The organism is Variovorax sp. GrIS 2.14, from assembly GCF_046115955.1.
In the GTDB taxonomy this organism is placed as follows: domain Bacteria; phylum Pseudomonadota; class Gammaproteobacteria; order Burkholderiales; family Burkholderiaceae_C; genus Variovorax.
Genome location: NZ_JBJXIA010000007.1, coordinates 1 through 56,183, shown reverse-complemented (window position 1 = coordinate 56,183; position 56,183 = coordinate 1). Strand labels below are relative to the sequence as shown.

Here is a 56,183-nt window from a genome sequence, read left to right as displayed (position 1 = left end):
GGGGAGGCGATCCGGGGGAAGCGACGCGAGGAAGGTCATCGCCCGCCAGTATCCATGCGCGCAGACAGCTTGCGCAACAATGCCGGCATGACCTCGCCCAACGCCGACCTCGCCTCACTTCGCAAAAGCTACGAGCGTGCCGAACTCGACGAAACCCACAGTGCCGGCGAGCCGCTGATGCAGTTCGAGCGCTGGCTCGCCGAGGCAATCGATTCGAAGGTGCCAGAGCCGAATGCGATGACGCTGGCCACCGTCGGAGGCGACCTGCGGCCATCGACCCGCATCGTGCTCATCAAGGGCTACGACGCGCGTGGCATCGTCTGGTACACCAATTACCAGAGTCGCAAGGGCCAGGAGATCGCTGGCAATCCTTATGCGGCGCTGCAGTTTCACTGGGTCGAGCTGGAGCGCGTGGTGCGCATCGAAGGCACCGTCGAAAAAATCAGCGCCGAAGAGAGCGACGCGTACTTCGCCAGTCGGCCGCTCGACTCGCGTATCGGGGCCTGGGCCAGCCCGCAAAGCGAAGTGATCAGCGGCCGTGATGTCCTTGTCAAGAACGCGGCGCTCGCTGCCGCCAAACATTTGCTCTCGCCTCCGCGCCCGCCGCATTGGGGCGGCTATCGGCTGGTGCCCGAGCAATGGGAGTTCTGGCAAGGCCGCCGCAGCCGGCTGCACGACCGCCTGCGCTATCGTCGCCAGTCGGACGCGTGGGTGCGAGAACGGCTCGCGCCTTGAACGCCCGGTGAGCGACCGGTAAACCGGTAAGCGGCCAGCCTTACGGGCACTGCTTTTTCAGGAATTCGTTTTCTTCGACCGTCACCGGTTCACCGAGTGCGGTGCGCATCGTGATGTCACTGCAACGCGGTGGCCTGGCAGGCTGGATTTTGCGTTCGGTGGCCGTCCCCTTTTGAACCGACGGGCGGGCAGCGACCTTGGGCTCGTCGCGCTTCGGCGCTTCGCGTGACGGCGGTGCGGCGCTCGAGAGACACGGCGTTCGACAGGGCACATCCGGTGGCGCTGGCCGTACCGGGTTATCGGCCGCGGCCGCGCAGCCGATGGCGCCGAGCCACACGCCCGCCCCCATCAGCCCGGTTCGAATCAAGGTCGAAACCGACCGTTCGACGCCCATCAAGATGCACCCGATCTCACATTGACCGCCACTGTAGGTTGATCGCGCTGCGGCGCCACTTCCACAAACGGCCAGCTTGCCGAAAGACATAGGCGCCTTCTCCTCAAAGCCTCCCGACCAGCGCCATCACCAGCGACAGCGTCACCAACGCGAGCCCGGTCGACACCACCACACTGGCCGTCACCAGCTCTTGCGCCGTCTTGTAGCGCTGCGAGAACAGGAACACGTTGGCGCCGATCGGCAACGCCGCAGCAACCACCATCACGGTCAATGGCAAGCCACGCAGTCCGAAGAGCAGCCCGAGCCCCGCCACCAGCGCCGGATGCACGATGTTCTTGATGGTCGCCTGCACCAGCGCGCCGCGCCAGTGCATGCCGACAGGCGTCAACGCCAGCGTGATGCCGACCATCACCAGCGCGACCGGACTGAACGCAGCGCCGAGCAGCGCGATGGGCGTGTCGATGGCCGCGGGCATGGTGAGACCGGTCTGCGCCCACAACAGGCCCGCGATGATCGGCAGCGGCACCGGATGAATGACAGCGTTGAAGAGCGCCCGACCCACCGTGTGCGCCATCGAGCGACGCTCGGAACCGCTGATCGTCGCGTGCTCGTGCGCCACCGCGAGTTCGAGCACGATGGTCGCGCTGGTCATCAACACCAGCGAGTGCAACGAGATCAACGTGAGCAGCACCACCATGCCTTCGGGTCCGTAGGCCAAGCCGATCAGCGCGATACCGATCATCACGGTGTTGCTGTAGGTGTTGGCCAGCGCGAGCACCGCCGCCGTGCGATTGAAACCGCGCCACACCAGCGTGCCCGCGAAGATCAGCCCCGCACCGACGAAGTACGCAGCCACCGGCCGCAGGCTGAGCTGCTCGACATGCACGGTACTCATCGCGCGGAACAACAGCGCCGGGGCCAGCAACAGAAAGATCAGGTTCGAAAGATCCTTGACCGACGCAGCGCTGACCCAGCGCCGCTTGCCTGCCATATAGCCGCAGGCGATCAGCAGGACGACGGGCAGCAGCGAGGAGAAGACGGAGGCGTTCACTGGAAACAGGTATGCGTTATCGCGGCACCTTGCCCATCGTCTTCGGCGCGCGCAGGAAGTCGAAATCGACGCCCTGGTCGGCCTGCGTCACGCTCTGCAGGAAGAGCTTCTTGTAGCCGCGCGCAGCGGTCGGCTCGATCACCGGCGACGCTGCCGCGCGCCGCGCCAACTCTTGGTCGGACACCAGCAATGCGATCTCGCGGTTCGTCACGCTCAGGCGAATGCGGTCGCCGTTCTGCACATAAGCCAGCGGCCCGCCGATGGCCGATTCCGGCGTGACGTGCAGCACGATGGTGCCGAAGGCGGTGCCGCTCATGCGCCCATCGGAAATGCGCACGATGTCCTTCACGCCAGCGCGCGCCAGCTTGCGCGGAATCGGGATGTAGCCGGCTTCGGGCATGCCGGGAGCACCCTTGGGGCCGATGTTCTTCAGCACCAGGATGTCTTCTGCAGTGACGTCCAGATCGTCGCGATCGATGCGCGTCACCAGGTCTTCGATGTTCTCGAACACCACCGCCCTGCCCTCGTGCTCCATCAGCTTGGGGTCGGCTGCCGACTGCTTGATGATCGCGCCGCCGGGCGCCAGGTTGCCGCGCAACACGGCGATACCGCCTTGCGGATAGATCGGGTTGCGCGCACTGCGCACCACGTCTTGCTTGAAGCCGGGACCTGAGCGCTCGATCTCTTCGCCCAGCGTGCGGCCGGTGACTGTCATTGCATCGAGCTTGAGCAACGGCTTGAGTTCGCGCAGCAGCGTCGCCATGCCGCCGGCATGATGAAAGTCTTCCATGTAGTGCTGGCCCGAAGGCTTCAGGTCGAGCAGCACAGGCGTCTCGCGGCCCATGCGGTCGAGCGCCGCCAGGTCGATCTCCAGCCCCATGCGGCCGGCGATGGCGGTCAGGTGGACGATGCCGTTGGTCGAGCCGCCGATGGCGAGCAATACGCGCATCGCGTTCTCGAAGGCATCGGGCGTCAGCACCTTGTCGATGGTCAGCCCGTCGCGTGCCATCTGAACCGCCTGCGCGCCGGTCTGCTCGGCGATGCGAATGCGGTCGGCCGTGACGGCCGGTGGCGAGGCGCCCCCAGGCATCGTCATGCCCAGGGCTTCGGCGATGCAGGCCATGGTGCTGGCCGTGCCCATCACCGAGCAGGTGCCGACGCTGGCGACCAGCTGGTCGTTGACCTCGGCGATCTCTTCGGCATCGACCTCTTCGGCGCGGTACTTGCCCCAGTAGCGACGGCAGTCGGTGCAGGCACCGACGCGCTCGCCACGGTGGCTGCCGGTCAGCATCGAGCCGGTGATGAGCTGGATCGACGGGATGTTGGCCGATGCCGCGCCCATCAACTGCGCCGGCACGGTCTTGTCGCAGCCGCCGATCAGCACCACCGCGTCCATTGGCTGGGCGCGGACCATCTCCTCGGTGTCCATCGACATCAGGTTGCGCAGGTACATGCTGGTCGGCGCGGCAAAGCTCTCGTGTACCGAGATGGTCGGGAAGTCCATCGGCAGGCCGCCCGCCAGCATCACGCCGCGCTTGACCGCTTCGATGAGTTGCGGCGCGTTGCCATGGCACGGGTTGTAGGCGCTGCCGGTATTGGCGATGCCGATCACCGGGCGGTCGAGCGCGGCATCGGTGAAGCCCGCGCCCTTGATGAAGGCCTTGCGCAGGAACAGCGAAAAGCCCTGGTCGCCGTAGCTGGTCAGGCCTTTGCGCATGCCGCTGTTGTCGGGCGGATCGGTGGGTTCGAATGGAGAAGCGGACATCGTGGGAGTGCCTTAAGGAATCTGGTGCCGAGGTTAAAGCGCTTTTCGGGTTGAGGCGCTTTCGGATGGCTATGCTCGGTCACTCATGATTTCGCCCCCTTCCGAGAGTCCGGCGCCGGACGTCAGTCCCGCCGACAACGCCCGCCGCGGCCGCCTCATCGCATTTCTCGTCGCCGCGGCCTTCTTCATGGAGAACCTCGACGCCACCGTCATCACGACGGCGGTGCCCGCCATGGCGCAGAGCTTCGGCGTGTTGCCGGTGAACCTGTCGATCGGCATCAGCGCCTACCTGCTGGCGCTGGCGGTGTTCATCCCGATGAGCGGCTGGGTGGCCGACCGCTTCGGTCCGCGCTCCGTCTTTGCCGGCGCGGTGCTGCTGTTCACGCTGGCCTCGGTGGCATGCGGCCTGGCACAGAGCCTGCCGGTGTTCGTGGCCGCGCGCATCGTGCAGGGCATCGGCGGCGCGCTGATGGTGCCGGTGGGCCGGCTGGTGGTATTGCGCAGCACGCCCAAGAGCGGCCTGGTCAAAGCCATCGCGACGATCACCTGGCCCGGCCTGGCGGCGCCGGTGCTCGGGCCGCCGCTGGGCGGCTGGATCGCCAGCACCTGGAGCTGGCACTGGATCTTCTTTTTGAACGTGCCGCTCGGTGCGATCGCGATCGTGCTCGCGCTGCGCTGGATCGACGACGCGCCCGGCAAGCTGCGCCCGTTCGACTGGACCGGTTTCGCCGCCAGCGGGTTCGGCCTGGCGGCCCTGATGTACGGGCTGGAGCTGATGAGCCACACGCCCATCGACTGGCTCTTCGCCGGCGCGTTGGCGGCAGGTGGTGCGGCCTCGTTGGGCTTCGCGCTCTGGCACCTGCGGCGCACGGCGCATCCGCTGGTCGACCTGTCGGCCTTCGGCGTGCAGACCTTCAGGGTGTCGGTGTTCGGCGGATCGCTCTTTCGCATCGCGATCAGCAGCGCGCCGTTCTTGCTGCCGCTGATGTTTCAGCTGGCTTTTGGCTTCAGCATGGTCGCCTCGGGCTTCATGATGCTGGCGATGTTCGGCGGCAACCTCGGCATGAAGCCGGCCACCAGCTTCGTCATGCGGCGGCTGGGGTTTCGTGGCACGCTGCTCTTCAACGGCCTGTTGGTGGCGCTCGGTTTCGCGGCGCTCATGGCGTTTTCTGCCGACACGCCGGTCGCGGTCATGGCGGCGGTGCTGGTGTTGAGCGGCATGTGCCGGTCGATGCAGTTCACCGCCATCAACACGCTGGCGTTCTGCGACACCACCCCGGCGCAGACCAGCGGTGCGACCACGCTTTTCAGCATGTTCCAACAGGCGAGCGCAGGCGTCGGCATCGCGTTTGGAGCGATCGGGCTGAGCATCGCCGAGCGCTTTACAGGGCATGCCGGTGCGCCCGGCGTGCAGGACTTTCGCATCGCCTTCGGGCTCGTCACCGCGGTGGCGCTGCTGGCGCTGGTGGATGCGGTGGGCTTGCCGCGGGATGCGGGAAGCAGGGTGAGCGGGCACCCGGCTCCCGCATCCGCGAAAGCGTAGGCGCGGACGTCAGAACGTCGCGCGCAGCCCGACCTTCAACGTCCGTCCCGGCAACGGCGCATTGGGGTACACCGTCGTCGTCAGGATCGACGTCGCGCTGTACGCCAGCTTGTTGGTGATGTTGTCGAGGCGCGCATACCAGGTGAGGTTGGCGCGGTCGACTTTCATGCGGTACGTGAGCGCCGCATTCCACAAGGTGTAGGCGTCGGTCTCGCGGGCGCCCATTTCCGGCACGCGGTGCTGTGCGGCGTTGTAGTCGAAACCGACACGAGCACCCCACGGTCCGTTGCCATATGCCAGCGTGCCGCCGACGCGCACGGGTGCGATGCGCGGCAAGGGCTCGCCGGTGTCGGTATTGATCGCGCGAACCAGGTCACCACGCCATTCGAGATCGAGGGTCGAGCCGTCGTTCATCTTCGAGAAACCGTCGGTGCCCAGCAGCCGCAAATTGCCGTTGGCCTCGATGCCGGTGAAGCGCGCGCGCACGCCGTTGTAGGCGTACTCGGCGAGCGCATCCGGTGTGCCAGGCAAGGCCAATACGTTGCCATCTGCGTCGAGTTCGCGCCCGGTCGAGGTCAGGCCGATGTAGTTCTGGAAGCGCGTGACGTACGCATTGACGCGCGCCGTATTCGGGCCCGACTTCCATTGCGCACCGATGTCCAGGCCGGTCGACTTCTCTTTCTTGAGCGATGGATCGCCGACCTCCCATGCGGCGGTCGCGACGTGCGGGCCGTTGGCGAAGAGCTCGTAGTCCTTCGGTGCACGCTCGGTGTACGCGAGGTTCGATGTCAGTTGCCACTGCGGTGCGAGATTGACCAGCGCCCCCAGTGCCGCACTGTGCGGGTTGAAGTCGCGCTCGCCGATCGCGAAGCGCGTCACGCTCGGGTCCTCCGGGTAGCCCAGCGACGTCACCTTCACTTGCTCGGTGCGCGCACCGAAGCTCAGGCGGCCCCACGACGTGCCCAGTTCTTCATGCAGAAAGATGGCGTTGGCCCGCGTGCGGCTGTTCGGCGCGAAGGCTTCTTCGCCATCGGCAGAGAAGCGGTTGCTCTCGCTGCTGAAGCCGATCAGGCCTTCGAAGTTTCCGATTTTCTGGTGCTTGGCTTCGAGCCTGAAGTCGTTGCTCTTGTTGGCGAAGGTGGTGCCGGCCGTGGCACCTTCGAACTCCGTGTGGCGATAGTCCGTGTGGCTCAGCTTGGCGTGCACGCTGGTGAAGAAGCCACCCGGCCGCCACTCGCCTTCGAGCGCGTAGCGATCCGACTTCATGCCGATGGTCACGTCGTCTTCGGCCACGGTGCCGTACGTGCTGCGGTAGGTGCTGGCGGAGGCACCGATCCAGCCCTGGTCGAAGAACAGCGTGCCGCCAATGGCGCCGCCGTGCGCCTGGTTGGCCGAGTTGCAGATGCGGCGCGCCAGACCCGGTGAACCCGGCTTGCTGCATTGCAGTTCGATCGGCACCGAGACATCGCCCGACTCACGATCGAAGGCGTCGACGTGCAACACGTAGCGATCGTTGCCGCCTTCGAGGACGACGCCGCCGTTCTTTTCCCGGTTGCCGGTCGAATAGCCCAGATCGGCGCGGCCGCCGAAGCTGCCTGCCGCATCGAAGGGTTCGGTCGGAATGCGGTTGTCGATGACGTTGACGACACCGCCGACCGCGCTGCCGCCGTACTGCAGTGCCGAGGGGCCGCGCAACACCTCGATGCGGTCGGTCACCAGTGCATCGACCGGCACCGCATGGTCGTAGCTCAGAGCCGACGCATCGGGCGCGCCGCCGCCGTTCTGCAGGATGCGGATGCGGTCGCCGTCCTGGCCACGGATGATCGGCCGGCTCGCGTTGGGGCCGAAGTAACTGCTGCTCACGCCGGGCAGCCCGTCGAGCGTTTCGCCGAGCGTGGACTGCGAACGCAGCAACAAGGCATCGCCTTTGAGCGAGGCGGTGGGTGCGATCGAATCCGTGGCGCCGAGCGGGTTGCCGGTGACGGTGATTTCCTGCAGCGTGGGCGCCGCGTTAGGGGTCGTTTCAGATTGCGCGTAGGCCGCCGAGGCGGCGAGCAAGGAGACAGCGGCGCCGATGGCGCCACGACGAAAAGAAGGGGTCATGAAATTGAGAAGCTCGTTGAATCGAAAGGAAGCCAGCAGGCGCACGCACGCTGAACGCGTGCGGCAGCCGCCGGAACCGAAAGCAGGGATTCAGCGAGAAGAAGGCGGACCGCGCGCTTGAAACAGCGCGACCCAGCGGGCGAGAACTTCGCCCTGAAAGAAGTCGAACGTGGCCGTCGGCAAGACCAACGGCAGAACGATCAAAGGTACGGCGATGGCCGCCGGCCCGTGGGAAAGTTGGTCGTACAAACGGCATTGCGCGTCGCCGTCCGCATGATCGGCAAAGAGCGCTGCGAAGCCGGTGAAGTGAGCGGTGCGAACGGCCTTGGCGACGGACTGTCTTGCAACGGCTGAAGCAGCGGGAGCCTTCGTTGCCTGCTCAGTGGCCTGCGGCGCGCCCGGCACGTGCACCACGCCATGCACCAGCCCCATCGTCGACGCGAACCAAAGCGCTACCGCCAGCAAGACGGCGATAAGCGGGTTCGCGCTTAGGCGCGGCAAACGGGACAGACGCAGTAAATGCACAGGCATAAAAGTCAGAACTCGGCCGAAAGACTCAACCCTTCACCTTCGAAGCAAAGGTCTTCTGGAACTTCTCGACTTTAGGGCCGACCACGAAAGCGCAGTAGCCCTGGTTCGGGTTGTTCACGAAATACTCCTGGTGGTAAGCCTCGGCCGTCGAATAGTTCGCAAGCGGCTCGACCTCGGTCACCAAGGGCGAGCGGTAAGTCTTGCTCTCGCCGATTTCGCGAATCACGCCATCGGCCACCTGCCTTTGCGCATCGCTCGTGTAGTAGATCCCGCTGCGGTACTGCGTGCCGGCATCGTTGCCCTGGCGGTTCAGCGTCGTCGGGTCGTGGATGACGAAGAAGATCTCGAGGATCTCGCGCAGGCTGATCTGCGCGGTGTCGAAGACGACCTTGACCACTTCGACATTGCCGGTGCGCCCAGTGCAGACCTGCTCGTAAGTCGGGTTGATCGTCTGGCCGTTGCAGTAACCGGATTCGACGTCGACGACGCCTTGCACCCGGTCGAAGACCGCTTCGGTGCACCAGAAGCAGCCGCCGCCCAGCACGATGGTTTCGGTTTTGGTGGATGGGTCGATGGAGGTGGGCATGGATGACATTGTGGCTTCTTGACGGTTTGAAGGGCGGTCACTACATTACTAACCCGTTAGTCATTAACGTTAATTTGCAATTTCTCGATGCCCGCTCCCCGCTTTTTCACCGACAAGATCTGCCCGATTCGGGGCAAGCGCGAGCGTCGGAAGGAAGCGCGACCGGGCGAACTGCTCGAAGCGGCACTCGACCTGTTCGTCGAAAAGGGCTTCGCCGCAACGAGATCCGAAGAAGTGGCGGCCCGCGCCGGTGTTTCCAAGGGCACCCTCTTCCTTTATTTTCCAAGTAAGGAAGAGCTCTTCAAAGCGGTCGTGGTCGAGAACCTGGCGGGCCGCTTCACCGAGTGGAACCAGGAGTTCAAAACCTTCGAGGGCAGCACCGCCGACATGTTGCGCTACTGCATGCGAATCTGGTGGGAGCGCGTCGGGGCGACCAAGGCGTCGGGGCTGACCAAGCTCATGGTGAGCGAGGGCAACAACTTTCCGGAGCTTGCCGCCTTCTACCGGCGAGAAGTCGTGCTGCCGGGCCACGACTTGCTGCGACGCATCCTGCAGCGCGGCATCGACAGCGGTGAGTTCGCGCCCGTCGATGTCGGGCTGGCGATCTACACCATCGTCGCGCCGATGATTTTCCTGATGCTGTCCAAGCACTCGAGCAGCATTTGCATCGACGGAGAAGTGCCGCTCGACCCGGAAAAGTACATCGCGCTGCAGGCCGAGACGGTGTTGCACGGGCTTTCCGCCACCCAGCGGAGCGCGCCATGAATCGCGGCATGAAGTGGGGAATTGCCACGCTTGCCATCGTGCTGGTCGCGGGCGGCGTGTTCCGCGCGATCGGTGCGCGCAAAGCTCAGACGGTGGCCGTCGCCGCAAAGGCGCCTTCGGAGACTGTCGTTCAGCTGGCCGCGGCCGATGTCGTCAGAGTGGCACGCCGCGAACTGGCGCAGACGCTTGCCGTGTCGGGCACCTTGCGCGCCGTCGATTCGGCCGCCGTCAAGGCGCGCGTTGCCGGCGAACTAACCGGCCTCACGGTACGCGAAGGCGACACGGTGACGGCCGGCCAGATCATCGGCCGCATCGAGCCGACCGAGTACGAATCGCGCTTGCGGCAAGCCCAGGAGCAGGCCGACTCGGCCAGCGCGCAGGCCGAGGTGGCTCAACGTTCGTACGACAACAACAAGGCGCTGGTCGACCAGGGATTCATCTCGAAGACCGCGCTCGACACCTCGCAATCGAACCTGAACGCGGCGCGCTCGACGCACCGGGCTGCGCTCGCGGCCGTCGACGTCACCCGCAAGTCCCTCACCGATACCGTGCTGCGCAGCCCGATCGCAGGGCAGGTCGCGCAACGGCTGGTGCAGTCCGGAGAGCGTGTCGCCATCGATGCGCGAGTGATCGAGGTGGTCGACCTTCGCAATATCGAAGTGGAGGCGACGCTGGCCGCGGCCGACTCGATCGCGGTGCGCGTCGGTCAGCGCGCGACGTTGCAGATCGAAGGCAGCGGCCTCGACGCCGCCGGCGCCGACAGCACGGTGGGGGCCACAGTGGCACGCGTCAACCCTAGCGCCCAGGCTGGCAGCCGCAGTGTGCTGGTCTACCTGCGGCTCGACCGCGCTACCGGGTTCAGGCAGGGCCTCTTCGCGCAAGGCCGCATCGACGTCGGGCGCAGTTCAGCGCTCGCGCTGCCACTGTCGGCTGTGCGCATCGACAAGCCGGCCCCGTACGTGCAGATGGTGGCCGACGGGCGCATCGTGCATCGCGCCGTGCAACCGGGAATGCGCGGCCAGGTCGACCGCCAGACGATGGTGGCGTTGACCGGCGTGGACGACGGCACCCTGGTTGTTGCCGGCACGATCGGCCCGCTGCGCGAAGGCACCTTGGTTCGCCTGGCGTCGGGCACCGCGCCGAACTGACCGACATGTGGTTCACCCGCGTCAGCCTCAGGAACCCCGTCTTCGCGACGATGCTGATGCTCGCGCTGGTGGTGCTCGGCATCTTTTCCTACCAGCGACTGCAGGTCGACCAGTTCCCCAACATCGATTTTCCGGTGGTCGTGATCACCACCGAATATCCCGGCGCCTCGCCTGAAATCGTCGAGAGCGAAGTCACCAAGAAGGTAGAAGAAGGCGTGAATTCGATCGCCGGCATCAACGCCCTCACCTCACGCAGCTACGAGGGGATGTCGGTGGTCATCATCGAGTTCCAGTTGTATGTCGATGGACGCAAGGCGGCCGACGACGTGCGCGAAAAAGTCGCTGCGGTGCGACCGCTGTTTCGCGACGAAGTGAAAGACCCGCGCGTGCTGCGCTTCGACCCGGCGTCGCGTGCGGTGTGGTCGGTCGCGGTGTTGCCGGACGGCGCCACCGGCAAACAACCGAGTGCCGTCGAACTCACCAATTGGGCCGATCAGGTGTTGAAGAAGCGGTTGGAAAACGTGCGCGGCGTCGGCTCGGTCACGCTCGTTGGCGGCACCAAGCGCGAGATCAACCTCTATCTCAATCCGCAGGCGATGGAGGCGTTCGGCGTCAGCACCGAGCAAGTCGTCAACGCGGTGAGGAACGAGAACCAGGCGTTGCCGGTCGGCTCGGTGCGTTCGCTCGAGCAAGACCGCGTGGTGCAGATCGACGCGCGCATGGAACGGCCCGAAGACTTCGGCAAGATCATCGTGATGCGCAAGGGCGGTGCGCCGATCCGCATCGACCAGGTCGCACGGGTGAGCGACGGTGCACAGGAGATCGACAGCCTCGCGCTGTACAACGGCCAGCGCACGCTGCTGCTGTCGGTGCAAAAGGCGCAGGACGAAAACACCATCGGCGTGGTGGACGGCCTCATCAGGGCCATTACCGAGATCCGGCCGCAACTGCCGCCTGGCATCAGGCTCGAACCCATCGGCGATGCGGCACGGCCGATTCGGGTGGCGGTAGAGAACGTTCGTCAAACGCTGATCGAGGGCGCTCTGCTCACCGTGCTCATCGTCTTTTTGTTTTTGAACTCGTGGCGCTCGACGGTGATCACCGGGCTCACCTTGCCCATCGCGTTGATCGGCACCTTCTGGTTCATGGCGATGTTCGGTTTCACCATCAACATGATCACGTTGATGGCGCTGTCGTTGTGCGTCGGCTTGCTGATCGACGACGCGATCGTGGTGCGCGAGAACATCGTGCGGCACGTACAGATGGGCAAGACGCCGTTTCGCGCGGCGCTCGATGGCACGCAGGAAATCGGGCTCGCGGTGCTGGCCACTACGCTGTCGATCGTCGCCGTGTTCCTGCCGATCGGCTTCATGGGCGGGATCATCGGCAAGTTCTTCCATGAGTTCGGCATCACGATCGTGGCGGCGGTGCTGATCTCGATGTTCGTGAGTTTTACGCTCGATCCGATGCTGTCGAGCATCTGGCACGACCCGTCCATCGACAAGCAGGGCCGGCGCGGCCCGCCAGTGACTTTCTACGACCGCACCATCGGCCGTGTCACCGGCTGGTTCGATCGATCGACCGAGCGCCTGGCCGAGGGCTACCAGAGCATCTTGCGGTGGTCGCTCGGGCACAAGCTCACCACCCTGCTGATAGCACTCGGCATCTTCGTCGGCAGCATCTTCATGGTGCCGTTGCTCGGCACCGAGTTCGTGCCCAAGGCCGACTTCTCGGAAACTGCGATCGCGTTCTACACGCCGGTCGGCTCCTCGCTCGAAGTGACCGAAGCCAAGGCACGACAGGTCGAAGGCATCCTGCGCGAGATGCCCGAAGTGCGCTACACGCTCTCGACCATCAACACCGGCGACGCGCAGGGAAAGATGTACGCCAGCATTTACGTGCGGCTGGTCGATCGCAAAGCGCGCAGCCGCAGCGTCGACCAGATGTCGGCGGTGCTGCGTCAGCGCCTGAGCACGGTGCCGGGCATGACGGTCACGCACGTGGGGCTGCGCGATTCGGTCGGCGGCAACAAGGCGGTCGAGTTCTCGTTGCAAGGCCCGGATCTGCAGGAACTCACGCGCCTGAGCCAAACCGTGATGGAGCGCATCCGCACCATCCCCGGCCTGGTCGATCTCGACTCCAGCCAGAAGCCGAACAAGCCGACGGTGAGCGTCGTCGTGCGGCGCGATGCGGCATCCGATCTCGGCCTGGGCGTGGCACCGATCGCCAGCGCGCTGCGCACGCTGGTGGCCGGCACCACGGTCGGCAACTGGCGCGCGCCGGACGACCAGACCTACGACGTCAACGTGCGGCTCGCCCCTGAAGTGCGCAACTCGCCGGCCGATCTTGAGCGCCTGCCTTTCGTGACCGCCGCCGCCGGCAGCAACGCCGACGGATCCAGCCGCGTCGTGCGACTCAACCAGGTCGCCGACGTGCGCGAATCGACCGGGCCGAACCAGATCAACCGCCGTGCACTGGCGCGCGAGGTGAGCGTCAACGCGAACACCGACGGCCGCTCGGCCGGCGAGGTGTCGAACGACGTCAAGGCCGCGCTGGCGGGCATCGCTTTCCCACCGGGCTACGGCTGGCAGTTCAGCGGCGCGACCAAGAACATGCAGGAGTCGTTTTCCTATGCCGTGTCTGCGCTGGCGCTCGCGATCATCTTCATCTACATGATCCTGGCGAGCCAGTTCAAGAGCTTCTTGCAGCCGCTGGCGCTGATGACGGCCCTGCCGCTCACGCTCATTGGCGTGGTGCTGGCGTTGCTTACGTTCCACTCGACGTTGTCGATGTTCTCGATCATCGGCATCGTGATGCTGATGGGGCTCGTCACCAAGAACGCGATTTTGCTGGTGGACTTCGCGATCCGCTCGCGTGAGCCGGGCGTCGATGCCGAAGGCCATGAAGTGCCCGGCCTGGAGCGCGCAGAAGCATTGCTGCTGGCCGCCCGCGTTCGGTTGCGGCCCATCCTCATGACCACGCTGGCCATGATCTTCGGCATGGTGCCACTGGCCTTCGCGATCAGCGAAGGCTCGGAGCAGCGCGCGCCGATGGGCCAGGCCGTGATCGGTGGCGTCATCACCTCCTCGCTGCTCACTCTGGTGGTGGTGCCGGTCGTGTACTGCTACATGGACGACCTTGCCGCCTGGGCGCGCCGCCGCTGGAGCGGCACCGTAGCGGACAAATCGGCAAAGACGGCACCGGCCCTGCCAGCCACGCCACCTAAAATCGAGGGTTTGCCCTGATCCCTCAAGGAAAAAACAGATGATGAATCCAACCCAGACGCAGGAGCGCTTGCGCTTCAACATGATCGAACAGCAGATTCGCCCCTGGGACGTGCTCGACCTCGAAATCCTCGACCTGCTCGCCACGATCCGGCGCGAAGACTATGTGCCGCGAGCGCACCGCGCCCTTGCCTTCTTCGACATGGAGATCCCGCTGCGTGACGGCTCCGTCGCCGGCCAGTTCATGCTGTCGCCGAAGGTCGAAGCCCGCATGCTGCAAGACCTGCACATTCAAAAGAACGAGTCGGTGCTGGAGATCGGCACCGGCTCCGGTTTCATGGCCGCGTTGCTGGCCCACCGCGCTGCGCAAGTGCTGACGCTCGAGATCGACGGCGAGCTGGCCGAAGCCGCCACGACGACGCTCGCTCGCAACGGCATCACCAATGTCGAAGTGCGCCATACCGACGGATCGAAGCCGCTGCCGAGCGGCCCGAGCTTCGACGTGATCGTGCTGAGCGGATCTGTGGCCCGCATGCCGCAGAACCTGCTGGGCTCGCTCAAGGTCGGCGGTCGCATAGCAGCCATCGTCGGCGACGAGCCGATGATGCGTGCCCATTTCGCCACCCGCGTGAGCGAAGGCAAGTGGGAAACGACACAGCCGTGGGACACCGTGGCACCACGCCTGCTCAACTTTCCCGAGCCTTCGCGCTTTTCGTTCTGAACCCGATCGAAGCGACCGACAAATGATCGACCAAGTACGCCCGTCTGATCTCGCTGCATGGTTCGCGCAGAACGCGGACGCAACGCCGGTATTGCTCGACGTGCGCGAGCCATGGGAATTGCAAACCGCGAGCGTCGCGCCGCAAGGCTTCACGCTCTTGGCGATCCCGATGAACGAAGTGCCCGCGCGCCTGGCTGAACTCGACGATGGTCAGCGCATCGCGTGCCTCTGCCATCACGGTGCACGCAGCCAGCGGGTGGCCGCCTTCCTGAGCCAGAACGGCGTTGCCGAGGTGGCCAACGTGGCAGGTGGCATCGACGCCTGGTCGGCCCAGCACGACGCTGCCGTGCCGCGCTACTGATTTTTCTTCAAGGACTCTTCAATGCCCTTCTGGCCCCGGCTTCTCCCACTTCCTGCCGCGCTCGCAACGTTCTTTGCCGCGGTCGTACCGTCGGCACACAGCCAGAGCTTGATCGAGCTTTTCGACGCCGCACGCGGCTACGACGCAACCTACCAGGGTGCACGTGCGCAGTACGACGCCAGCCTGGCGCGCGCGGCACAGGCCAAGGCCGGCATCCTGCCGGCGGTGGGGTTGACGGCAGGGGCAGGCCGCACCGATCTCGGCATCAACGTGCTGGCCGGCACGCAGGGCTCTGTGGCTCGCGACTACAACACGCAGAACGTTGGCATCAACGCAACGCAGCCGATCTACCGGCCGGCCAACTGGGCCACCTACGAACAGGGCCTGCGGCAAGCCGATATCGCGCAGGCCGTGCTCACCACCGCCGATCAGGACCTGATCGTGCGCGTGAGCCAGGCGTACTTCGACGTGCTGGCCAGCCAAGACAGCCTGGCGCTGGTGCGGGCGCAAAAGGTGGCCGTCGCCGAGCAACTCGCATCGGCCAAGCGCAACTTCGAAGTCGGCACCTCGACCATCACCGACTCGCGCGAAGCGCAGGCCCGCTACGACCTGGTCATCGCGCAGGAGATCGCTGCCGAGAACGACTTGCAAGTGAAGAAGATCGTGCTCGACCAGCTGGTCGGGCGACCGGGCAGCGCGCCGACGCCGCTGGCTGCGCCTGTCGTGTTGCCGACGGCGCTGCCGGCCGACATCAACGCATGGGTCTTGCAGGCCGAAGACATGCACCCGTCCATTCGCCAGGCACGGCTCGGGCTCGATGTCGCGAGTCTCGAAGTACAAAAGGCCGAAGCCGGTCACAAGCCGACGCTCGACGCCAACCTCGGCTACAACGTGACGCGCAACCCGAGCGGCACGAGCACCAGCACGGTCGGCACGCGCATCAACGCAGCGACCATCGGCGTGGTGTTCAACCTGCCGCTGTTCGCCGGGTTCGCAACCGAAAACCGCATCAAGGAAACGCTGGCGCTCGAGGAGCAATTGAAGCAGCAACTCGAATCGACCCGCCGCAGCGTGACGCAGGCAACGCGCTCGGCCTACCTGGGGCTGGTGTCGGGCGCGGGCCAGGTCAAGGCGCTGGAAGCGGCGGAGTCGTCGAGCCAGAGCGCGCTCGATGCGAACCGGCTGGGATACCAGGTGGGCGTGCGCATCAACATCGACGTGTTGAATTCGCAGAGCCAGCTCTACCAGACCAAGCGCGACCTCGCGCAAGCGCGCTACAACGTGCTGCTGGGCAACTTGAAATTGCGACAGGCCAACGGCACGTTGACGGCGGACGATCTTCAGGCGATCAACTCGACGCTGGCGGCGCCGGGCAGCGCGGCGGCCAACGCTTCGCCGACGGCTCCCTCTGCTGCGACGCAAAGCCCTGTGCCCGTGGCGCCTACGCCATCGATCGTGGTGCCTCCGGTGCAGATCCAGCCGTTCAATCCGACACCTCCGGTGATGCCGACCGCACCGCCGGCGCCACCAGTGATCAATCCGCCGGCTCGCTGACAGCAGCCAGCCGACCTAACCGTCGTCGCGGTCTCTTCAGTCGCCGACCATGGGATCGAGAAGGTCGGGGTCCAGCAGTTCGGGTTCCGTGCGTTCGAGAGGCGCGTCTTGCACCAGCGCCAATACGGCTGCGGCCGTACGTTGTGCGGCGCCACGGTTGGAAGATGAGAAAGCGATGGCTGCCTCCACCATCGCTTCTCGCTTGCCCGCATTACCGACCAGCCCCAGCGCCGCCATCACCGCATGTTCCATGTCCGGCACACGCTGCGCCGCGCCAGCCGACAAGGCCAAGTCGGCCGCTTCGGCAAAGTTGAAGGTCGAAGGGCCCATGACGATCGGGCAACCGCACGCAGCTGCCTCGATCAAGTTCTGCCCGCCCAGCGGCTCGAAGCTGCCACCGAGCAATGCCACGCTGGCAAGCCCGTAATACAGCGCCATTTCGCCGAGCGAATCGCCCAGCCAGATTTCGGAATCGGCCGGCCCGCTGGCCGAACTCCGGCGCGCCACGCCGAAACCTTGCGACTCGATCAATGCCGCCACTTCATCGAAGCGTTGCGGATGCCGCGGCACGATCATCCATTGCACCTCGTGCACGCGTTTGGCGATGGAACTGATGGCGGCTTGCGCCGGCGGCACCGGCACCGCGGCGCCGAAGCGCTTGAGCACTTCGAGCAGCATGCGCTCTTCGCCGTCCCGCGAACTTGCCAGCACGACGATCGGCTTGGGCAACGACGCACGCAGCGAATCGGCAGCTGCCAACTGGCGCAAATCCGGTGCTGCGTCGAACTTCAGGTTGCCGTAGACGCCGGCGACCTTGGCGCCCAGAGACACCAGCCGATGCGCATCGGCCTCGGTCTGCGCCCACACCGCTGCGAGCGCGCCGTACGCCGGCCGCGCCAACCACGCGAGCCGTTCAGCAGAGGCCAACGACTTGGCGTTGAGGCGCGCATTGGCAAGCACCAGCGGGATGCCGCGCTCGGCACAGGCCGCAGCCATTTCAGGCCAGACCTCGGTTTCCATCAGCACGCCGATGCGCGGTTGAAACCGATCGAGAAAGGCGGCGACGGCCTGCTGCGTGTCCCACGGCAACCAGACCTGCATGTCACCGGGCTCCAGCAGCTTGGCGCCCTCTTCGCGACCGGTGGCGGTGCCGTGCGTGAGCAGGATCGGCACACCGGGATGCTGGCGTCTCAGTTCGATCAGCAGGATGCCGGCCGCGCGCGATTCACCGAGCGACACCGCATGGATCCAGCACCAGTCGGTGCCAGTGAGTGCCGCGTCGTAAACGCCGAAGCGCTCTTCCACCGCCACGGCGTATCCGGGTTCTGCGACCGCGCGCTTGCGCAGCTTGCGGCGCAGCATCGGCTGCGCGAGTCGCATCATCGCGCCGTACAGGCGCAGCACCGACGACCTCACGTTGCGCAGGGTCTGCGCGCTCAGTGCGATGCCTCGGCCAGCGTGGCGTCGGGCTTGACCGTCTTCAGCAGCGCCATCATCTGATCCTGGATGCGGTGCAGCGCGGCGTCGGTATGGCCTTCGAAGCGCATGACCAGCACCGGCGTGGTGTTCGACGCGCGGATGAGGCCAAAGCCATCGGGCCAGTCCACGCGCAAACCGTCGATCGTCGACACGCTCGCCGGCGCATCGAAGGTCGCCGTCTTGACGAGCTGCGCCACCAAGAGATGCGGCTCGCCTTCGGCGCACTGAACGTTAAGCTCGGGCGTGGAAAAGCTGGTCGGAAGCGCCATCAACACCGCGTTGGCGTCAGGACTCTTGCTCAAGATTTCGAGCAGACGACAGCCGGCGTAGGTGCCGTCGTCGAAACCAAACCAGCGCTCCTTGAAGAAGATGTGGCCGCTCATCTCGCCACCCAGCGGTGAATCGATTTCCTTCATCTTCGCCTTGATCAGCGAATGGCCGGTCTTGTAGATCATCGGCACGCCGCCGGCCGCTTCGATGGCCGGGGCCAGCTGTTGCGAACACTTGACGTCGTAGATGATGGTGCCACCTGGCACGCGAGAAAGCACGTCTTGGGCGAACAGCATCATCTGGCGGTCGGGAAAGATGTTAGTGCCGTCTTTGGTGACGATGCCCAGGCGGTCGCCGTCGCCGTCGAACGCGAGGCCCAGCTCGGCATCGCCCGCCTTAAGTGCGGCCATCAGGTCGTTCAGGTTTTCTAGCTTGCTCGGGTCCGGGTGGTGATTGGGAAAGTTGCCGTCGACCTCGCTGAACAGCTCGGTCACCTCGCAGCCGAGCGCGCGGAAAATGGCGGGGGCCGAAGCACCCGCGATGCCGTTGCCCGAATCGACCACGATCTTCATCGGCCGCGCCAGTTTGATGTCGCCGACGATGCGCTGCGTGTAGGCCTCGGTCACGTCGACCGTGCGAACGGTGCCACCCGGCGCCAGCGTGGCGCTATCGGCCTCGATGGTCTTGCGCAGGCCCTGGATCTCGTCGCCGTAGATCGCGCGGCCGGCCATCACCATCTTGAAGCCGTTGTAGTCCTTCGGGTTGTGGCTGCCCGTGACCTGAATGCCGCTGCGGCACAGCGTGTGCGCCGCGAAGTAAAGCATCGGGGTGGTGACGGCACCGACGTCGATGACTTCGATGCCCGTCGCCACCAGCCCGCGGATGAGTGCCGCGGCGAGCGTGGGGCCCGACAAACGACCGTCACGGCCGACCGCCACCGTCGTTTCGCCGGCGGCGCGCGCCGCACTGCCGAAGGCCTTGCCGAGTGCCTCGGCCACATGGGTGTCGAGGGTGACAGGAACCACGCCACGAATATCGTAGGCCTTGAAGATCGAAGCGTTGATTTGCATGAACAGATTGTAGGCACAAGGCCTCGCGGCCAGATGTCCGGAAATGGCTGATTGTGCGGCGCCATCGTCCTAAGATTGCGCCATGTCGAACCTCACCGCCCCACCGTCACCAGCCAACGGCGCGCCGCTGGAGAACGACGCCTGCTACCTCGCCATGAAGACGCACGACGCACGCTTCGATGGCTCGTTTTTTACCGCAGTGACCTCAACCGGAATCTATTGCCGGCCAGTCTGCCGGGTGCGCACGCCGCGGCGCGAAAACTGCCGCTTCTTTCGACATGCCGCGCAAGCCGAGGCCGAAGGGTTTCGCCCTTGCCTGCGCTGCCGGCCAGAACTGGCACCGCGCGCCGCAAGCTGGTCGACCGAAGATGCGTCGCGCATCCTCGCGTTGCAGGCAGCGCGCCTCATCGACGAGCCGGATGCGTGGTCGCACGGTGACGATGACAGCGGCCCCGGCGCGGCACAGATCGCGGCGAAGCTGGGGGTGAGCGACCGTCACTTGCGGCGCATATTCGAGACGCAGTTCGGCGTGTCGCCGTTGCAGTATCTGCAGACGCGCCGCTTGCTGGCTGCCAAGCAACTCATCGCCGATACGCGCCTGCCGATGACACAGGTGGCGCTGGCCAGCGGCTTCGCCAGCGTACGCCGCTTCAACGATGCTTTCGTCGCGCACTACGGCCTGAACCCGAGCGCCTTGCGGCGTGCCGGCGGCAACGCCGAGGCCCGTGAAGGCCAGCCAATTGAAGTGCGGCTCGGTTACCGACCGCCGTACGACACGGCCGCCATGATCGGCTTCTTCGAGCGCCGCGCGTTGCGCGGTGTCGAGACGGTGTCGGGCGCCGGCGATGGCATGCGCTTCGCACGCACGGTGCGTGTCCAACAAGGCACGCGCGTCCATGCGGGGTGGCTCCAGTTGCGCTTCGACACCGAGCGCGAGCAGTTGATGCTGTCGGTGGGCGATTCGCTGGCGTCCGTTCTGCCGATCGTCATCGCCCGGGTGCGTGCGATGTTCGATCTCGACGCAGACCCCATCGCGATCAACGCAGCGCTGCACGCCAGCTTTCCAGATGGCGACGGCATGCGCGTGCCGGGCACCGTCGACGGCTTCGAGCTGGCGGTGCGTGCGGTGCTCGGGCAGCAGATCACGGTGGCTGCGGCACGCACGATTGGCTCGCGGCTGGTCGAAGCATTCGGTGAGCGGATCGCCACGCCGATCGACGGGCTCGACCGGCTCTTTCCGACGCCCGCAGCGATCGCGGCGGCGAGCGGCGATGCGCTGGGTCAGCTCGGCATCGTGAAGCAACGCCAAGGCGCGTTGCAGGCCCTGGCGCGCGAAGTCACCGAAGGCCGGCTGGCACTGCACGCGGGCGCCGATGTGCCGTCGACGCTGATCGCCTTGCAAGCTTTGCCCGGCATCGGCGACTGGACAGCGCAGTACATCGCCATGCGCGCGTTGCGCTGGCCCGACGCGTTTCCGGCTGGCGACGTCGCGCTGCAAAAGGCGCTCGGCGTGACGACCGCGCGCGCTGCAGCGGAGGCATCCCAAGCCTGGCGGCCATGGCGCGGCTACGCGGTGCTGCGCGCCTGGCACACGCTGCCTGCAAGCGCGGCGCCGGGCATCACGACATCCGCCACATCCGCTACAGCCAAGGCAATACAAGAACCAACGACGAGGACAGGCACCATCGCCTGAGACACCATGAAATTCAAGAACGCAACGATCTACACGACGCACATCGACAGCCGCCTCGGCGGCGTCACGCTGGCCGCCACCGACGAGGGTTTGGCGGGGGCATGGTTCGATAATCAAAAGCACTCGCCCGACACCGCGGGATGGCAGTCGAACGACGCGCATCCGGTGCTGCGCGAGGCAGCCGCGCAACTGCGCGACTACTTCGACGGCAAGCGGCAGCGCTTCGACCTGCCGCTCGACCTGTCGCACGGCACGGCGTTCCAGCAGAGCGTGTGGCAGGCGCTGCTCGCGATTCCTTCGGGCGCGACGACCAGCTACGGCGCGCTGAGTGCCGGTGTCGGCAAGCCGGCCGCCGTGCGCGCAGTGGGCGCTGCCGTGGGGCGCAATCCGATCAGCGTGATCGTGCCGTGCCATCGCGTCGTCGGCAAAGACGGTTCGCTCACGGGCTATGCCGGCGGGCTTGAGCGCAAGACGGCGCTGCTCGAACTCGAAGGCGCCTTGTGAGTGGTGCGGTAAAGGGCGTCGCGGTCGCAGCGGTCGAACCAAACCCGCGCCGCTGGCTGATCGATCTGGTGTTGCTCGGTGCGCTCTGGGGAGCGTCGTTTCTGTTCATGCGCATCGCCGCGCCGGAGTTCGGGGCCTTGCCTGCGGCCGCCGTGCGCGTGGGTATCGCAGCACTGTTTCTGCTGCCGCTGTTGCTGGTGAGAGGCCACGGACCGACGCTGGCGCGCCACTGGAAAGCGACGATGCTGATCGGTGTTTTCAACTCGGGCATTCCGTTCGCGCTCTTCTGCTTTGCGCTGCTCACCATCAACACCGGGCTTGCTGCCGTGCTCAACGCGACGGTGCCGATGTTCGGCGCGCTGGTGGCGTGGGCATGGTTCAAGGACCGGCCCGATGGCTCACGCATCGTGGGCCTCATGATCGGCTTCGCGGGCGTCGCAATGTTGGCGAGTCGCAGCGCCGGGCTGCATTCCAGCGCCGACGGCCACGATGCCATGTGGGCCGTGCTGGCTTGCCTGGGTGCGTGCATGAGCTACGGCATTTCGGCCAGCGCCTCACGTCGTTTTCTCGGAGGCATTCCGCCTTTGGCGACTGCCACCGGCAGCCAGATCGGCGCCACGATCGTGCTCGCGTTGCCGGCGCTGTGGCTCTGGCCCGCGCAGATGCCCAGCAGCCGCGCGTGGCTTGCGCTGATCGCATTGGGCGTCGCATGCACGGGGCTCGCGTACATCCTGTTCTTTCGTCTGATCGAACACGCCGGCCCGGCCCGCGCGCTCACGGTGACCTTTCTGGTGCCGGTGTTCGCGGTGCTCTACGGCACCGTTTTCCTCGACGAGCGCATCACGCAATGGATGCTTATTTGCGCTGCCGTGATCGTTTGCGGCGTGGCACTGTCCACCGGCATCGTCAAGCTGCGGCGGCCGGCGGCGGCGCTTTAAATCGCGCTGGCCACGACGTTGATGGAGAGCGCGAGCACCAGCATGTTGAAGGCGAACGAAAGGAGGCTGTGCACCGTCGTGATGTGTCGCATCTCGCGCGACGTGACCTGCACGTCCGACACCTGCGAGGTCATGCCTACGACATAAGAGAAGTACATGAAGTCGAAGTAGTTCGGGTCGAGCTTGCCCGGAAAGTCGAGGCCGGCACCGGCGATCTTGTTGTTCTTTTCTTCCTGGTAGTAGCGGTGCGCATAGTGAAAGGCATAGATGGTGTGGATCATCAGCCAGGAGAGCGCCAGCGACACCACGCCCAGCACGACATGCGCTGCCCGCTCGACATCGCTCAGGCCCTTGACCTGCTTGAGCAACATCACGATGACACCGACGCTGACCAGCGCCGCTGCAAGCATGGCGGTCAGGATCAACGCGGTCGGCTGGTCGAGCGCCTGAGCGCGGGCACGCGTGTGCTCGGCGTCGCACGTTTCGGCCAGCCAAAAAGCCAGCATCAGGTAAACGAGGACGCCGCTGCACCAGCCCACGAGCCCACGCGGGAGGCCGTCGAGAGGCCATGCCAGGGTTCCGACCACCAAGCCGACGACGCCTCCGTACAGCAGACGTTGCGGGCCCTGTGTCGATGAGAGATGTTTACGCATAGCAGGAATGTATCGGCTGCCACCGCTGCCGGCGCCACAATCGTTCAATGACATTCGTAGTCCGTATCCGCAAGGTCGGGTGGGTCCTGCCCACCTTGAGCGCCATGATTGCCTCTATCGCCTCAGTTACCTTCTCGGACGTGGCCCTTGCCGCACCGCCCGGTCGCGTTCCCGACACCATCGAGCAACGTGCCGCCGCCTGCATCGCCTGCCATGGTCGCGAAGGCGCCACCGGCAACACGGCCTTTTTTCCGCGCCTTTCGGGCAAGCCGGCCGGCTACCTCTTCAACCAGCTCCGCAGCTTTCGCGACGGTCGCCGCTTCAACTCCGACATGGCCTACATGGTTCAACATCTTTCCGATGCGTATCTGCTCGAGATTGCCGAATACTTCGCCGGCCTCGATCTGCCCTATCCGCCCGTCGCGACGACGAGCGACGCTACGCCCGAGATGCTGCGGCGCGGCAAGGCGCTCGTCGTCGACGGCGACCGGAGTCGTGGCATCCCTGCATGCGCGGCATGCCATGGCACCGCCCTCACCGGCGTGCTGCCGGCCATCCCCGGACTGGTCGGGCTACCGCGCTTGTACCTGTCGTCGCAACTCGGTTCGTGGCTGACCGGCGAGCGCCATGCGCTCGCGCCGGACTGCATGGCGGAGGTGGGCAGCAAGCTGACGAGCAGCGACATCAACGCAGTGGCTGGCTGGCTTGCATTGCAGCCGGTGCCGGTCGATGCCCGGCCCGCAGCGTCGTTGCACGGCCCGGCACCGATGGCATGCAGCGGGATGACGCCATGAGCAACCACGATAAAAGCGACGACCGCAACCACAACCGCAACGACAACGACAAAGACGATCCGCCCCGTTCGATGCTGCGTCGCATCGTGTTCGCCCTGCTGGTGACTACGGCGCTGGCATCGCTGATCGGCGCGGCGCTGATCGGGATGAGGCTGTTGGGCCCCGAACGCGTCGCGGACGACGCAACTCCAGTCTTCGTCGCCACGGCAGGCCAGGTCGAGCGAGGCCGCTATCTCGCACTCGCCGGCAACTGTGCCGGCTGCCACACCACGCGCGGCGGCGCGGCATACGCGGGCGGCCTGGCCATCGACACTCCCTTCGGCACCATCTATTCGAGCAACCTCACATCCGACAACGCTCATGGTCTGGGCAACTGGAGCGCGGCGCATTTCTGGGGCGCCATGCACAACGGCCGCTCCCGCAATGGCAGGCTGTTGTATCCCGCATTTCCGTATCCGAATTTCACCAAGGTAACGCGCGAAGACTCCGACGCCATTTATGCCTACCTGCGAAGCGTGCCCGCGGTGTCGGTGCGCAACGTGCCGCATGCATTGCGCTTTCCGTACAACACCCAGGCCGCGCTCGTCGTGTGGCGTGCCTTGTCTTTCACGCCCGGCACCTTCGTCGCAGACACACGACAGCCCGCCGAATGGAACCGCGGCGCATACCTGGTCGATGGGCTGGGCCACTGCATCGCCTGCCATGGCACGCGCAACGTGCTCGGCGCCACCGAGGAAAAGCGTGGCCTGTCGGGCGGGCTGATACCGGTCGAGAACTGGTATGCGCCGTCGCTAGCCGACCCGCAAGAAGCGGGGCTGGCTGACTGGCCGACCGCCGACATCGTCGCGCTGCTGCAAACTGGAACATCGACACATGGATCGGTGCTGGGACCGATGGCGGAAGTGGTCTACCAGAGCACGCAGCATCTGGGCGAAGCCGACCTGACAGCGATGGCAACTTATCTGAAGGCATTGCCTGCGGTCGCTGCCGCTGACGATCGAAAAATGGCCGATAGTGCCAAACCGTCAGCAACGAAAGTCAGTCGGCGCGACGTTGGCGTGATGGAGCGTGGCAACAGAATCTTCGATCAACGTTGCGCTTACTGCCACGGCGACGTCGGCCAGGGTGCGCAAGACGCCTACCCGCCGTTGGCAGGCAATCGCGCCGTCAATATGCGCTCGCCGATGAACCTCATCCAGATGGTGCGGCACGGCGGCTTCTTGCCTTCCACGGCCGGCAATCCGCGGCCTTACGGCATGCCTGCGTTCGGTCATGTGCTGGACGACAGCGACATTTCGGCGGTGCTGACTTACGTGCGCGGATCATGGGGCAACGATGCGGAACCGGTGTCGGCGCGGGACATGATGAAGCGGTGAGGGAGTGGGGGCCTGAGCCACTTCCTGCATCGTCTTTTGCCTGTCAGCAATGCCTCCAGCGATCAAAGCTGCGACCACAGCGACCATAGGTGTTGCGACTGCTGCTACGCAAGCAGTCCAGTGCACTACCGGCAGAACGGGCGCCGGTTGCGGCGGCAGTTGCAGAGTAATCTCAACTTGCTGAGTCGCTCCTATTGCTGGCGCTGGCGCCTGAACTTCTCCCATGGTCCGTTCTCCTGTCTTTTGCTCCGGGTCAAGTGGGGCATTTGGTCAATGACGACTACAAAATCAACCCCCATGAAAAATGGCTGTATGTGCGCGGCCTGTTACGTACCCGTGACTACTATGGCGAATGGATTGCTTCATGGCTAAAGAGCAGTTCGACACAGCGCAGGCGCACCCCGCGCAGTGACGCAGCATTCGGAGATGTTTCGCTCTATGCATCCAACGTCAAATGCTGCCCATGAATAGCAGCGGCAGCGGACGAAGCGAGAAAGCCGATCGTCTTTGCCGCGACCGCAGTCGATACCCATTCATCGGGATTTGCATCCGGCATCGCCTGTCGGTTGGCCGGTGTGTCGAGCACGCTGGGTGCCACGCTGTTCACGTTGATTCGGTGCGGTACGAGTTCGGCCGCCATCGACTCGACCAACCGCTGCAGCGCGCTTTTGGAGGCGATGTATGCCGACATTCCCGCGAGGCCGCGCCCGGCTGTCTTCGCCGTCACTGCGATCACGCTGCCCGCTTTGCGCTCGATCATCGAAGGGACGAAAGCCTGGGCCACCGCGACGAACGACCACGCGTTGAGATCCATCATGCGATCCCACGCCGCACGCGTCAGTGCATGTGTCTCTTCGCCCATCGCGAAGCCGCCTGCGATGTGCACGACGGTGTCGACGTGCGTGAACGCCGCCAGCACTTGCTTCGCCGCGCCGGCGACTGCAGACGCCGACGTAACGTCTGCCGCGATCAGCAGATGCCGCGAGTTGTCCAGGCCAGGATACGCGCTGCTCAGGTGTTCGGCGCTATGGTCCAGCAGCGCGACACGCGCGCCCGCATCCAGAAAGTACTGCGCGACCGTGCGACCCAAGGCACCCGCGGCGCCGGTCAATACGACGTTTTGTGGCGTGTTTGCTTCGATCATGGTGTTTCCCTCAAGCCGGCGACAAAAACGCATCCTAGCGCGGCCTGTTTTTGCTGGGCTATAATCGAAGGATTGCCTGATGACAGCGATGTCGATTCAGGGGCTCTTAGCTCAGTTGGTAGAGCAGCGGACTCTTAATCCGTAGGTCGAGTGTTCGAGTCACTCAGGGCCCACCACCAAACATCCCGTGGTATTGAAAAGCCTGCTATTTATTTAATAGCAGGCTTTTTTCATTTCGCGATCGGATCGAACTTCCCCGCCACTTCGTCGACCGACGTGTTCTGCGCGCCTGCGATGAGCCAGCGGCCGTCACGCTTCACCAGAAACATGTCGCGGCGCACCCGTCAGTTTTCAGCCGCGATGCAAGTGTTCGCCCCCGCCTGTCCGCCAAGTCGTCCACTGTGCCGACAAGCGGCATGAAACGATTAGACAGCGGCTATGTGGGATTGAACCCAAGCGGTGCGCATAGTTAATCGAGCGCCACGAGACACTCATATATGCCAACCGCCTGCAGTCGCTGAAGCACTGCGATCCCATGACAACGCAGCTTTTGCTGCGTTTGAAGATCGGGTCACTGCCACTTTGCATGCGGCTGGAATGCCGAGCGGCTATTTGCACCGAGTCCTTCATTCCGACCGCACATTGGCGAGGAGTAAAGTCGAGTCCCTCACAGTCCCTGGAATTACTTATGGCGCAGACCTACGAGCAAGTGCAAAAGCAGATCGAGTTGTTGCAGCAGCGAGCACAGAAACTGCTCCAACGCGAGGCCATTGGAGTCATCGAGCGCATCAAGGAAGCGATAGCGCACTACGGAATCACTGCTGCGCAACTTGGCTTCGAATCCAGCACTGCGCCGAGCGTGACAGTGGGTTCCAAGGCCAAGTCTTCGGCATCGCAATCTCCAAAATTCGCCGATGGCAATGGCAACGTCTGGAGTGGTCGCGGACCGCGTCCACGTTGGCTTCGCGAAGCACTGACGGCTGGAAAAGCACTCGAAGACTTTGTCGGAACGGCGACAACGACAGCCGCAAACGCCCTGCTTCCAAAAGCAATGAAGAAAGTAAAGCCAACCAAGCGGAAAAACGCTGCGGCGAAGGCGAAATCGACGTCCAGGCCGCGCTACAAAGACGATGCTGGACGTGAATGGAGTGGGATGGGCCCGCGTCCCAAGTGGCTGAAGGAAGCCATCGCGTCCGGAAAGACCCTGGAACAACTTGCCAGCTGAACAGTCTCTGACTGATTGCTGACCGAACCGGCAGACGCCACTCTACCGGCTCATGGCGTCACATCAATGCGACTTCGGCATGTTGAGATCGATCACCGGATTCCCGTTGTTATCGGAGTAGCCGCTGCGAGCCCGACTAGTTCGGACCTAAGACACCGACACTTTTAAAGGCATTGCTGGGGCACTTTGCGGCGCAGCGCAACGCGCATGTTGCATGCGAGGGTCTATGAAGGTTCAACGCGCGACGCCGAGCAACCGCTCCAGCACCTCGGGCTGCACCCGCAAGGCCGCTGCAGTGTCGGCATGCACCACGGTCCCTTGGTCGAGCACCACGGCTTCGTCGGAGATCGCCAGGATCGCCTGCGGATGCTGCTCGACGATGATCGCCGACAGCCCCTCGTCTTGCGTAATGCGGCGGATGGCGCGCAACAACTCTTCCACGATGATCGGCGCCAACCCTTCCAACGGCTCGTCGAGCAGCAGCAGTTTGGGGTTGACCACCAGCGCACGGCCGACCGCCAGCATCTGCTGCTCGCCGCCCGACAACTGCGTGCCCAGGTTGCCCTTGCGCTCTGCCAGCCGCGGGAACATCTCGTAGACACGCTGCGCGTTCCACTTGCCGGTGCGCTCCACGGCTGTGAGGTTCTCATGCACCGTGAGCGACTTGAAGATGTTGCGCTCCTGCGGCACCCAGCCTATGCCCGCAGCAGCGCGCTGGTGCGGCGCGAGCTTGTGCAGCGCAACCGCAGACGCGCCGGCGCCCAGCGTGATGCTTCCGCCATGCTGCCGCGTCGCGCCGGCCAGCGTGTTGATCAGCGTGGTCTTGCCCGTGCCGTTGCGGCCCAGCAGTGCCAGCGTCTGCCCTTCGCCGAGGGTCAGCGAAATACCGGTAAGCACCACGGCCTCGCCGTAACCAGCGCTCAGGTTCTCGATGCGGAGCAACTCAGACATGCGCCGCTCCTGCCAAGTTGTCGGAGCCGCCCGTCCCAACAGCTCCATGGCCGAGGTACACCTCTTTGACCTTCGGATCGTTGGCGATGGTGTCGGGGTCGCCCTCGGTCAACAGCGTGCCGTTGACCAGCACCGTCATGCGATCGGCGAAGCTGAAGACCAGGTCCATGTCGTGCTCGATCAGCAGCACCGACACATCGGCCGGCAAGGCGGCGACAGTCTGCAGCAACTCCTCACGCTCCCCCGCCGGCACGCCGGCCACCGGCTCGTCAAGCAACAGCACGCGCGGCTCGCACGCCAGCGCAATGGCGATTTCGAGGAGACGTCGCTTGCCATACGCCAGGTGCTTCACTTGTTGCGACGCGACTTCTGCAAGACGAAATTGGTCGAGCAATTGCGCAGCACGTTCGACCACCGCCTTCGATGCGCCCAGCGGTTTCCACCACTGCGCCGCACCGCCTTGCTGCTGCGACACGACCAGCGCCAGCGTTTCCAGCGGCGTCATCGAATCGAAGAGTTGGTTGATCTGAAACGTGCGCACCATGCCGCGCGCGACGCGCAGATGCGGCGGCAGTCGGGTGATGTCCTGGCCCAGCAATTCGATGCGCCCTTCGGTCGGCGTCAGCACGCCGGTCAGGATGTTGATGAGCGTCGTCTTGCCGGCGCCGTTGGGGCCGATGAGCGCGTGACGCGCACCGCGCTTGAGCGTGAGCGAGACATTGTTGGTCGCGGTGATGCCGCCGAAACGCATCACCAGGCCGGTGGCGGCGAGAACGGTTTCGGTGACAGCGGTGTCGGTCACTTCGGCATTCATGCGCGTTTGAACCAGGTCGATGGCTTGAACAAGCGCTCGCGCCCGACCAGCACCAAGATGACCAGGATCAAGCCGATCCAGAACATCCAGTACTGCGGCGTCACCGCAGACAGCCAGTTCTGCAACAGCTTGAAAACGATGGCGCCAGCCACGCCGCCGTAAAGCCAGCCCACGCCGCCGATCACCAGCATCAGAAGCACGTCGGCCGAGCGGTCGAAGGCCAGCACGTCGAGCGAGGCGAAACCGGTGGTTTGCGCGAGCAGCGCGCCCGCCGCGCCCGCCACGCCTGCGGCGACCGTGTAGATCGTCACCAGCCGCACCGCGACCGGAATACCGATGGCCATGGCACGCAGCCGGTTGTCGCGAATCGCCTTCAGCGTCGCGCCGAAGGGCGAGTGCACGAGCCGGCGCATCAGCAGAAAAAGCACCAGCATCACGACGAGCGAATAGGTGGCCGCGGTGCGACCGAAGAGGTCGAACTCGAAAAACCCGAGCACCGGCGCCATCACCACGCCTTGCAAGCCATCGGCGCCGCCGGTCAGCCAATCGAGCTTGTTGGCCAGCTCCAGCAAAAGCAATGCAGTGCCGAGCGTGACCATCAACCGCGTGAGGTCGCTGCCACGCAGGATGGTGACGCTGGCGATAGTGCCCAGCGCCGCCGACAGCACGATCGCGACCACCAGACCGACGGTCGGGTCCGGCATCACGAGCTTGGCGAACAACGCAGCTGCGTAAGCCCCGAAACCGAAGAACGCCGCATGCCCCAGCGACACGATGCCGGCATAGCCGAGGATCAGGTCGAGCGACATCGCGAACAGCGCCACGATGGCGATCTCGTTGACCAGCAACGCATGCGACGGCACCAGCCAGGGCAGTGCGAAAGCGACTATCCAGACGGCGAACTCCCACGGCCGCCAGCGCGCTTTTCTCAGCAGCACGAGGCGTGCGCTGTCAGCTTGATCGCTCCGGACATCGCTGGCCATCAACGGCCTCCCTTGCGCGTGAACAGGCCTTGCGGTCGCCACATCAAGATCAGGATCATCAGCAGGTAGACGGTGAATGCGCCCATCTTGGGAATGAAGTATTTGCCCGCCACATCGGCGATGCCGAGCAGCAGTGCCGCCGCCAGCGGCCCGGTGATCGACGAGGTGCCGCCGACGGACACGACGATCAGAAAGTAAATCATGTACTTGAGCGGAAACGTCGGATCGAGTCCGAGGATTTCAGCGCCCAGCGCACCGCCAAGACCCGCCAGTCCGGAGCCGACCGCGAAGGTCATCAGAAAGACGATGTTGACGTTGATGCCGAGGCCGGCCGCCACGCGCGGGTCGTCCACCGCGGCACGCAACCGACTGCCGAAGCGCGTCTTCGAAAGGATGAGTTGCAGCACGACCGTGAGCACCGCGCACACGCTGATGATGAAGAGTCGGTAGTGGCCCATGCCGAGCATCAGTGCGCCATCGCCGATCTCGGTGCGACCGCGCAGCCACTCGGGCAACTGGATGTTTTGCTGGGACGATCCGACGAAGTAGTCGACCGCCGCCACCGCCATGAAAGCCAGGCCTATCGAAAAAAGCACCTGGTCCAGATGCGACTTGCCGTACATAGGCCGATACAGCGTGCGTTCCAGCAATGCACCTGCGGCACCGACGACGACGAAGGCCAGCGGCAGGCACCACAAGAACGGAATGCCGAGCTTCTGCATCGCGAACACGGTGAGGTAGCCGCCCGCCATCGCGAAAGCACCGTGCGCCAGGTTGATGAAGTTCATCAACCCCAGCGTGACGGCGAGCCCCACAGCGAGCACGAACAGCAGCATGCCGTAGGCGACGCCGTCAAAAAGAATAGTCAGCAAAGCTCGCCCCCCGGCCCGCTGGACATCACTTTTTGGCTTTGCCCGGGTCTTTCACAGCCTTGATCACATCGAACTCGACGTTATAAAGCTGCCCGTTCTTCTTCTCGACCTTGCGCAAATACACGTCCTGCACGATGTCGCGCGTTTGCGCGTCGATCAGCACTTCGCCGCGCGGGCTCTCGAAGACCTGGCCCTTCATCGCCGCCAGCAAGGCATCGCCGCCGCCCTGGCCCTTCGTGGTCTTGAGCGCCTCGTAAATCACGCGCATGCCGTCGTAACCACCGACCGCCATGAAGTTGGGCCGCATGCTCGGGTTGGCCTTCTTGAAAGCCTCGACGAACTTCTTGTTGGCGGCCGACGGGTGCGCCGCCGAGTAGTGGTGCGAGGTGACCACGCCGAGTGCGCCATCGCCCATGTCGTTCAGCTGGTCGTCGTCGGTCACGTCGCCGGTCGCGATCAGGCGGATGCCAGCCTTGTCCATGCCGCGTTCGAGGAACTGCTTCATGACCGCCGCGCCCGCGCCCGACGGCACGAAGACGAACAGCGCATCGGGCTTGTCGTCGCGCACCTTTTGCAGGAATGGCGCGAAGTCGGGGTTGCGCAGCGGCACGCGCAGCTTCTCGATGACCTTGCCGCCGTTCAGCTGGAAGCGCTCGGTGAAATACTTTTCTGCGTCGTTGCCCGGGCCATAGTCGGCCACCAGCGTGACAACGGACTTGATGCCATTCTTGGGGGCCCAGTCACCCATCGGCAACGACACCTGTGGCAACGTGAAACTGGTGCGCACGATGTACGGCGACGCCTCGGTGATGCTCGACGTAGCCGCCGCCATGACCACCTGCGGCGTCTTGGACTGCGTGGAGATCGGCGCGACGGCCAGCGCGAGCGGTGTCAGGCCGAAGCCTGCGAGCACGTTGACCTTGTCGTTGACGACCAGCTCCTGCGCGAGGCGCTTGGTCACATCGGGCAGGCCGGTGTCGTCCTTGACGATCAGTTCGATCTTCTTGCCGGCAACGGTGTCGCCGTTCTGCGCCATGTAGAGCTTGGCGGCCGCCTCGATCTGGCGGCCGGTCGAGGCCGACTGGCCCGTCATCGGCAGGATCAGGCCGATCTTGAACTTGTTGTCTTGCGCATGAGCGGCCAGCGGAAGGGCCAGGGCCAGCGCGGTCAGGCCGGCGGTCTTGGCGAAGAAGCGACGATGCATGAAGTTGTCCTCGGGAAGGGATAACGGATACGAACGAATAACAAAAACGTGAAACCCCGATTGTCGGCACTCGACGCGCGCCGGCGCTCATGGTTAATACTGCGGTGTTCGCAATACGAACAATTGTTCGATTCAATTTGCGATGTGGCCGGAATCTAGCATTTGTGGAAAGCCTTCCCGTGCCGACCGCCGCGTGCTCCGATACGATCATCCTTTCTTTGTTCTTCTTTTCTGACCCCGCGGAGACACCATGACAGAACACGCCCATTTGCCCGCCCACTACGACCACGTCGGCAGCTTTCTTCGCCCCAAGTACCTGCTCGATGCACGCGAGCAAAAAGCCAAAGGCACCATCACGCCGCAGCAACTGCGCGAAGTCGAAGACAAGGCGATCACCGAGATCGTCAAGTTCCAGGAAGACGTCGGCCTGAAGAGCATCACCGACGGCGAGTTCCGCCGCACATACTTCCACATCGATTTTCTGGAGCAACTCGGCGGCGTCAAGACCGATATTCCGGTGACCATTCGCCGGCCCGACGGCACCGAAGAGCTCGCGCCGCCTGTGATGCGCGTGATCGACAAAGTCACCCACAAGCAGAACATCCAGCTCGCCGACTTCGAGTACCTGAAGTCGCAGGTCGCGGCCGGCCACACTCCCAAGGTCACCATCCCCTCGCCCACCATGCTGCACTTTCGCGGTGGCCGCGCCGGCATCAGCAAAGAGGCATATCCGGAACTCGACCCCGCGTTCTACGACGACGTGGCCAAGGCCTACGGCGACGAGCTGCGCTCCCTGTCCGCTGCCGGCTGCAACTACGTGCAGATGGACGACACCAACCTCGCCTACCTGTGCGACGAGCACATGCGCGAAGCCGCCCGCCGCCGCGGCGACGACCCCAATGAACTGCCGCATCGCTACGCTACCTTCATCAACAAGGTGGTCGCACAGAAGCCGCCCGGCATGCTGCTCGCCATGCACCTGTGCCGCGGCAACTTCAAGAGCACCCACGCGGCCGCCGGCAACTACGAGCCGGTAGCCGAGGCACTCCTCAAAGAGATGGACCTCGACGCCTACTTCATGGAGTACGACGACGCGCGCTCCGGCGACTTCAAGCCCCTGCGCTACCTGCCCAAGGGCAAGACCGTGGTGCTCGGGCTGGTGACCACCAAGTTCGGCCAGATGGAAGACAAGGACGAACTCAAGCGCCGGATCGACGAAGCCGCCAAGTACGCGCCGATGGAGCAACTCGCACTGTCGCCGCAATGCGGCTTTTCGAGCACCGTGCACGGCAACAACATTGCGGTCGAAGCGCAGCGCGCCAAGCTGCGCCTGGTGATTGAAACAGCGCAGGAAGTCTGGGGAAGCTGACGTGCTGACGCTCTTCTCGGGTCCGCTCAGTATGTTCGGCGCCAAGGTGCAGATCGCGGCGCTCGAGAAGGGCATCGCGTTCGAACTGGTGATGGTCCCGTTCGATCGTGACGACCGCTACCTGCCTCTGCATCCTGAGGTCGCGCGCATCAATCCGAAGAATCAGGTGCCGGTGCTGATCGACACGTCAGTCAGCGATGGCCCGCTCGAACTGTTCGACTCGACCCAGTTGTTCGAATACCTCGAAGACCTGAAGCCGGAGCCCGCGCTGTGGCAGTCGGGCATCGCGGCGCGTGCCCACACCCGCCAGCTCGAACTGAAGTCCGACGAGGTGTTCTTCCCGCATGTCATCAAGCTCTTCGGCTTGCAGGACGACATGCAGAGCGCCGCGGCACAGGCCGCTTGTGCGGGTTGCGCTGCGTTCTACGAGTACCTCGAAGCGCTGCTCGCCGGGAAGGACTATCTCGCGGGCGGCTACTCGTATGCCGACATCGCTTTCTACGTCGCGCAGACCTATGCGGAGCGCAAGGGTGCATTGATGACCACGGCGACGCCACGCCTGATGGCATGGCGTGAACGCGTTGGACGGCGCCCTGCGGTTGTGGAGGTCATCGCGCCGATGATGCAATTCCTGGCGTCGCAAAACCGCGGCGTCCCGCTGCATTTGCAACACCTCCTGCACGAAACGGTGCCGCACCGTCCGCAACAGCCTCGCAGCGACGCCTGATGCTGCACGCGCTGGTCGCCTGGCTGCCGTCGCCCGCCCAGCATTTTTTGTTCGGTGCGCTGGCCGTACTGGCCTACGTGCTCACCACGCGGCTGCGGCGCGAGCAACGCGCACCGTCCACGGCCATCGCCTGGGTCATGGGGCTCGCGCTGGTGCCGTACCTGGTGCTACCGATGTACCTGATGTTCGGCCGCCGCAAGCTGCGACCGGGCGGCTCGCCACGACCGCCCCGCGTAGCACCACCGGGCCACTGGGCGGCCGAACTTATCGAAAGCTTCGGCCTCGCCGCGCCGAGCCGCTGCGAAATCCGCATGCACGCCGATGGCCAGCACGCTCGCGACGCGCTGTTCGAGGTGATCGAAGGCGCACGCGAACGCCTCGACATCTGCACATTCATCATCGGCGATGACGCATTCGGCCGCGACGTGATCGAGCGGCTCGCGCGCCGCTCGCGACAGGGCCTGAAAGTGCGCGTGTTGCTCGACGGCTTCGGCGCGCTGAGCTTGCCGCGCCGCTATTTCGACACGTTGCGCGAAGCCGGCGGCGAAGTGGCGGTGTTCCGGCCGATCTTCAGCCTGCGCCGCGACGGGCCGCGCAACCTGCGCAACCACCGCAAGCTCACGATAGCCGACGACAGTTGGCTCTGGTCGGGCGGCCGCAACCTGGCCGGCGAATACTTCAACGGCAACGAGGCAAACCCGGTCGCGTGGCGCGATCTCTCGTTCGATTTGCGCGGAGAAGTGGCCGCTGCGGCAGCACGCCAGTTCGATCACGACTGGGCCTCGGTGCGCGGCCGCAAGCCCCGTTCCATCGGTCCCGACGCCGCGCTGCCCCAGGGTGGCACGCTGGCCCAGTTTCTCCCCAGCGGCCCGGACCAGACCGAAGACACGGCGCAGTCGCTGCTGCTCGACGCCTGCTTTCGCGCCGAGCACCGCATCCTCGCGATCACGCCGTACTTCGTGCCCGGCGACGGTCTGCGCGACGCCTTACGGCTGGCGGCGCGCCGCGGCGTGCAAGTGACGCTCGCGATACCCCGGCATTCGAATCACCGGCTGGCCGATTTCGTCCGTACCCGCGCCATGCGCGACCTTGCCCGTGCCGGCGTCACCTTCCGGATGCTCCCCTTCATGGCGCACGCCAAAGCCGTGGTGGTCGACGACACGCTGGCGATGTGCGGTTCCATCAACCTCGACCTGCGCAGCCTGCTGCTCAACCACGAGGCCGCCGTGGTGTTCTACGGCGAGCCCGAAATCGAATGGCTGGCCGAGTGGATCGAAACCACCGCGTCGGCCGGCGAGCGTTATCGGGCGCGCTCGCCGGGCATCGTGCGCGACATAGCCGAAGGCTTGCTGCTGACCATTGCGTTCCAGCTCTAGCGGGACTCGCCGAACGCCTGGAACCGTTCGAAGAGACAATGCGCTTCATGGCTGAAACCGCATCGCTCGAAACCTTTCTGAACCCCTACACCCACGGATTCGCGAGGGTCGCCGTCGCAGTGCCGCGCAATCGCATCGCCGACCCGGTTTTCAACGCCGCCGAGACCATCGCGATGTATCGCCAGGCCGCGGCCGACGGTGCCGCGCTGGTCGCGTTCCCGGAGCTGGGGCTGTCGGCTTACACCTGCGACGACCTCTTTCATCAGGCCGCCCTGCTCGAAGCCTGCGAGGTCGCGTTGCAAGCGGTGGTCGATGCATCGCGCGACATCGGCGCGGTGGCCATCGTCGGACTGCCGCTGCGCGTCGACCATCGCCTGTTCAACTGCGCGGCGCTCGTGGCCGGGGGGCGGTTGCTCGGCGTCGTGCCCAAAACCTATCTGCCCAACTACAGCGAGTTCTATGAGGGGCGGCAGTTCAACGGTGCCGACAGTGCGCTCGCGACCGATATCGACGTGTGCGGCGAGCGGGTCCCGTTCGGTTCGGAGCTGATATTCCATGCGCGCGATCTGCCGCTGCTCAAGATCCATGTCGAGATCTGCGAAGACGTGTGGGTGCCGCTGCCGCCATCGAGCTTCGCGGCGCTCGCGGGCGCCACGGTGCTGGTCAACCTGTCGGCATCGAACATCACGATTGGCAAGTCGAGCTACCGGCACCAGCTGGTCAGCTCGCAATCGGCGCGTTGCCTGTCGGCGTATTTGTACTCGTCCGCCGGCATCGGCGAATCGACCACCGACTTGGCCTGGGACGGCCAGGCGCTCATCTACGAAAGCGGCGAGATGCTCGCCGAGAGCGAGCGCTTCAGCAACCGGTCGCACGTCATCAGCGCCGACGTCGACCTGGAGCGCCTGTCGCGCGAACGCATGCGGCAAAACACCTTCGGCGTGTCGGTGCAAAAGCACAAGGCGGCGCTGGCCGACTGGCGCACCATCGAGTTCGACTTGAAGGCGCCCAACAGCGTGCCGGGCGGCCTGCGCCGCAGCGTCGAACGGTTCCCCTATGTACCGGCCAACGCCGCGACGCTCGACGAACGTTGCCGCGAGGTTTTCAACATCCAGGTGCAGTCGCTGGTGCAGCGGCTGGAGGCGAGCCACATCGACAAGGTCGTCATCGGCGTGTCGGGTGGGCTCGACTCGACCCACGCGCTGCTGGTCTGCGCGCAGGCGATGGACCGGCTCAAGCTGCCGCGCGCCAACATCCTCGGCTTCACCATGCCCGGCTTCGCGACCAGCGACCGCACGCTGGCGCAGGCGCACCAGTTGATGACCGCCATCGACTGCACCGCGCGCGAGATCGACATCCGTCCGAGCTGCAAGCAGATGCTGGCCGACCTGGGCCATCCTTACGGCAGGGGCGAGCCGGTGTACGACATCACCTTCGAGAACGTGCAGGCCGGCGAGCGCACCAGCCACCTGTTCAGGCTGGCCAATTTCAACGGCGGCATCGTCGTCGGCACCGGTGATTTGAGCGAGCTCGCGCTGGGCTGGTGCACCTACGGCGTGGGCGACCACATGTCGCACTACAACGTGAATGCGAGCGTGCCGAAGACGCTCATCAAGCACCTGGTGCACTGGGTCGCGCATCAAGAATTTCTGTCGCGCGAAGGCAGTGCGACGCTGCTCGCGATCCTCGACACTGAGGTGAGCCCGGAGCTGATCCCGACCGATGCCGCGAGCGCCGAAGGCACGCAACCCGGCCAGAAGACCGAAGACACGATCGGCCCGTACGAGCTGCAGGATTTCCACCTCTACTACGTGCTGCGCTACGGATTCAGGCCGACCAAGGTAGCCTTTCTCGCGTACACCGCGTGGCACGACCGCACGCTCGGCCTGTGGCCCGATGCGCTGCAGGGAGAGCGCAACGAGTACGCCATCGGTGATATCCGCAAACACCTCGGCACCTTCCTGCACCGCTTCTTCAAGACCAGCCAGTTCAAGCGCTCGTGCGTGCCCAACGGACCCAAGGTCGGCTCGGGCGGCTCGTTATCCCCGCGGGGCGATTGGCGCGCGCCGAGTGATTCCGAAGCCGAGGTGTGGATGGCCGACCTGGCGCGCGTGCCGGAGCGGTGAGTTCAGGACCCGGCGCGGTGCCGGGGCGAGCGCCCGTTCTTGCGCTTGTTGCGATAGCTTGCATTGCCGAGCCCGGTGCCGATGGTCAACACGGCCCAGCGCTTCACATCCTGCATGAAGGGCAATTCGCTCAGTCCCTGCACCACCGCGTCGTTGTGCATCAACGCCTCGGTAGGCTCGTCGCCGATCAGCGGAATCTTCTCGCACAAGGCGGTCGGCAGATGGAAGTCATCGCGCTCCCAGTTGCCCGGCAGGTTCTGCGCACCGCGCGCGATCGAGCCGTCCCGCCGGATGATCCCGGGGCAGGCAATGCCGACGAAAGGCGCCAACCGGATGTCTTTCTTGTGGCTGTAGGCAATCATTTCTTCGAGCATTGCGACCAGCCCGTCGACCAGTTCGGCCTGCTTCGGGTTGTCGTCGGCATGGCGCCACTTCTGGCGCTTGACGACGCGAGCCTTCGACAGGTCACTGGCCTTTTTCCAGCGCGGCTCGACGATGCCGCAACGCACGTTGGTACCGCCGATATCGAGCGCGAGAATGGCGTCGTAGTCGGTCACCATGCGCGGCGGCGCCAGATGCACCCAGCCCAACAAACCGCCGTCGTCGACCTCGTGCCGCAGCCGCGCGAGGCCGACCTGCACGTTGTCGGCATCGAGCATCACCGCAGCTTGCAGGATGGCGCGCTCGCCCACGTCGCTCTCCGGAAAGCCGCCGCCGATGACGATGCGCTCTACGCCTTGCCACGCCTTTTGTCGCATGTACCGCTTGATCACACCCGCCAGCTCTCCGGCAAATTCTTCAATGGCGCCTTCCACCGCATCGGTGGCCTCGGTCGCGTCTTTCATCTGCAGCATCTGGTCGATCTCGCTCTTGCTGAGATCGGCCGATCGCGCATTGCCCATCGGGTCGACACCGTTCCGGCTCTTGCGCTTGCGCCAGACATCGAGCAGCTTCCGAAATGCCGTCTGGCTGGCGCGATCACCGATGAAACCCTCGTCGTCGCGCACTTCGAGGTTGTAGCTTTCGATGATGACCGACGGCATGTTGCGGGTGCCGTGCAGGCCGGCAGTTGCAGGGACCGGCTCGGTCATGGCCTCTGGGGCTTCTTTCAACGGCTTGGCGGGAGAAGGCGTTTTGGCTTTGTTCATGCGTGTCCGGACTCTGCGCAATGGCAGGCTCGCTGTCATCGGCCACGCGCACGAACGACTGTAGGAATCGGGCGTGACGTGCGCGGGGACGCACGGCGTTCGCTGGGGCGCCGATACACTGCGCCGATGCAACCCCTCCGCCACCTTCGGCTCGCAATGGCTACCGCAGTGGCGCTCCTCCTGCTCGCCTCGACCGCATTCGCCCAAGTCAACGAGACGCTGCGCATCGGCTCCAAGCGCTTCACCGAGTCGTACATCCTGGCCGAGGTGGTGGCGCAGACTGCCGCTCCCTTCACCGGCACGCCACCGGTCATTCGCCAGGGCCTGGGCAATACCGCGATCGTGTACGAAGCATTGCGCTCCGGCGGCATCGACATGTATGCCGAATACACCGGCACCATCGCGCTCGAAATCCTGAAGAGCGACAAGCCGATGTCGCGTGAAGCGATGAGCGCCGCGCTGGCGCCGCTCGGTCTCGGCGTCGGCGCGCCGTTCGGCTTCAACGACGGCTACGCGCTGGCAATGCGCGCGGCCGACGCCGACCGGCTCGGTATTCGCAACCTGAGCGACCTTGCCAAGCACGCCGAACTCCGGCTCGGCCTCTCCAACGAGTTCATCGGCCGTGCGGACGGCTGGAAAGGCTTGACGACGGCCTACGGCCTGTCGCAGTTGCCAACCGGGCTCGACCATGGTCTTGCCTACGACGCGATCAAAGCACAACAGGTCGACGTCATCGACATCTACACCACCGACGCCAAGATCGACAGCCTCGGCCTGCGCGTGCTGCAGGACGACCGCAACTACTTCCCGCGCTACGACGCCGTGGTGCTGTACCGGCTCGACGTGCCCACGCGCTCTGCCAAGGCCTGGGCCGCGATCGAAAAGCTGCAAGGCCGCATCGACGAGCGCGCCATGATCGCGATGAACGCGCGCGCCGAGTTGCAAGGCGCCGGCTTCGACGTGATCGCGCGCGACTTTCTCTCGGGCGGCAAGGGCGATACGGCCGAGCGCGGCTTCATGGCCAAGCTGTTCGGACCCGACCTGTGGCGGCTCACGCGCCAGCACCTGCTGCTGGTCGGTGTCTCGGTCGGGCTGGCGTTGTTGATCGCGGTGCCGCTGGCCGTCGTCGTGTTTCCCTTCGTGCGACTGCGCGCCGTGGTGCTCGGCCTCTCGGGCTTGCTGCAGACCGTGCCGTCGCTCGCATTGCTGGCGGTGCTGATCTCGCTCATCGGTTCGATCGGCACGTTGCCGGCGCTGATCGCGCTCACGCTTTACTCGTTGTTGCCGATCATGCGCAACACGGTGACGGGTTTGACCGAAGTGCCCGAAGGCGTGCGCCAGGCCGGCACCGCTCTGGGAATGACGCATGCGCAAAGCATGCGGCTCGTCTTGCTGCCACTGGCATTACCGACGCTGATAGCCGGAGTGCGCACCGCGACCACGATTGCGATCGGCACGGCAACGATCGCTGCATTCATCGGCGCGGGGGGTTACGGAGAGCGCATCGTGACCGGGCTGGCGCTCAACGATCGGGCCTTGCTCGTGGCCGGCGCGTTGCCCGCCGCGGCGCTCGCGCTGGTCAGTGAGGCGATCTTCGAGACGATCGAATGGCTAGTGCGGCGGGGGCGTCGCTAACGTTTTCTTTCCGCGGCAGGTTCATGCCGCGACGCGTACCGCCTGTCGCGCCAGCAAGTGCCACTCGCCGTCTTGCCGCTGCCACACCAGAAGGATCTTGAGCTTGACGTGGCCAGGTCGACCCGAGTCGTTGGTGTCGGCGACAAGGCGGTGACGCACGATGGCGACATCGCCGTTCACGCTCACCGTTTGCTCCGAAATATCGATGGTCGTGAAATCGGAACTGCCGTCGAGCAAGCTGCCGGAGATGCTCGCCTTGGTGTCGAGCTTGCCGTCGGAGTGGCCGTAGCTCAAGTCGTCGGCGAACAAGTCGGCCAGTGCGGTAGCGCTCGGCGAAATCATCGCGAGCCGGAGGCGCTCGACGAGTGCGGTGACTGCTGCTGGTGCATCGGTATTCATTGCGGGCCCAACTTGTCGATCAACGCCTTCAGCATTTCCATCTCTTGGGGCTTGAGATCGGTGAGTGGTGGACGCACCGGGCCGGCGCTGTGGCCGACGATGGTCGCGCCCGCCTTGACGATGCTCACGGCGTAACCGGGCATGCGATTCCGGATCTCCAGGTACGGCATGAAGAAGTCTTTGAGCAATCGATGCTGCGTCGCCATGTCGTCGTCGCGCACGGCTTCGTAGAACTGCACGGCCGTCTTGGGGATGAAGTTGAAGACTGCCGACGAATAGACGGGCGTGCCCATCGCTTTGTAGGCCGCGGCATAGACCTCCGCCGTCGGCAAGCCGCCGAGGTAGGCGAAGCGATCACCCATGCGCTGGTAGATCGCAACCATGGCTTCGATGTCGCCGACGCCGTCCTTGAAGCCGACGAGGTTCGGGTTGCGCTCGGCCAGGCCTGCGAGCGTCTCAGGCTTCAGCCGGCTGGACGCGCGGTTGTAGACGATGACGCCGAATTTCACGCTCTTGCAGACCGCTTCGACGTGCGCGGCCAGACCTTCTTGTCCTGCTTCGGTCAGGTAGTGCGGCAGCAACAGGATGCCGTGCGCGCCGGCCTTTTCAGCGGCTTGTGCGCACTGGATCGCGAAGCGCGTCGGACCACCGGCGCCGGCAATGATCGGTACTACGCCGCGGCAGGTGTCGACGGCCGTCTGGACGATGCCGGGGTACTCCTCGCCGGTGAGTGAGAAGAACTCGCCCGTGCCGCCGGCTGCGAACAACGCGGTCGCGCCATACGGTGCCAGCCATTCGAGGCGCTTCTGGTAGCCCTCCTTGTGGAAGTCGCCGTGGCTGTCGAAGTCGGTCAACGGGAACGACAGCAGGCCGGAGCCCATGATGGTTTTGAGTTCTTGCGGGTTCATTGAGACAGGTGGATGGATCAATCGATCTTGATGTTGGCGTCGGTGACGACCTGGGCCCAGCGCGCGCGTTCCTTGTTGAAGAACTTGTCCTGGTCGACCGAAGTCATCGTCACGACTTCGGCGCCCTGACCAGCGAGGCGCGAGCGGATGTCGGCCGAGCGAATGATGGAAACCAGTTCCTTGTTGAGCCGCTGCACGATCGCGTCGGGTGTGCCGCGCGACACCAGCACGCCTTGCCAGGTGCCGGATTCATAGCCGGGAACGCCCTGCTCGGCGATGGTCGGCACGTCGCCGATCAACGGCATGCGCGTGGCCTTCGACACGCCGAGGATCTTGAGCTTGCCCGACTGCACCTGCGGCAGCGTGGCGAGCATGCCGTTCATGAGAATCTGAGTCTGGCCGCCCACGGTGTCTTGAATCGCCTGCACGCCGCCCTTGTAAGGTACGTATTGCCAGCGGGCGCCGACGGCGCGCTCCAGCGCGACGCCCGCCAGATGCGGCGCGCTGCCCGTGGCGGTGACCGCGAAGTTGAGATCGGACTTTTTCGAAAGCGCGACGAGTTCCTTCAGGTTGTTGGCCGGCACCGACGGATGCACGACCAGCAAGTGCGGCGAATACGCCAGCATCGTGACGCCGCTCAGGTCTTTCGACGGATCGAAGGCCAGCTTGGCGTAGACAGACGGGCTGATCGCCAGCGCGCCGACATCGCATAGCAGCAAGGTGTAGCCGTCGGGTGCCGACTTGGCAACGAAATCGGCGCCGAGGTTGCCGTTGGCGCCAGACCTGTTCTCGACCAGCACCGTTTGCTTCAACGCTTCCGACAACGGCTGGCTGATGGAGCGCGCGATGATGTCCGATGAGCCGCCAGGCGGGTACGGCACGATGATCTTGATAGGTTTGGAAGGCCATGCGGCGTCGGCTGCGTTTGCACCGCTCGCAGACAGAAGTCCACCGCCAATGACCCCGCCGAGGGTGCCGAGCATCCATTCACGCCGCTTGATTGCCATGTCCATCTCCAGTCGATAACTCAGTCGATAACTGTGTGATCGGTCATCGTACAACCTGCGTCGATGTGTGTCTCTCCCGGTTTACCCGGAAGTCATGCGACCGGCGTCGTTGGCTCGGGCTTGTCCGCCAGCTTGCCGACCGCTGCCGATCGGGCCGCGTCCTGCGCGCGGCGCAGCCTCTCCCGGCTGTTGGTCAGATGGATTCGCATCGCGGCACGTGCAGATTCGGCATCGCCGCGCGCGATGGCCTGGTAGATCTCTTCGTGCTCGCGGTTGACGCGACTCAAATACTCGCTGCGCCGATCGACATCGACCAGCGCGCTGATCCGAGTGCGCGGAAAAATCGAGGTGCCGAGGTGGCTCATGATGTCCGCGAAATACGGGTTGCCCGTCGCCTGCGCGATGCGCAGATGAAAGCGCAGGTCGGGCGCCACGGTGTCACCCGACACCCGCACGTTGTGCTCGAATTCGTCGAGCGCCTGACGCATGGCCAAAAGGTCTTCCTCGGTGCAACGCGTGGCCGCCAACCCGGCGGAACCAGTCTCCAGGCTGATGCGCAATTCGAGCACGGCCAGCACGTCGATCGAGGTTGCGAGTTCTGCTGGATCGAGTCGGAACATGCCGCCCGACTTGGGCTGCAGGACGAAGGTGCCGACACCGTGGTGCGTCTCGACCAGGCCACCCGCCTGCAACTTGGACAAGGCCTCCCGCACGACGGTGCGACTCACACCGTAAGCCTGCATGATGGCCGACTCGGTCGGCAGTTTGTCGCCCGGCCGCAGCGTCTGCGCCTGGATCTTTTGTGCCAGATCGTCGACCAGCCCGTGCGCCAGCCCGCGCCCCTTGATGCGCGGGCGCCCGACAAAGGCCGCAGCCTTCGCCGTGTCGCCCACATCCGATGATGAAGCACCGTGTAGCAAGGGATTTCCCGCAGTGGTTTGGCTCATGCGGCCATGATAATCCGTGCAAATGTTGTACGACAACCGATAACAACCCTTACTTTGATGAAGTACGCGCTCGATTTCACTCCCTTGCTCAGCTACTGGCCGGTTTTCCTGAACGGAGCCTGGCTCACGCTCAAGATGACCGCGCTCGCCGTGATCGTGGGCGTGGCATTGGGAACTGCAGTCGCCTTCGCCAAGCGCAGCAAGATCAAACCGCTCTCTCGCCTTTGCTCTGCCTACATCGAGGCGGTACGCAACACGCCTTTTCTCGTTCAGATCTTCCTGCTGTACTTCGGGCTCGCCAGCGTTGGCGTGCGCATGCCGACCTTTGTCGCGGCCGTACTGGCGATGACGATCAACATCGGCGCCTACGCCGCGGAGATCATCCGCGCCGGGCTCGAATCCATCCCGCCCGGACAAATCGAAGCGGCCGAATGTCTGGGTTTGTCGAAGTGGCGCATCGGTTGGCACGTGATGCTGCAGCCGTCGATCGAGAAGGTGTACCCCGCCCTCACCAGCCAGTTCCTTTTGATGATGCAGGCGTCGGCGATGGCCTCCCAAATCTCGGCGGAAGAACTCACCGCCATCGCCAACACCGTGCAGTCGGACACGTTCCGCTCGCTTGAAACGTACATCGTGGTGGCTGCGCTTTACCTCGTACTGTCGCTGATCATCAAGCTCATCACCAGCGTGCTGGGCGAGTACTTGTTCCGTCGCCGTCGCGTGCTGCGCAAGGCGGCTGCGCGGAGCGCAAATGGCGCTCGTGCGCTCATCGACACCACCCAAGCCAACGTGGCGAGCCACGGCGGAGCGGCATGACCATGTTCGGCAGCTTCACCCTCGTCCACCTTTTCTACCTGATCAACTCGATCGGGTGGACGCTGGTGCTGTCGGCACTGGCTTTCGTGCTCGGTGCCATCGGCGGCTTCGGCGTGATGCTGGCGCGCATATCGCCGCGGCCGTGGTTGCGCTGGCTGGCCATCGTCTACATCGAATGCATTCAGGGCATTCCACTGCTGATCCTGCTGTTCATCGTGTACTTCGGCCTGTCGGTGTACGGCTACTCGCTGCCCTCGCTGATCGCAGCCGGCTTGGCGATGATGATTTATGTCGCCGCCTACCTCGGCGACATCTGGCGCGGCTGCATCGACGCCATGCCCAAGCCGCAATGGGAAGCCTCCGAATGCCTGGCGTTCTCGCGCTGGCAAACGCTGCGCCTCGTGATCATTCCTCAGGCGGTGCGTTTGTCGTTGCCACCGACCGTCGGCTTCCTGGTGCAAATCATCAAGATGACTTCGCTGGCGTCGGTCATCGGCTTCGTCGAGCTCACGCGTGCGGGGCAGATCATCAACAACACGATCTTTCAGCCATTCCTGATTTTCAGCCTGGTCGGCGTGTTCTATTTCGCCCTGTGTTACCCGCTGTCGCGCTGGAGCGAAGCCATGGAGAACAAGCTCAATGTCGCCAATCGTTAGTCTTCACGACGTCTACAAGAGCTTCGGCTCGAACCAGGTGCTGAAGGGTGTTTCTTTCGAAGTCGCCAAGGGCGAAATGATCGCCATCATCGGCGCCAGCGGCTCGGGCAAGAGCACTGCGCTGCGCTGCATCGACCGGCTGGAGAAAATCGACAAGGGCACCATCGAAGTGGCCGGCATCCGCGTCGACAGCCCTTCTGTGGACCTCAAACGCTTGCGGCTCGAAGTCGGAATCGTGTTCCAGAGCTACAACCTCTTTCCGCATCTCACAGTCGAAGAAAACATCATGCTGGCGCTGCGCCACGTGAAGAAGCAGTCGCGCGCCGAAGCGCACCAGGTCACGCTGCGCGTGCTCGATCAGGTGGGCCTGCGCGAGAAGGCCGATGCGTATCCCGAGCAGCTTTCGGGCGGCCAGCAGCAGCGCGTAGCCATCGCCCGCTCGCTCGCCATGTCGCCCAAGGTCATGCTGTTCGACGAAGTCACTTCGGCACTCGATCCACAGCTCACCGGCGAAGTGCTGCGGGTGATGGAAGACCTCGCGGCCGGCGGCATGACCATGCTGCTGGTGACGCACGAAATGGCCTTCGCCAAGCGCGTGGCCGACCGCATCATCTACATGCACCAGGGCCGTGTCTGGGAAACCGGCGAGGGCAGCATGCTCGATTCGCCGAAGACACCCGAACTGCGCGCCTTTCTCGACAACGGTCTTTAACGGCAACCGCTCGGTCGCCCACTTCTTCACTCATCTTTTCCGCGAACCCCAAGGAGACACTATGAAATCGACAAGCACTTTCGCCCGCACTGCCCTCGCCGCCCTGATGCTGGCCGGCATCACCCAAGCCGCACTCGCCGACCAGTTCGACGACATCAAGAAGGCCGGCACGATCCGCGTGGCGATCGCCATCGGAACGCCGCTCTTCAGCTACACCGATGCCAACATGCAGCCGACCGGCTCCGACGTGGACGCCGCGGCAGAGCTCGCCAAAGACCTGGGCGTGAAGCTGGAGATCGTGCCGATCACCACCGCTGCACGCATTCCGACGCTGCAGGCGCGACGCGCTGACGTCGTGATTTCGGCCCTTTCGATCACCGAAGAGCGTGCCAAGGTGGTGGACTTTTCGGTCCCCTACTCGGCCATCACCATTCTGGTTTCAGCGCCAAAGGACATGAAGATCGCCAATTACGCCGACCTGAATGGCAAGCGCGTCGGCCTGACGCGTGCAACGACCAATGACACCATCACGACGCGGGAGGCCAAGGGCGCAGAAATCATGCGTTACGAAGACGATGCGACGCTGATCACGTCGGTGGTCACGGGCCAGGTCGATATCTTCTCGAGCACCCCATCGAACATGGGCGAGATCAACAAGCGCGCACCTGGCAAGAACTTCGAAATGAAGTTCTCGCAGCTCGACTCGGGCCTGGGCGTCACCATGAACAAGGGCGAACCGAAATTGAAGGAATGGATCGATGGCTGGGTCACGACCAATATCAAGAACGGCAAGCTCAACGCCATCTACAAGAAATACCACGGTCGCGATCTGCCGACCACGGTGTTCAAGCCAGCGTAAGGACCAGGTAATCATGTCAAACAAATTGGGGCGCTTGCTCTTGACCGGTGCTGCGGGCGGTCTCGGCAAAGTGCTGCGCGACTCGCTGAAACCGTCCACCGATGTGCTGCGTTTGTCCGACATCGCCGGAATGGCGGCCGCTGAGGGCGCGCATGAAGAAGTAGTGCCTTGCGACCTGGGCGACAAGGCGGCGGTCGATGCACTGGTGGCTGGCTGCGACGCAGTCGTGCATCTGGGCGGCGTGTCGGTCGAACGACCCTTCGAAGAAGTGCTGGAAGCCAACATCAAGGGCGTCTTTCATCTCTATGAAGCGGCTCGTCGACACACCGCCAAACGCATCGTGTTCGCCAGTTCGAATCATGTCATCGGCTTTCACAAGCAGACCGAAACGATCGACGCTGGCGCACAGAAACGGCCCGACGGCTACTACGGCTTGTCGAAGTCTTTTGGCGAAGACGTGGCGCAGTTCTACTTCGACCGCTACGGCATCGAGACGGTGAGCATCCGCATCGGCTCGTCGTTTCCCGAGCCGCTGAACCGCCGCATGATGAGCACCTGGCTGAGCTTTCGCGACCTGACGACGCTGGTCGAGAAATCCCTCTTCACCTCCGATGTGAAGCACACCATCGTCTATGGCGTGTCGGCCAACCGCGACGTGTGGTGGGACAACAGCGCTGCCGCGCACCTGGGCTACGTACCGCAAGACAGTTCTGAGCAGTTCCGCGCCAAGGTCGAGGCGCAACCGCCGGTCGCGCCGACCGACCCCAACGCCATCTACCAGGGCGGCGGCTTCACGGCCCAAGGCCCGTTCGGCGACTGAGCCGGGCCGGCCTGATGTTCGCGCCGCCCGCAGTCGACTGACCCTGCATTTTTTTCGAAGTTCCATCCCCCCTACTTTCAATCCGAGGAGACACCATGACACCGAAACTCAAAACCCTCTCTGGCCTGATCGCGATCGGCCTTTTCGCGCTGACGACCAGTGCGACGGCCCGCACATTTCGCTCGGCCGAGGTGCACGCCAAGGACTTCCCGACCAACCAGGCCGTGATGTTCATGGGCGAAGAATTGTCGAAGGCCAGCGGTGGCAAGGACAGCATCAAGATCTTCGCGGACAGCTCGCTGGGTTCGGAGAAAGACACTGTCGAGCAGGTCAAGATCGGCGCGCTCGACATGGTGCGCGTGAGCTCGGCCTCGTTCCACGGCATCGTGCCGGAGTCGGTCGTGCCGTCGCTGCCGTTCCTGTTCCGCGACATCGAACATTTCCGCAAGGCGATGTACGGTCCGGCCGGCGACAAGGTGCTCGCCGCGTTCGACAAGGCCGGCTTCATCGGACTGGCCTTCTACGAGAGCGGCGCGCGTTCGGTCTACGCCAAGAAGCCGATCAAGAACGTCGCCGACATGAAGGGCTTGAAGATCCGCGTGCAGCCCTCCGACCTGATGGTCAGCATGGTGAGCTCGATGGGTGCGTCGCCCACGCCGATGCCGATCGCCGAGGTCTACACCGGCCTGAAGACCGGCCTGGTCGACGCCGCAGAGAACAACTACCCGTCGTACGAAGAAGCTAAGCACTTCGAAGCAGCGCCCTACTACTCGGAGACCATGCACGTCATGACGCCCGAAGTGCTGGTGTTCTCCAAGAAGATCTGGGACACGCTTCCCAAAGAGCAGCAGGCCGCCATCCGCAAGGCCGCGAAAGACTCGGTTCCTTTCTACGTGAAGCTGTGGGAGCCGCGCGAGAAAGACGCCAAGGCGGCTGTCATCAAGGGCGGCGCCAAGATTACCGCCGCAGCCGACATCGACCGCAAGGGCTTCGTCGAAGTCGAGAAGCCGGTGTACGACAAATTTGCGTCCACGCCCGAGTTGAAGGCGCTGGTGCAGGAAATCATCAACACCAAGTGATGCGACTTCAAAGGCGACTGCAATGACAACGATGCTGTCCCGCGTCAACGCGAAGCTCTCGCGCTGGACGATGTACCTCGCCTGCGTGTGCCTGGTCGGCCTGCTCGGCGTGGTCGTCTACGGCGTGGTGCTGCGCTACGTCTTCAACAACGCGCCGGCCTACGTCGAGCAGGTCGCGCTGTTGCTGGTGATCTCGGTCGCCATGTTCGGCGCCTCCGCCGGCGTGCGCGACGCGGGGCACATCGGCCTCGACTCGCTGGTCAAGGCGCTGCCCAAGACGGTGCAGTTCTGGTGCAAATGCGTGGTCTACGTGCTGACCATTGCCTTCGCCATTGCGCTGTTCGCAGGCGGCATGGAGATGGCCATCTCGACCCACGACGCGACCATTCCTACGCTCGGCTTGTCCGAGGCTTATCGCTATTTGCCGGTGCTCATCGCAGGCGTGCTCATCACGCTCTTTTCGATCGAACACCTGGCGTCCCAGTTCACCGGCCACGAAGTGGTCCCATCATGGCACTGACGCTTCTTTCACTCAGCTTCATCGTCTTTTTGCTGCTCGGCATGCCGGTCGCTTTTGCGATCGGGTTGAGCTGCCTCTTGACCTTCGCCTTCGAAGGCCTGCCCTTCGAAACCGCCATCCAGATGATGGTGTCGGGCATGAACGTGTTCTCGTTCCTGGCGATACCGTTCTTCATCTTTTCCGGGGAGTTGATGCTGCACGGCGGCATCGCCGACAAGATCGTCGCCTTCGCGCGCAGCTTGGTCGGCCACTGGAAGGGTGGCCTCGGCCTCGCGAACGTGGTGGCGTCGACGCTGTTCGGCGGCGTCTCCGGCTCGCCGGTGGCAGACACGTCCGCCATGGGTGGCGTGATGATCCCGATCATGAAGCGCGAGGGCTACAGCGCGGCCTATGCCGTCAACGTGACCACGCACGCATCGCTCTCCGGCGCGCTGATGCCGACGTCGCACAACATGATCATCTATGCCTTTGCAGCGCAAGCGGCGGTGGGCACGATCGGCGGCCACACCATCAAGGGCGTGTCGATCGGCGACCTGATGTTCGCCGGCCTGATACCGGTGTTCTGGATCATGGTGTGCATGCTGGTCGCAGCCTACTGGCAAGCCGCCAAATACGGCTTTCCTCGGCGGCCCGACGGCTCCACGATGATCGAGCGCTTTCCCGGCTGGAACGCGGTGCTGCGCACCTTTATCGCGTCGATTCCGGGCCTGATGGTGATCGTCATCATCCTGGTGTGCGTGATGGAAGGGATCGCGACTGCAACGGAGGCGGCTGCCATCGCGGTCACTTATTCGCTACTGCTCACGGTGGTCATCTACCGCACGATGACCAAGCAAAAGCTCTTCAAGTCGCTGGCCAAAGCATCGAAGACGACGGGCGTGATCCTGCTGCTGATCGGCGTGTCGAACATGCTGCGCTACCAGATGGCGTACCTGGAAATTCCGGACACCATCGAGGCCGCGCTGCTTGCCGCGACCACGACGCCTTGGCTGATGCTGCTGTACATCAACATCATCCAGATCTTTCTGGGGATCTTCCTGGACATGGCGGCGCACATCCTGATCACGACGCCGCTGTTCCTGCCACTGGCCATCCAGATGGGTGTGGGTCCGGTTCAGTTCGGGATGATGCTGCTGCTCAACTGCGCGCTGGGGCTGGTGCATCCACCGGTAGGGACGGTGCAGTTCATCGGCTGCGCGATCGGAAAGATATCGATCGGCGAGGCCACCAAGACGGCCTGGCCGTACTACCTCGCCATCTTCATCGCCATCACGCTGGTGACCTACGTGCCGGCGTTCTCGACCTGGCAACCGTCGCTGATCACAGGGCACGTGGTGCTGTGAAAGCGCCCACCATGAAAAAGATTCTGACAGTTATGGCGCTTGCAACTCTTTCTGCCTCGCCGGCTTTGGCTACGACCTGGGTCTACGTGTCCAACGCCGATAGCCAGGACATCTCGGTGCTCGAACTCGACCGGGATCTGGGCGTTCTCAAGCCGGTCGAAACGGTGAATGTCGGTGGCCAGGTGATGCCGATGGCGGTAAGCCCCGACAAGCGCTTCTTGTATGCCGCGTTGCGCTCGCAGCCCTATCGCGTCGTGAGCTTTGCAATCGACGGTGCCAGCGGCAAGTTGAAGAAGCTCGGCGAAGCGCCACTGGCAGACAGCATGGCCAACATCGATACCGATGCCACAGGAAAATGGTTGTTCGCGGCCTCCTATCCGGGCCACAAGATCACGGTCAACGCCATCGACAAGGAAGGCAGCGTCGGTGCGATCCAGCAGTTGATCCCGACCGCGCCGAACGCGCATGCGATCCACGCCGATTCGACCAACCGCTTCGTGCTGGCGACCAGCCTGGGCGGCGACAACGTGTCGAGCTGGCGCTTCGACGCGGCCTCCGGCAAGTTGTCGCCGAACGACCCGCCGCTCACCGGCGCCCAGCCAAAGTCGGGGCCGCGCCACTTCGTCTGGGACAAGGCGCAGCGCTTCGTTTATCTGGTCGACGAACTCGACGCTGCCCTGCACGTGTATGCATGGGAAAGCGCGGGCGGCACGCTCAAGCTGTTGCAGAGCACGACCACCCTGCCTGCGGGATTTGCCGGCAAGCCATGGGCCGCAGACCTGCACCTGACGCCCGACGGCCGCTATCTCTATGCCTCGGAGCGCACATCCAGCACGCTGTCGGCGTTCCGTGTAGACCCGTCCACCGGCTTGCTGCAGCCGCTCGGCCAGACGCCGACCGAGAAGACGCCGCGCGGCTTCGCCATCGATCCGAGCGGGCGCTATCTGATCGCCGCGGGGCAGGAATCGCACAGCGTTTCGGTCTACGCCATCGACGCCAACACCGGCGCACTGGGCACGCCGAAGCGCATCCCGGTCGGCAAGAACCCGAACTGGATCGAGATCGTCGACCTGCCCTGACCGACGCGCTGAGCAAGCCGCCGAGTAGGCCGATGCCGAACGGCAGCCGCGGCGCCGAGTCGCCTCGATAGAATCCGGCTCCCCGCCACCTGCAGAGCTACCCCTCTTCCCCGCTGTGTCCGATCGCCTTCCTGTCCTGCCGCAGTACCTCTTTCCGAAGCTGGCGCTGACAAATTTTGCCGGCTGGGTCGCGGGCAAGGAGCGTGGCGCCGTCACGACCTGGATCATCCGACGTTTCGTCGCGAAGTACGGCGTGGACATGGGCGAAGCGCTCGAGAGCGATATCGCCCACTACAAGAGCTTCAACGACTTTTTCACCCGGGCGCTCAAGCCTGGTGCGCGGCCGCTGGCTCAAGCCGATTTGATCTCACCGGTCGACGGCGCCATCAGCCAGTTCGGCCCAATCGAAGGCGACCAGATTTTTCAGGCGAAGGGCCATAGCTACACAACCACCGCGCTGGTCGGTGGCGACGCGACACTGGCGGCGCAATTCGCGCACGGCAGCTTCGCCACGCTCTACTTGAGTCCGAAGGACTACCACCGCATCCACATGCCCTGCGACGGCGAACTGGTGCGAATGATCTACGTGCCGGGCGAGTTGTTCTCCGTCAACCCGACGACAGCGCGCGGCGTGCCCGGCCTCTTCGCGCGCAACGAGCGCGTGGTGTGTGTCTTCGAATCGGCGAGCGGGCCCTTCGTGCTTGTGCTGGTCGGCGCGACCATCGTCGGCAGCATGGCCACCGTCTGGCACGGCGTGATCAATCCGCCGCGGCAGGGTGAGTTGCGCGAATGGCGCTATGGAACTGGGGCGAACGACAGCAGCCCGCGCGTCGCACTGAAGAAGGGCGACGAGATGGGCCGTTTCTTGCTCGGCTCGACGGTCGTGATGCTGTTTCCGAAACCTCCTGTGACGTTCAACCCGGAGTGGTCGCCAGCCCGGCCGATCAGGCTCGGCGAAGCCATGGCAAATTTCATCCGGATCTGAGGCTTAGGCGCCACAGGCCGCATGTAGTATGCCTATGTCGCTATAAAACTTGTAGCACTCGGTTGATGCTTTCGCTATAGTCACTGGCCGAATCGCGCGATCGGAAAATCAATTAAAAAAATGCGCCCGAGGAGATGTTGTCGATGAGTAGCAAGCAATGAGTACAAAGGAAAACGCGGCGGTGAGCCAGTTGCTTGCGCTGCTCGAGGCTCGCTATGCCTTGCGTGTTCTCTGGGCGCTCCGCGATGGACATGCGCAAACCTTTCGGCTGCTGCAAGACAGCGTTGGTGGCATCACTCCCAACACATTGAACACCCGCATCAAAGAGCTGCGCGAAGCTGGCATCGTGAACCACGGCAGCGAGGGCTACAGCCTCACGCTCAGTGGGCAAGACCTGTTGAAGCGGTTGTCGGATCTGCAGGCCTTTGCCGGCAAGTGGCAGTTGACGCAGATAAAGAAGGTGCCGGTAGCGCCGCCGATCACCAGCAAGTAAACATCCAGGGCAGCGCGCAGGCGGTCGTGGCTTCGGTCATTGGCTTCGGTTGCAGCTTCGCTAAACTCACCCGCTCTCTCAACGATCATCAACCCGATCGATCTCGATCACCGTTCCAAGGAGCAACCATGCCCACCACTCCCTCCGGCCTGCAATACGAAGACACCACCGTCGGCGAAGGCGCCGAAGCCAAGGCCGGCCAGCACGTGCACGTGCACTACACCGGCTGGCTCTTCAACGACGGCGTGCAAGGCGCCAAATTCGATTCGAGCCGCGATCGCAACGACGCTTTCGCGTTCTCGCTCGGCGCCGGCCAAGTTATCAAGGGCTGGGACGAAGGTGTTGCCGGCATGAAGATCGGCGGCAAGCGCACGCTCATCATCCCGGCTGCGCTCGGTTACGGCGCGCGCGGAGCAGGCGGTGCAATCCCGCCGAACGCCACGCTCAAGTTCGACGTCGAACTGCTCGACGCGCATTGATCCAGTGCCGGCCTACGGGTCGGCCAGAGCTGCGCTTCCAGCGTCGACGCTGGCGCCAGCGGGTTTTCCCAGCACGCGGCCTTTTCGGCCGCATTTTTTCGCTTGAAAAACCCTTCTGCGAGCCCAAGATGGACTGCACTAGTTTGTTTTTTGGCCTCGCGCCCTTTCATCACATGTCCGATCCACAACAATCCGGCCCGAATTCGCAAATGCTGCAAGGCGACCCGAGTCCCGAAGAGCGAGAGGCCGCCCAGTTCGCCGACGAGGCCGATGCCCAGAGCACGCTGGCCACGGTGCAAGCCGAACTCGTCGCCCTTCAAGCGAAGAACGTTGAGCTGTCAGATCAGTACCTTCGCGCGCAGGCCGACGTGCAGAACGCTCGCCGCCGCGCCGACGAAGAGATCACCAAGGCCCGCAAATTTGCCGTCGAGGCGTTTGCCGAGAGCCTGCTGCCGGTAACCGACAGCCTCGAAGCCGGCCTGGCGATCAAGGACGTCACGCCCGAGCAGATCCGCGAAGGCGCCGAAGCGACGCTGCGTCAGCTCAAGAGCGCACTGGAACGCAACAAGGTGATCGAGGTCGCGCCACCGGCAGGCACCAAGTTCGATCCGCACCAGCACCAGGCCATTTCGGTCGTGCCGGCAGATCAGGAGCCGAACACCGTCGTCAGCGTCCTGCAAAAAGGCTACACCATCAACGAGCGCGTGCTGCGCCCGGCGCTGGTCACGGTCACCGCGCCGAAGTAATCCACAGGAAACCCCCGGTTCATACCTTGAATCGCGGCCGGTTATCCACAAGTTCACACCACCCCATTTTTCAGAACTCAGGAGCAAATTCAACATGGCCAAAATCATCGGCATCGACCTCGGCACCACCAACTCGTGCGTGTCGATCATGGAAGGCAACACCACGCGCGTGATCGAGAACTCGGAAGGTGCCCGCACCACGCCGTCGATCGTCGCGTACCAGGAAGACGGTGAAGTGCTGGTCGGTGCCTCGGCCAAGCGCCAGGCCGTGACGAACCCCAAGAACACGCTGTACGCGATCAAGCGTTTGATCGGCCGCAAGTTCGAAGAAAAAGAAGTGCAGAAGGACATCAACCTGATGCCCTACAGCATCGTCAAGGCCGACAACGGCGACGCCTGGGTCGAGGTGCGCGGCAAGAAAATGGCGCCTCAGCAAGTCAGCGCCGACATCCTGCGCAAGATGAAGAAAACCGCTGAAGACTACCTTGGCGAAACGATCACCGAAGCCGTCATCACGGTGCCGGCGTACTTCAACGACGCGCAGCGCCAGGCCACCAAAGACGCCGGTCGCATTGCCGGCCTGGACGTGAAGCGAATCATCAACGAGCCAACAGCAGCCGCCTTGGCCTTTGGCCTCGACAAGCAGGAAAAGGGCGACCGCAAGATCGCCGTGTATGACCTGGGTGGCGGTACTTTCGACGTGTCGATCATCGAGATTGCCGACGTCGACGGAGAAAAACAGTTCGAAGTGCTCGCCACCAATGGCGATACCTTTCTGGGCGGCGAAGACTTCGACCAGCGCATCATCGAATACATCATTGCCGAGTTCAAGAAGGAACAAGGCGTCGATCTGGGCAAGGACGTGCTCGCACTTCAGCGCTTGAAAGAAGCCGCAGAGAAGGCCAAGATCGAATTGTCGAACGGCGCGCAAACAGACATCAACCTGCCTTACGTGACGGCCGATGCATCGGGCCCAAAGCACCTGAACATCAAGCTCAGCCGTGCCAAGCTCGAAAGCCTGGTCGATGAGCTGATCGAACGCACCATCGCGCCGTGCCGCCTGGCCATCAAGGACGCCGGCATCAGCGTGAGCGACATCAACGACGTCATTCTGGTCGGCGGCATGACCCGCATGCCGAAGGTGCAAGAGAAGGTCAAGGAGTTCTTCGGCAAGGAGCCACGCAAGGACGTAAACCCCGATGAAGCCGTAGCCGTCGGCGCTGCCATCCAGGGCCAGGTGCTTTCCGGCGATCGGAAAGACGTGTTGCTGCTCGACGTGACCCCGCTGTCGCTCGGCATCGAAACCATGGGCGGTGTCATGACCAAGATGATCGTGAAGAACACGACCATCCCAACCAAGTTTGCGCAGACTTTCTCCACGGCAGAAGACAACCAGCCGGCAGTGACCATCAAGGTGTTCCAGGGCGAACGCGAGATCGCTTCGGGCAACAAGGCGCTGGGCGAGTTCAACCTCGAAGGCATCCCGTCCGCCGCACGCGGCAC

At 64.2% G+C, this 56,183-nt stretch carries 54 protein-coding genes and 1 tRNA gene (1 of these 55 running past the window's edge); 34 read left to right on the top strand and 21 right to left on the bottom strand.

Going from position 1 to position 56,183, the window contains the following annotated elements; genetic code table 11:
- Nucleotides 1-39 carry the 5' portion of an NTP transferase domain-containing protein gene (locus RCH10_RS13260; RefSeq protein ID WP_409052716.1) on the bottom strand. Its footprint begins 543 nt before the window's first position, so 39 of the gene's 582 nt are visible here — the first part of the coding sequence; the start codon lies at nt 37-39; the stop codon falls past the left edge of the window.
- A 15-nt stretch (nt 40-54) separates the two neighbouring features.
- On the opposite strand from RCH10_RS13260, the gene pdxH reads away from it, so the two are divergent.
- Complete coding sequence (gene pdxH, locus RCH10_RS13255) at nt 55-735, top strand: pyridoxamine 5'-phosphate oxidase (RefSeq protein ID WP_409052715.1); 681 nt, start codon at nt 55-57, stop codon at nt 733-735.
- Nucleotides 736-775: 40 nt separating this feature from the next.
- Here the strand turns inward: pdxH and RCH10_RS13250 are convergent, their stop codons facing one another.
- From RCH10_RS13250 to RCH10_RS13240, 3 genes are all read right to left on the bottom strand, one after another.
- A complete protein-coding gene (locus RCH10_RS13250; RefSeq protein ID WP_409052714.1) occupies nt 776-1,129 on the bottom strand; it encodes a hypothetical protein in 354 nt (117 codons plus the stop codon).
- Nucleotides 1,130-1,232: 103 nt separating this feature from the next.
- On the bottom strand, nt 1,233-2,180 hold the full coding sequence (locus tag RCH10_RS13245) for an AEC family transporter (RefSeq protein ID WP_409052713.1): 948 nt from the start codon (nt 2,178-2,180) through the stop codon (nt 1,233-1,235).
- A 16-nt stretch (nt 2,181-2,196) separates the two neighbouring features.
- Nucleotides 2,197-3,945, bottom strand: a complete 1,749-nt coding sequence (locus RCH10_RS13240; RefSeq protein WP_409052712.1) for an IlvD/Edd family dehydratase — start codon at nt 3,943-3,945, stop codon at nt 2,197-2,199.
- An 85-nt stretch (nt 3,946-4,030) separates the two neighbouring features.
- Here RCH10_RS13240 and RCH10_RS13235 point away from each other — a divergent pair, with 85 nt between their 5' ends.
- Nucleotides 4,031-5,488: an MFS transporter gene (locus RCH10_RS13235; protein WP_409052711.1), complete on the top strand. Its 1,458-nt coding sequence runs from the start codon at nt 4,031-4,033 to the stop codon at nt 5,486-5,488.
- Nucleotides 5,489-5,497: 9 nt separating this feature from the next.
- Here the strand turns inward: RCH10_RS13235 and RCH10_RS13230 are convergent, their stop codons facing one another.
- From RCH10_RS13230 to msrA, 3 genes are all read right to left on the bottom strand, one after another.
- Nucleotides 5,498-7,591 carry a TonB-dependent receptor gene (locus tag RCH10_RS13230; RefSeq protein WP_409052710.1) on the bottom strand — a complete coding sequence of 698 codons (2,094 nt, stop codon included), beginning with the start codon at nt 7,589-7,591 and terminating at the stop codon, nt 5,498-5,500.
- Nucleotides 7,592-7,681: 90 nt separating this feature from the next.
- Nucleotides 7,682-8,122 carry a hypothetical protein gene (locus RCH10_RS13225; RefSeq protein WP_409052709.1) on the bottom strand — a complete coding sequence of 147 codons (441 nt, stop codon included), beginning with the start codon at nt 8,120-8,122 and terminating at the stop codon, nt 7,682-7,684.
- Between the two features lie 25 nt (nt 8,123-8,147).
- A complete protein-coding gene (msrA, locus tag RCH10_RS13220) occupies nt 8,148-8,717 on the bottom strand; it encodes a peptide-methionine (S)-S-oxide reductase MsrA (RefSeq protein ID WP_409052708.1) in 570 nt (189 codons plus the stop codon).
- Between the two features lie 78 nt (nt 8,718-8,795).
- Here msrA and RCH10_RS13215 point away from each other — a divergent pair, with 78 nt between their 5' ends.
- From RCH10_RS13215 to RCH10_RS13190, 6 genes are read left to right on the top strand one after another with little or no spacing between them, the layout of a single operon-like run.
- On the top strand, nt 8,796-9,473 hold the full coding sequence (locus RCH10_RS13215) for a TetR/AcrR family transcriptional regulator (RefSeq protein ID WP_187051164.1): 678 nt from the start codon (nt 8,796-8,798) through the stop codon (nt 9,471-9,473).
- Nucleotides 9,470-10,621, top strand: coding sequence for an efflux RND transporter periplasmic adaptor subunit (locus tag RCH10_RS13210; protein WP_323498094.1), 1,152 nt, complete (start codon nt 9,470-9,472; stop codon nt 10,619-10,621). Before RCH10_RS13215 ends, RCH10_RS13210 begins: the two co-directional genes overlap by 4 nt.
- A gap of 5 nt (nt 10,622-10,626) precedes the next feature.
- Complete coding sequence (locus RCH10_RS13205; RefSeq protein ID WP_409052707.1) at nt 10,627-13,866, top strand: efflux RND transporter permease subunit; 3,240 nt, start codon at nt 10,627-10,629, stop codon at nt 13,864-13,866.
- A gap of 22 nt (nt 13,867-13,888) precedes the next feature.
- Nucleotides 13,889-14,566: a protein-L-isoaspartate O-methyltransferase family protein gene (locus tag RCH10_RS13200; RefSeq protein WP_409052862.1), complete on the top strand. Its 678-nt coding sequence runs from the start codon at nt 13,889-13,891 to the stop codon at nt 14,564-14,566.
- A 22-nt stretch (nt 14,567-14,588) separates the two neighbouring features.
- Complete coding sequence (locus RCH10_RS13195) at nt 14,589-14,927, top strand: rhodanese-like domain-containing protein (RefSeq protein ID WP_409052706.1); 339 nt, start codon at nt 14,589-14,591, stop codon at nt 14,925-14,927.
- Between the two features lie 21 nt (nt 14,928-14,948).
- Complete coding sequence (locus tag RCH10_RS13190) at nt 14,949-16,481, top strand: TolC family outer membrane protein (RefSeq protein ID WP_409052705.1); 1,533 nt, start codon at nt 14,949-14,951, stop codon at nt 16,479-16,481.
- A gap of 36 nt (nt 16,482-16,517) precedes the next feature.
- Here the strand turns inward: RCH10_RS13190 and RCH10_RS13185 are convergent, their stop codons facing one another.
- The gene (locus RCH10_RS13185) at nt 16,518-17,897 is read right to left on the bottom strand and encodes a 3-deoxy-D-manno-octulosonic acid transferase (protein ID WP_409052704.1); all 1,380 of its coding nucleotides are present in this window, start codon (nt 17,895-17,897) and stop codon (nt 16,518-16,520) included.
- 20 nt (nt 17,898-17,917) lie between these two features.
- The gene (locus RCH10_RS13180; RefSeq protein WP_409052703.1) at nt 17,918-19,300 is read right to left on the bottom strand and encodes a phosphomannomutase/phosphoglucomutase; all 1,383 of its coding nucleotides are present in this window, start codon (nt 19,298-19,300) and stop codon (nt 17,918-17,920) included.
- Between the two features lie 82 nt (nt 19,301-19,382).
- Here RCH10_RS13180 and RCH10_RS13175 point away from each other — a divergent pair, with 82 nt between their 5' ends.
- The 3 genes from RCH10_RS13175 to RCH10_RS13165 are packed head-to-tail and all read left to right on the top strand — an operon-like array spanning nt 19,383 to nt 22,435.
- Nucleotides 19,383-20,993, top strand: a complete 1,611-nt coding sequence (locus tag RCH10_RS13175; protein WP_409052702.1) for a DNA-3-methyladenine glycosylase 2 family protein — start codon at nt 19,383-19,385, stop codon at nt 20,991-20,993.
- 6 nt (nt 20,994-20,999) lie between these two features.
- On the top strand, nt 21,000-21,497 hold the full coding sequence (locus RCH10_RS13170) for a methylated-DNA--[protein]-cysteine S-methyltransferase (RefSeq protein ID WP_409052701.1): 498 nt from the start codon (nt 21,000-21,002) through the stop codon (nt 21,495-21,497).
- The gene (locus RCH10_RS13165; protein WP_409052700.1) at nt 21,494-22,435 is read left to right on the top strand and encodes a DMT family transporter; all 942 of its coding nucleotides are present in this window, start codon (nt 21,494-21,496) and stop codon (nt 22,433-22,435) included. The genes RCH10_RS13170 and RCH10_RS13165 overlap by 4 nt, the downstream gene beginning before the upstream one ends.
- On the opposite strand, the gene RCH10_RS13160 is transcribed toward RCH10_RS13165, so the two are convergent.
- Nucleotides 22,432-23,088 (bottom strand): DUF1345 domain-containing protein, encoded by a 657-nt coding sequence (locus RCH10_RS13160; protein ID WP_409052699.1) that lies wholly within the window; start codon nt 23,086-23,088, stop codon nt 22,432-22,434. The two genes, RCH10_RS13165 and RCH10_RS13160, sit on opposite strands and share 4 nt — an antisense overlap.
- A gap of 104 nt (nt 23,089-23,192) precedes the next feature.
- On the opposite strand from RCH10_RS13160, the gene RCH10_RS13155 reads away from it, so the two are divergent.
- Nucleotides 23,193-23,882: a c-type cytochrome gene (locus RCH10_RS13155; RefSeq protein WP_409052861.1), complete on the top strand. Its 690-nt coding sequence runs from the start codon at nt 23,193-23,195 to the stop codon at nt 23,880-23,882.
- A gap of 71 nt (nt 23,883-23,953) precedes the next feature.
- On the top strand, nt 23,954-25,258 hold the full coding sequence (locus RCH10_RS13150; RefSeq protein WP_409052860.1) for a c-type cytochrome: 1,305 nt from the start codon (nt 23,954-23,956) through the stop codon (nt 25,256-25,258).
- 436 nt (nt 25,259-25,694) lie between these two features.
- On the opposite strand, the gene RCH10_RS13145 is transcribed toward RCH10_RS13150, so the two are convergent.
- Nucleotides 25,695-26,402, bottom strand: a complete 708-nt coding sequence (locus RCH10_RS13145) for an SDR family NAD(P)-dependent oxidoreductase (RefSeq protein ID WP_409052698.1) — start codon at nt 26,400-26,402, stop codon at nt 25,695-25,697.
- 100 nt (nt 26,403-26,502) lie between these two features.
- Here RCH10_RS13145 and RCH10_RS13140 point away from each other — a divergent pair.
- Together RCH10_RS13140 and RCH10_RS13135 are read left to right on the top strand one after the other, a co-directional pair.
- Nucleotides 26,503-26,578: transfer RNA gene (locus RCH10_RS13140), tRNA-Lys, on the top strand.
- Nucleotides 26,579-27,090: 512 nt separating this feature from the next.
- On the top strand, nt 27,091-27,627 hold the full coding sequence (locus RCH10_RS13135) for an H-NS family nucleoid-associated regulatory protein (protein ID WP_409052697.1): 537 nt from the start codon (nt 27,091-27,093) through the stop codon (nt 27,625-27,627).
- A gap of 234 nt (nt 27,628-27,861) precedes the next feature.
- On the opposite strand, the gene RCH10_RS13130 is transcribed toward RCH10_RS13135, so the two are convergent.
- Genes RCH10_RS13130 through RCH10_RS13110 form a run of 5 tightly spaced genes read right to left on the bottom strand, consistent with a single transcriptional unit; the run spans nt 27,862 to nt 32,451 of the window.
- Complete coding sequence (locus tag RCH10_RS13130; protein WP_187051151.1) at nt 27,862-28,578, bottom strand: ABC transporter ATP-binding protein; 717 nt, start codon at nt 28,576-28,578, stop codon at nt 27,862-27,864.
- Nucleotides 28,571-29,329: an ABC transporter ATP-binding protein gene (locus RCH10_RS13125; RefSeq protein ID WP_409052859.1), complete on the bottom strand. Its 759-nt coding sequence runs from the start codon at nt 29,327-29,329 to the stop codon at nt 28,571-28,573. The genes RCH10_RS13130 and RCH10_RS13125 overlap by 8 nt, the downstream gene beginning before the upstream one ends.
- A gap of 59 nt (nt 29,330-29,388) precedes the next feature.
- On the bottom strand, nt 29,389-30,375 hold the full coding sequence (locus RCH10_RS13120; protein WP_409052696.1) for a branched-chain amino acid ABC transporter permease: 987 nt from the start codon (nt 30,373-30,375) through the stop codon (nt 29,389-29,391).
- Nucleotides 30,375-31,247 (bottom strand): branched-chain amino acid ABC transporter permease, encoded by an 873-nt coding sequence (locus RCH10_RS13115; protein ID WP_409052695.1) that lies wholly within the window; start codon nt 31,245-31,247, stop codon nt 30,375-30,377. Before RCH10_RS13115 ends, RCH10_RS13120 begins: the two co-directional genes overlap by 1 nt.
- A 25-nt stretch (nt 31,248-31,272) precedes the next feature.
- The gene (locus RCH10_RS13110) at nt 31,273-32,451 is read right to left on the bottom strand and encodes an ABC transporter substrate-binding protein (RefSeq protein WP_409052694.1); all 1,179 of its coding nucleotides are present in this window, start codon (nt 32,449-32,451) and stop codon (nt 31,273-31,275) included.
- Between the two features lie 250 nt (nt 32,452-32,701).
- On the opposite strand from RCH10_RS13110, the gene RCH10_RS13105 reads away from it, so the two are divergent.
- From RCH10_RS13105 to RCH10_RS13090, 4 genes are read left to right on the top strand one after another with little or no spacing between them, the layout of a single operon-like run.
- Nucleotides 32,702-33,820 carry a 5-methyltetrahydropteroyltriglutamate--homocysteine S-methyltransferase gene (locus RCH10_RS13105; RefSeq protein ID WP_409052693.1) on the top strand — a complete coding sequence of 373 codons (1,119 nt, stop codon included), beginning with the start codon at nt 32,702-32,704 and terminating at the stop codon, nt 33,818-33,820.
- Nucleotides 33,821-33,824: 4 nt separating this feature from the next.
- Nucleotides 33,825-34,547 (top strand): glutathione S-transferase family protein, encoded by a 723-nt coding sequence (locus RCH10_RS13100; RefSeq protein WP_409052858.1) that lies wholly within the window; start codon nt 33,825-33,827, stop codon nt 34,545-34,547.
- The gene (locus RCH10_RS13095) at nt 34,547-35,923 is read left to right on the top strand and encodes a phospholipase D-like domain-containing protein (protein WP_409052692.1); all 1,377 of its coding nucleotides are present in this window, start codon (nt 34,547-34,549) and stop codon (nt 35,921-35,923) included. Before RCH10_RS13100 ends, RCH10_RS13095 begins: the two co-directional genes overlap by 1 nt.
- A gap of 47 nt (nt 35,924-35,970) precedes the next feature.
- Complete coding sequence (locus RCH10_RS13090) at nt 35,971-38,049, top strand: NAD(+) synthase (RefSeq protein ID WP_409052691.1); 2,079 nt, start codon at nt 35,971-35,973, stop codon at nt 38,047-38,049.
- A gap of 2 nt (nt 38,050-38,051) precedes the next feature.
- Here RCH10_RS13090 and RCH10_RS13085 read toward each other — a convergent pair whose 3' ends face one another.
- A complete protein-coding gene (locus RCH10_RS13085; protein WP_409052690.1) occupies nt 38,052-39,197 on the bottom strand; it encodes an ROK family protein in 1,146 nt (381 codons plus the stop codon).
- A gap of 156 nt (nt 39,198-39,353) precedes the next feature.
- On the opposite strand from RCH10_RS13085, the gene RCH10_RS13080 reads away from it, so the two are divergent.
- A complete protein-coding gene (locus RCH10_RS13080; RefSeq protein WP_409052857.1) occupies nt 39,354-40,832 on the top strand; it encodes a glycine betaine ABC transporter substrate-binding protein in 1,479 nt (492 codons plus the stop codon).
- Nucleotides 40,833-40,853: 21 nt separating this feature from the next.
- On the opposite strand, the gene RCH10_RS13075 is transcribed toward RCH10_RS13080, so the two are convergent.
- The 4 genes from RCH10_RS13075 to RCH10_RS13060 form a co-directional block, all read right to left on the bottom strand.
- Entirely contained in the window at nt 40,854-41,231 is a 378-nt protein-coding gene (locus RCH10_RS13075) for a nuclear transport factor 2 family protein (RefSeq protein WP_409052689.1), read from the bottom strand.
- Nucleotides 41,228-42,139 carry a 5-dehydro-4-deoxyglucarate dehydratase gene (kdgD, locus tag RCH10_RS13070; RefSeq protein WP_409052688.1) on the bottom strand — a complete coding sequence of 304 codons (912 nt, stop codon included), beginning with the start codon at nt 42,137-42,139 and terminating at the stop codon, nt 41,228-41,230. The genes RCH10_RS13075 and kdgD overlap by 4 nt, the downstream gene beginning before the upstream one ends.
- Before the next feature lie 17 nt (nt 42,140-42,156).
- A complete protein-coding gene (locus RCH10_RS13065; RefSeq protein ID WP_409052687.1) occupies nt 42,157-43,146 on the bottom strand; it encodes a Bug family tripartite tricarboxylate transporter substrate binding protein in 990 nt (329 codons plus the stop codon).
- 92 nt (nt 43,147-43,238) lie between these two features.
- The gene (locus tag RCH10_RS13060; protein WP_409052686.1) at nt 43,239-44,093 is read right to left on the bottom strand and encodes a FadR/GntR family transcriptional regulator; all 855 of its coding nucleotides are present in this window, start codon (nt 44,091-44,093) and stop codon (nt 43,239-43,241) included.
- A gap of 57 nt (nt 44,094-44,150) precedes the next feature.
- On the opposite strand from RCH10_RS13060, the gene RCH10_RS13055 reads away from it, so the two are divergent.
- The 14 genes from RCH10_RS13055 to dnaK form a co-directional block, all read left to right on the top strand.
- Nucleotides 44,151-44,909: an amino acid ABC transporter permease gene (locus RCH10_RS13055; protein ID WP_187051139.1), complete on the top strand. Its 759-nt coding sequence runs from the start codon at nt 44,151-44,153 to the stop codon at nt 44,907-44,909.
- 2 nt (nt 44,910-44,911) lie between these two features.
- Nucleotides 44,912-45,565 carry an amino acid ABC transporter permease gene (locus RCH10_RS13050; protein ID WP_323498146.1) on the top strand — a complete coding sequence of 218 codons (654 nt, stop codon included), beginning with the start codon at nt 44,912-44,914 and terminating at the stop codon, nt 45,563-45,565.
- Nucleotides 45,549-46,277: an amino acid ABC transporter ATP-binding protein gene (locus RCH10_RS13045; RefSeq protein WP_187051138.1), complete on the top strand. Its 729-nt coding sequence runs from the start codon at nt 45,549-45,551 to the stop codon at nt 46,275-46,277. Before RCH10_RS13050 ends, RCH10_RS13045 begins: the two co-directional genes overlap by 17 nt.
- Before the next feature lie 61 nt (nt 46,278-46,338).
- Nucleotides 46,339-47,136, top strand: coding sequence for a transporter substrate-binding domain-containing protein (locus RCH10_RS13040; protein ID WP_409052685.1), 798 nt, complete (start codon nt 46,339-46,341; stop codon nt 47,134-47,136).
- 13 nt (nt 47,137-47,149) lie between these two features.
- The gene (locus RCH10_RS13035; protein WP_409052684.1) at nt 47,150-47,956 is read left to right on the top strand and encodes an NAD-dependent epimerase/dehydratase family protein; all 807 of its coding nucleotides are present in this window, start codon (nt 47,150-47,152) and stop codon (nt 47,954-47,956) included.
- Nucleotides 47,957-48,051: 95 nt separating this feature from the next.
- On the top strand, nt 48,052-49,035 hold the full coding sequence (locus tag RCH10_RS13030; RefSeq protein ID WP_323498131.1) for a TRAP transporter substrate-binding protein: 984 nt from the start codon (nt 48,052-48,054) through the stop codon (nt 49,033-49,035).
- A gap of 22 nt (nt 49,036-49,057) precedes the next feature.
- A complete protein-coding gene (locus tag RCH10_RS13025) occupies nt 49,058-49,555 on the top strand; it encodes a TRAP transporter small permease (RefSeq protein WP_409052683.1) in 498 nt (165 codons plus the stop codon).
- Nucleotides 49,546-50,898 carry a TRAP transporter large permease gene (locus tag RCH10_RS13020; protein ID WP_409052682.1) on the top strand — a complete coding sequence of 451 codons (1,353 nt, stop codon included), beginning with the start codon at nt 49,546-49,548 and terminating at the stop codon, nt 50,896-50,898. Before RCH10_RS13025 ends, RCH10_RS13020 begins: the two co-directional genes overlap by 10 nt.
- Nucleotides 50,899-50,909: 11 nt before the next feature.
- Nucleotides 50,910-51,977 (top strand): lactonase family protein, encoded by a 1,068-nt coding sequence (locus RCH10_RS13015; protein ID WP_409052681.1) that lies wholly within the window; start codon nt 50,910-50,912, stop codon nt 51,975-51,977.
- Nucleotides 51,978-52,092: 115 nt separating this feature from the next.
- Nucleotides 52,093-52,962 (top strand): archaetidylserine decarboxylase, encoded by an 870-nt coding sequence (asd, locus tag RCH10_RS13010; protein ID WP_409052680.1) that lies wholly within the window; start codon nt 52,093-52,095, stop codon nt 52,960-52,962.
- Between the two features lie 157 nt (nt 52,963-53,119).
- A complete protein-coding gene (locus tag RCH10_RS13005) occupies nt 53,120-53,455 on the top strand; it encodes a winged helix-turn-helix transcriptional regulator (RefSeq protein ID WP_323498137.1) in 336 nt (111 codons plus the stop codon).
- Between the two features lie 128 nt (nt 53,456-53,583).
- Nucleotides 53,584-53,934, top strand: a complete 351-nt coding sequence (locus RCH10_RS13000) for an FKBP-type peptidyl-prolyl cis-trans isomerase (RefSeq protein WP_187051130.1) — start codon at nt 53,584-53,586, stop codon at nt 53,932-53,934.
- 173 nt (nt 53,935-54,107) lie between these two features.
- Nucleotides 54,108-54,680 (top strand): nucleotide exchange factor GrpE, encoded by a 573-nt coding sequence (gene grpE, locus RCH10_RS12995; RefSeq protein WP_323498138.1) that lies wholly within the window; start codon nt 54,108-54,110, stop codon nt 54,678-54,680.
- 94 nt (nt 54,681-54,774) lie between these two features.
- A partial coding sequence (dnaK, locus tag RCH10_RS12990) for a molecular chaperone DnaK (RefSeq protein ID WP_409052679.1) occupies nt 54,775-56,183 on the top strand: 1,409 nt, incomplete at its 3' end.

Bases quoted from the DNA above. Each gene is read 5' to 3' on its own strand.
- RCH10_RS13000 (WP_187051130.1), top strand. From the start codon at position 53,584: ATGCCCACCACTCCCTCCGGCCTGCAATACGAAGACACCACCGTCGGC.
- RCH10_RS13190 (WP_409052705.1), top strand. From the start codon at position 14,949: ATGCCCTTCTGGCCCCGGCTTCTCCCACTTCCTGCCGCGCTCGCAACG.
- RCH10_RS13060 (WP_409052686.1), bottom strand. From the start codon at position 44,093: ATGAGCCAAACCACTGCGGGAAATCCCTTGCTACACGGTGCTTCATCA.
- RCH10_RS13150 (WP_409052860.1), top strand. From the start codon at position 23,954: ATGCTGCGTCGCATCGTGTTCGCCCTGCTGGTGACTACGGCGCTGGCA.
- RCH10_RS13250 (WP_409052714.1), bottom strand. From the start codon at position 1,129: ATGGGCGTCGAACGGTCGGTTTCGACCTTGATTCGAACCGGGCTGATG.
- RCH10_RS13085 (WP_409052690.1), bottom strand. From the start codon at position 39,197: ATGAACAAAGCCAAAACGCCTTCTCCCGCCAAGCCGTTGAAAGAAGCC.
- RCH10_RS13210 (WP_323498094.1), top strand. From the start codon at position 9,470: ATGAATCGCGGCATGAAGTGGGGAATTGCCACGCTTGCCATCGTGCTG.
- RCH10_RS13090 (WP_409052691.1), top strand. From the start codon at position 35,971: ATGGCTGAAACCGCATCGCTCGAAACCTTTCTGAACCCCTACACCCAC.
- RCH10_RS13170 (WP_409052701.1), top strand. From the start codon at position 21,000: ATGAAATTCAAGAACGCAACGATCTACACGACGCACATCGACAGCCGC.
- RCH10_RS13175 (WP_409052702.1), top strand. From the start codon at position 19,383: ATGTCGAACCTCACCGCCCCACCGTCACCAGCCAACGGCGCGCCGCTG.
- RCH10_RS13045 (WP_187051138.1), top strand. From the start codon at position 45,549: ATGTCGCCAATCGTTAGTCTTCACGACGTCTACAAGAGCTTCGGCTCG.
- kdgD (WP_409052688.1), bottom strand. From the start codon at position 42,139: ATGAACCCGCAAGAACTCAAAACCATCATGGGCTCCGGCCTGCTGTCG.
- RCH10_RS13145 (WP_409052698.1), bottom strand. From the start codon at position 26,402: ATGATCGAAGCAAACACGCCACAAAACGTCGTATTGACCGGCGCCGCG.
- RCH10_RS13215 (WP_187051164.1), top strand. From the start codon at position 8,796: ATGCCCGCTCCCCGCTTTTTCACCGACAAGATCTGCCCGATTCGGGGC.
- RCH10_RS13095 (WP_409052692.1), top strand. From the start codon at position 34,547: ATGCTGCACGCGCTGGTCGCCTGGCTGCCGTCGCCCGCCCAGCATTTT.
- RCH10_RS13040 (WP_409052685.1), top strand. From the start codon at position 46,339: ATGAAATCGACAAGCACTTTCGCCCGCACTGCCCTCGCCGCCCTGATG.
- RCH10_RS13080 (WP_409052857.1), top strand. From the start codon at position 39,354: ATGGCTACCGCAGTGGCGCTCCTCCTGCTCGCCTCGACCGCATTCGCC.
- RCH10_RS13005 (WP_323498137.1), top strand. From the start codon at position 53,120: ATGAGTACAAAGGAAAACGCGGCGGTGAGCCAGTTGCTTGCGCTGCTC.
- RCH10_RS13200 (WP_409052862.1), top strand. From the start codon at position 13,889: ATGAATCCAACCCAGACGCAGGAGCGCTTGCGCTTCAACATGATCGAA.
- RCH10_RS13030 (WP_323498131.1), top strand. From the start codon at position 48,052: ATGACACCGAAACTCAAAACCCTCTCTGGCCTGATCGCGATCGGCCTT.
- RCH10_RS13160 (WP_409052699.1), bottom strand. From the start codon at position 23,088: ATGCGTAAACATCTCTCATCGACACAGGGCCCGCAACGTCTGCTGTAC.
- RCH10_RS13135 (WP_409052697.1), top strand. From the start codon at position 27,091: ATGGCGCAGACCTACGAGCAAGTGCAAAAGCAGATCGAGTTGTTGCAG.
- grpE (WP_323498138.1), top strand. From the start codon at position 54,108: ATGTCCGATCCACAACAATCCGGCCCGAATTCGCAAATGCTGCAAGGC.
- RCH10_RS13225 (WP_409052709.1), bottom strand. From the start codon at position 8,122: ATGCCTGTGCATTTACTGCGTCTGTCCCGTTTGCCGCGCCTAAGCGCG.
- RCH10_RS13180 (WP_409052703.1), bottom strand. From the start codon at position 19,300: ATGCAAATCAACGCTTCGATCTTCAAGGCCTACGATATTCGTGGCGTG.
- RCH10_RS13205 (WP_409052707.1), top strand. From the start codon at position 10,627: ATGTGGTTCACCCGCGTCAGCCTCAGGAACCCCGTCTTCGCGACGATG.
- RCH10_RS13235 (WP_409052711.1), top strand. From the start codon at position 4,031: ATGATTTCGCCCCCTTCCGAGAGTCCGGCGCCGGACGTCAGTCCCGCC.
- RCH10_RS13240 (WP_409052712.1), bottom strand. From the start codon at position 3,945: ATGTCCGCTTCTCCATTCGAACCCACCGATCCGCCCGACAACAGCGGC.
- RCH10_RS13075 (WP_409052689.1), bottom strand. From the start codon at position 41,231: ATGAATACCGATGCACCAGCAGCAGTCACCGCACTCGTCGAGCGCCTC.
- RCH10_RS13105 (WP_409052693.1), top strand. From the start codon at position 32,702: ATGACAGAACACGCCCATTTGCCCGCCCACTACGACCACGTCGGCAGC.
- RCH10_RS13055 (WP_187051139.1), top strand. From the start codon at position 44,151: ATGAAGTACGCGCTCGATTTCACTCCCTTGCTCAGCTACTGGCCGGTT.
- RCH10_RS13230 (WP_409052710.1), bottom strand. From the start codon at position 7,591: ATGACCCCTTCTTTTCGTCGTGGCGCCATCGGCGCCGCTGTCTCCTTG.
- RCH10_RS13120 (WP_409052696.1), bottom strand. From the start codon at position 30,375: ATGGCCAGCGATGTCCGGAGCGATCAAGCTGACAGCGCACGCCTCGTG.
- RCH10_RS13155 (WP_409052861.1), top strand. From the start codon at position 23,193: ATGATTGCCTCTATCGCCTCAGTTACCTTCTCGGACGTGGCCCTTGCC.
- RCH10_RS13015 (WP_409052681.1), top strand. From the start codon at position 50,910: ATGAAAAAGATTCTGACAGTTATGGCGCTTGCAACTCTTTCTGCCTCG.
- pdxH (WP_409052715.1), top strand. From the start codon at position 55: ATGCGCGCAGACAGCTTGCGCAACAATGCCGGCATGACCTCGCCCAAC.
- RCH10_RS13065 (WP_409052687.1), bottom strand. From the start codon at position 43,146: ATGGCAATCAAGCGGCGTGAATGGATGCTCGGCACCCTCGGCGGGGTC.
- RCH10_RS13195 (WP_409052706.1), top strand. From the start codon at position 14,589: ATGATCGACCAAGTACGCCCGTCTGATCTCGCTGCATGGTTCGCGCAG.
- msrA (WP_409052708.1), bottom strand. From the start codon at position 8,717: ATGTCATCCATGCCCACCTCCATCGACCCATCCACCAAAACCGAAACC.
- RCH10_RS13130 (WP_187051151.1), bottom strand. From the start codon at position 28,578: ATGTCTGAGTTGCTCCGCATCGAGAACCTGAGCGCTGGTTACGGCGAG.
- RCH10_RS13025 (WP_409052683.1), top strand. From the start codon at position 49,058: ATGACAACGATGCTGTCCCGCGTCAACGCGAAGCTCTCGCGCTGGACG.
- RCH10_RS13050 (WP_323498146.1), top strand. From the start codon at position 44,912: ATGTTCGGCAGCTTCACCCTCGTCCACCTTTTCTACCTGATCAACTCG.
- RCH10_RS13035 (WP_409052684.1), top strand. From the start codon at position 47,150: ATGTCAAACAAATTGGGGCGCTTGCTCTTGACCGGTGCTGCGGGCGGT.
- RCH10_RS13125 (WP_409052859.1), bottom strand. From the start codon at position 29,329: ATGCGTTTCGGCGGCATCACCGCGACCAACAATGTCTCGCTCACGCTC.
- RCH10_RS13110 (WP_409052694.1), bottom strand. From the start codon at position 32,451: ATGCATCGTCGCTTCTTCGCCAAGACCGCCGGCCTGACCGCGCTGGCC.
- RCH10_RS13020 (WP_409052682.1), top strand. From the start codon at position 49,546: ATGGCACTGACGCTTCTTTCACTCAGCTTCATCGTCTTTTTGCTGCTC.